This window comes from Acinetobacter sp. YH12086, from assembly GCF_013419345.1.
Lineage (GTDB): Bacteria > Pseudomonadota > Gammaproteobacteria > Pseudomonadales > Moraxellaceae > Acinetobacter > Acinetobacter amyesii.
Genome location: NZ_VPAF01000008.1, coordinates 57,672 through 115,342 on the forward strand (window position 1 = coordinate 57,672; position 57,671 = coordinate 115,342).

Sequence of the window (57,671 nt, forward strand, 5' to 3'; positions counted from 1 at the left end):
GTGAAAGATTGTCCTGTTCAAGGGCGTTTGGCACTCGAACAGTGGAGTCAACACGGTTTAAATGGTTTATTGCATGGACATTTACATGTTCCAGCCAGCTATGACCTCAATCAGATTTATGCTTTAGGTGCTGCGCATCCAGTTTGGGATATTCATGCTGGAACTGCAACGTCATATCGCCTACACGATAACCTTGCCAACAGTTTTAATGTCATTGATGAGCAGATGAATGTGCAGCATTATTTTTATCATTCAAAGTTGAAAATATTCGAAGAAAATCTTAGTACTCATATTTTGGATGAGCTTTAATCCTTTAAATTTAAATTTTGAAGAAAAAAAATACAAAAAAATGAAAAAAATTAAATTTTGCCCTTGAAGGGTTTTTTTCCATCCCCACAAAAGTGTCATCTAAATTATTTTTTGTCGATGGCTTACGGAAATCAAAATGTCATCGTCTTTTATCTAGTAAATAGACTTAGTCTGGAGTTAACTATGAGCAATATTCGTCCTTTGCATGACAACGTTGTGATTCGCCGTGTTGAAAAGGAAACTAAAACTGCTGGTGGTCTTATTTTAAGTACTTCAGCAGCTGAACAACCTGCTCAAGGCGAAGTAATCGCTGTAGGTAATGGCAAAGTAACTGACAATGGCGTACGTGCATTAGACGTTAAAGTTGGTGACAACGTATTGTTTGGCACTTATGCCGGTACAAAAGTAAAAGTAGCAGGCGAAGAGCTTCTTATTATGAAAGAGTCTGACATCTTAGCGGTACTTGAAGCTTAAGTTTCGTACACGCATTTAGACCCTTTTATTCATCATAAATTGTTAAAAATTTTAAAAAGATTCGGAGTTAGACATGTCAGCTAAAGACGTAAAATTTGGTGATTCAGCGCGTTCAAAAATGATCGCGGGTGTAAATGTACTTGCAGATGCTGTAAAAGTGACTTTAGGTCCTAAAGGCCGTAACGTTGTCATCGACCGTTCTTTCGGTGCACCGCACATCACTAAAGATGGTGTTTCTGTTGCTAAAGAAATCACGTTAAAAGACAAGTTTGAAAACATGGGCGCTCAGCTAGTTCGTGAAGTGTCTTCAAAAACCAACGACATCGCGGGTGACGGTACAACAACTGCAACTGTTCTTGCACAAGCAATCCTTAATGAAGGGATTAAATCAGTAACTGCGGGTATGAACCCAATGGATCTTAAACGCGGTATCGACATCGCGGTTAAAGCTGTAGTTGCTGAAATTAAAGCGACTGCAAAACCTGCATCTGACTCTAAAGCGATTGAACAAGTAGGTTCTATTTCTGCGAACTCTGACACCACTGTTGGTAAACTTATTGCTCAAGCAATGGAAAAAGTTGGTAAAGAGGGTGTAATTACAGTTGAAGAGGGTTCAGGCTTTGAAGATTCTCTAGATGTTGTAGAGGGTATGCAGTTTGACCGTGGTTACATCAGCCCGTACTTTGCAAACAAGCAAGATACACTAACAGCTGAACTTGAAAACCCATACATTCTTCTTGTTGATAAAAAAATCAGCAACATCCGCGAATTAATTGCTGTACTTGAAGCTGTTGCTAAAACAGGTAAACCGCTTCTTATCATTGCTGAAGATGTTGAAGGTGAAGCACTTGCAACTCTTGTTGTAAACAACATGCGTGGCATTATCAAAGTTTGTGCTGTTAAAGCACCTGGTTTTGGTGATCGTCGTAAAGCGATGCTTCAAGACATCGCGATTTTAACTGGCGCGACTGTAGTTTCTGAAGAGGTTGGTATGTCTTTAGACCAAACTACACTTGAGCACTTAGGTACAGCGCATAAAGTTACTGTTTCTAAAGAAAACACAGTAATTGTTGATGGTGCAGGTGTTGCAGAGCAAATTGCTGAACGTGTAACTCAAATTCGTGCTCAAATTGAAGAATCAACTTCAGAATACGACAAAGAAAAACTTCAAGAACGCGTTGCTAAATTGGCAGGCGGTGTTGCTGTAATCAAAATCGGCGCTGCAACTGAAGTTGAAATGAAAGAGAAGAAAGATCGCGTTGACGATGCACTTCATGCAACTCGTGCTGCAGTTGAAGAAGGTGTTGTAGCAGGTGGTGGTGTTGCACTTGTACGTGCTGCAAAAGCACTTGAAGGTGTGTCTGGTGCTAACGATGACCAAAATGTAGGTATTAACATTTTACGTCGTGCAATTGAAGCGCCACTTCGTCAAATCGTTGCAAACTCTGGTGATGAGCCATCAGTTGTAATCAATGCTGTGAAAAACGGTGAAGGTAACTTCGGTTATAACGCTGCGACTTCAGAGTATGGCGATATGTTAGAAATGGGTATTCTTGACCCAGCTAAAGTAACACGTTCTGCGCTTGAGCATGCTGCATCTGTTGCGGGCTTAATGCTTACAACTGAATGTATGATTACTGAAATCCCAGAAGATAAACCTGCTATGCCTGATATGGGCGGTATGGGTGGCATGGGCGGTATGATGTAAGCTAATTACTGCTAAATAAAAAACCCTGCATTTTGCAGGGTTTTTTTGTGATGTATGTTGTAATTTTGTATTAATCTGAATAACATTAGGCAAATTAATGTAAAACATATGATCATTTTTATTTTTTATATTGAGAATAAGAAATTGTTATTGATTTGTATGATTTATATATTGGAATATTTAAAATTTTAATTTATGATTTTATCAATATGTTCTTTATAAGAATAGCAATGATAAATCAAGACGGTAAGCGAATAAAATGTATGAATAAACATTCAAAAGTATTCGATCCCAATTGTGAAAAAATTCTCGTGAGTAAAAAAGAGTTACAGATGCTTTATAAGACAATACGTGACTATGAAGAGAGAATTAATTATTACGAAGTTGAAAATAAAAAATATTTAAAATTATTGAATAAAGATACTTCTATCTCTGAATGAATTGGTCAATTAGATCTTTAATGATTTGTTTTTGACTTGCATTCAATGTCCGAAATTTTAAAAAATAATCAAGTTCTGATTGATCGTTTGACTCAAGATTGGATGATCCTAATGTGTTGTCGCCAAAGCGTAACCACTGGCTAGTGACATTGAGCCAAATAGAAAGAATAGCCAGTTTATCTTGATTTGGAATCGCTTTACCTAATAACCAATTATTTGCCGATTGCACTGAAACAGGAGTACCATCATATCTATGATTAAACTCTTTTGATAAATAAGTTGGGCTAATAGGGTGATTTGAATCTATTAGTGCCTGTTTCAAGCGTTCACTAAAAGCTAACTTTTCTTGTAGATTACTCATATTTCATTGATTCTGCTTACAATAATTAAGGACTCTTAAATGTAACAGAATGTCGATAAGAGTTCGGTAAATTCAAATGTCAATTGTAGAAAATAGCCAAATAAATAACAATCATTTTTCGTCTAATTATTGATAAATAAGAGTAATTTTTTGTAAGGAAGAATAAACGATATGTGTTTACTAGTAATCAAATATTGATTGATTAAAGGGTAATAGTTAAAGGAAATATAATTCTTTAATATTAATTGTATTATATAAAAAATATCAAAAAAACAATAATTTATAGTATTTTTTGTATAAAAAAAAGAATTAAAATATTTTTTATTTAAAAATAAATCAAATTTTGATTGATATTAATGTTTCATTTTGTATATTATTGCCACAGCACCGCAGGGGCGGTTGGCTATGAATTGCGGATTCTCCAGACGATAAGTACGCATTCGTAAAAGTTTCGCTGGTAAACATCATCCTAGGGTCTACCAGTCTTTTTATAAAAATTGAAGGAATTTGTATGAAATTTCAAAAGACACTTTTAGCAGCTAGTCTTGCAGTAGCAGCGGTATCAGCTAATGCTGCGGTAGTTCCAGCTAATCCTGTGCAAGTGACAGAAAACTTGGTAAGTGATAAAGCAATTTATCAAGATCCTACAACAAAATTTGAAGGCTTGGTTCAAGCTCCAGTTTATGGTGCGATTGCTACCTATGACCAATCTCTTGGTTATGTAGATGCATATGCTAATGATTATTTACCAGAAGTAAGTGTCATTGTTAATGATGTAAACAATATTGTAGGTGTTGATTTAGGCTCTCAAGAATTAACAAACACAACTAATCCTGGCACCTCAGTACAATATGATGTGTTCAAATATACAAGTGGGACAACTGAAATCTTCCGCTTCCAAAACCCTGTAACGGGTGCTTATACTGGTTACTATACAGTTGAAGCAGATGGTACTCTAAAAGAATACAAAGGTACTGTTGATGTAGATACCCTTGAAAAAGGTGGTAAAATTGCCGGTACTACAGCATCTACAGATGTAGTTGGCTTTGAAAATAAAGTTTTGAATGGTGAGCATGTTCTTTATGGTTATCAAGGTGCTACTTTAGAAAATGCTGGTGGTGTTAATGGTACAATTATTGCACCAGATGGTACAATTCAGACTGTAACAGGCCTCTTCCCAGCTAATAGTGGTGTGGTTAATGACGTGCGTTATGTACAAACAGGTATTTTAGCAAATACTGGTGGTGTAAATGCATCTGGTGAATTAGATCCTTCTAAAAACATCTATGGTGTTAGTGCGCGTGATAACAATAAAGTTACGATGTTAACTGGTAATGGTATTGCATTGGCAGATCTTGCTAATAAAGGTGTGTTAATGACTGATGGCAGTATTGTTAGTCAGGTTGCTGTTAATCCAACACAATCAGCTGTTCAAAAAACACGTCAATATGACTTAGCAAATGGTAAAACTGTTGTTGAAGTTTATAATGATGATAAAGATGTAGAACCATCTTTCTATGAGCTAACAGCTTCAGGTGATTTAATCGCTTATACTGGTGCTGCTCCAACAGCAGGTTCTCATATCAAAACTGGTACAGCACAAGATACTTCTGGTGAATTTATCATCTCTAAAGTACATAATACTGTAACAAGTCAGCAAGTTCGTTATAGCGAATCAAATTATAAAGAGCAACAAACAAATATCCAAGCAGGTATTACTACTGCTGGTGCAAATACCACGGATATCGATGCAGTTTATAGCGATCGTGCGGAAATTGAAGGTACTCGTACTGAACAGTATGTTGCTTCAGGTGTAATTGGTAAAAATGCCGACGGTTCTAACAAATATGGTACTGAAGTTGTAAAAACTGATGCTACTGGTACACAAAAAACTGAAATTACAGCAGGTGGTATTAATACAACTGGCGTAATCAATGCTGCAGATTATCAAATCGGTGGTGTAAGTATTGTTGAAGGTATCAAATCATCAGTTGATACAGCTGTAGCAGGAGCAACAGAAGCTATCGATGCTAAAGTTGCTGAAGTAGACACTAAAATTGTTGAAGTTGACGCTCGTTTAACTCAATTCAATACTACTGCTGCTAATTTAAATTCACGTGTTGATCAATTAAATTCACGTGTAAACGAAGTTGAAGAAACTGCTTACCGTGGTGTTGCAATTGCATTAGCTGCACAACAACAAATTCCTAACATCGGTGCTGGCCAATTTGCAGTATTTGGTGGTGTTGGTCACTACGAAGGTGAATCTGCTGGTGCTCTAGGTGTTGCAAGCGTATTTGCTGATGGCCGTACTTCACTTAGCGCTGCAATCGGTGTTGCAGGTGGTAGCGAAGTTGGTGGTCGTGTAGGTCTTTCTTATGTATTTGGCGGAAAATAATTAACCCGTTAATACATTTGGATTAAACAAAAAATCCCCGCTTTTGCGGGGATTTTTTATGATTAATATATGACTACAAATGTTAAATAAAACGCTAATCAAGCTTTTTAGTGAGCTGTAAATTTAATTCAGGCATTTCCAATTTTTCACCTTTATCACCACGAAGCTCAATAAAGTTTTCACCTACAAAATAAATTCGATTGTCACCTTGGGCATCAAGTTGAATCATCCCAGGTTGATCTGGCAAAAACTTAAAACGGCCTTTTACTTTATTTTCAGTGTTTGCAGGCTTACCTAAAAACTCTTGGCTAAGCTCATAGCTTTTATCGAGTTTGAGTTCAAGCTCAGTTTCAATCCCTTTGCAATCATGGCAAGGCAGAATTCCTTTATATTCACCCGCCCAATCAAGTGCATTTTCGGTGTTATCACCTGTAGCAATCGGACTTTCTGAGGCTGCGTCTGTATTGGCAATGACATTATTATCTGGTGGTGTCGCAGTTTCAGATTCATTGCTGGTTTTTGAACATGCCGTTAAGGTTGCACTGACCATACAGAGAGCGAGCATTAGTTTTTTCATGAGATTTATACACCGTATGTACCCAATATAATGCTAAGCGTGACTTTTATTGCTCAAGAAAAATAGCCTATTCCTGTTAACAATTGTGTGTTTGGTTAATACATCAAAACAGACATTTGATTTTTAAAATTCGTAAATAGTGAAATATTGGCGATTTACCTAAAAGTGAACGCTAAAGGACATTTATATATTAATTGGTGAATAACTGAACAATATAGGCTTTTATAATTATTTTGCGTTGTTAAACTCTGCGGCATAGAAAAAACTGTCGGTGCAAATTGTGTTTGAAAAAACAGCGGAAAAAAGTCTGAACTTAATGGGGTGGCAAATTGATAACCATTGGGATTTAAATATCGACCAATGTGTCATGATTGCAGCGCCACATACCAGTAATTGGGATGCACTTTATGCACGCCTTGCCCTGAAAGCTTTAGGGGTAAATGTTCGTATCACGATTAAAGACAGTTATATGAAATTTCCGTTTGGGCCTTTTGTACGTGCCATGGGCGGAATTGGTATTAATCGTCGTCCAAAACAAGATGGTGAAGCTCGTCAAAGTATGGTTGAGCTTATGGCAGACTTATTTAAGCATCATCCTAAATTGGTCATGTTGGTGACGCCAGAAGGGACACGCGCCAAACAAGAGAAGTGGAAAACTGGTTTTTATCATGTTGCCATGCAAGCAGGTGTGCCGATTGCTTTAGCCTATATGGACTATGCGCAGAAAAAAACGGGTGTGGGTAAAATTGTTTATCCTACAGGTGATTATGAAAAAGATATGGCTGAAATCATGGATTTTTATGCGCAAATACATGCCAAATTTCCTGAAAAATTCAGTGTCGATACACGCTATCACTAATCCAACAATCCAAAAAAAAGGACAGCATCGGCTGTCCTTTTTTATGTTTAGATTCTTCTATTTAGATTCTTCTGTTTAGATTTTTATATTGATTTTAATCATTAAAGTCGGGATGGATACCGCCCAGATTTTGACATGCCGCCTTATAAATAATGTATTGCTGGTCAACCACATCGATGAGCGGAATACGAAATAATTTTTCGCCTTGCTTATAGCTATCGATATAAGACACGACTTTTTGTTTGCTTGATGCTAGTTTTTCTTCATGGAAAGTTGTAATCGAGCTATGAGTCATATGTGAACTTTCAATATTATTGCATTGAAAATGGGAGAGTAGTTTTTCAGCTTTTTTAATTTCGCTGGACGTGCCAAACATACAGCCGCTAAGCAGAGTCACACCTGCAAGCAGGATGAACATTTTCATGGTTTTATTTTAAGCAAAATTATGAGGTGCAATATTCTATTAATTTTCGTCAGAAAAATTAATTACTTTTTTACCATTTGGCTAATTTTTATTTAAATGTGAACTGTGTCATTGTTACAAGATGTGAATATCTAACTGAGAAGGGGATTTTCTAGAAAGATTTGGATAAATATCTTTAGGTTTTGAGTTATCAGATTAAGATACTCATTGTCACCAAGAAGCAGCCTGAAGAAAATAATAGCCCTAATACGATATGCTTAAATTGGCTTTCTGAAATACGATAAAAAAGTTTGGCACCAAAAATCACTGGGAAAGCCATAATTACCAACAGCACGGCTAAATAGGGCAGATGTTCACGATGGATGATCCCTTGTAGCAGATAGCTAATGAGTGTGACGAGCTGAATAGCTAAATTGAAATGTCGCAAAATATAGCGTTGTTCTGCTTTGGGTGTATTTTTCAGTATGAGCCATGCAGAGGGTAATGCACCACAAAAGCCTCCAAGACCACCCAAGATTCCAGCAATATATCCGATACTAGAATCCGCCCATTTCCCTGTCTTTTGGATGAATGAAAATTTTGGATTAAAAAATAAAATTGGGCACCAAAACATTAAAAAAGCGCCCAAAACCAATTTAAATGTATCTGGATTAATGCTGTCTAATAAATAGGTACCGAGCGGTACACCTAAAATTCCTGCAATTAAATAGGGATAAATGATTTTTTTATTGATCGGAATGCTTTTACGTTCTGATGATAATGAAATGAAGTGGCTATAAACTGAAGCGCAGACCACCAAGGGTGCGGCTATTTGTGGGGGGAGTATCCAAACCCAAAATGACATTGCGATAAGGGCGAATGCAAACCCTGTTAATCCTTGTACGAATCCCGCAAAGATGGCACCAAGAATAAAAATCAGCCAAGTCATTAAATTACAGCTTTGTAATACGTGGCACTATTGTAGTGAATTTTTCTATATAAATGTGGCTGACTGAGCAAATGTAGCAAAATTGGATGTCAAACCATGAATAAAACATGAATGTTTAAATACAGCATATGTACACAGACTTCCGATTGAATTCATTTCGATAATTGAAAATGCTCTTCATCAAAGACGAGTGCTACACATGCTTAAACAAGTTGCTTTGCTATCTGTGGTTGCAGTTACATGTACAGGGTGTGTCGTGGCGCCATTTGATGATGGCCGATACCAATCGAATCGATACGGTTATGCAAATCAATATGGTTATTCAGGTCAATATGGTGGTTCATACGGACAGAGCTATGACTCAAGTCAGCGTTATGACCGTTCATATGGTCGAATGAATAGCCCGCAACATCGACCAAACTCACCACGACCGAATTCGAATAACCGTCCAGACAATATATATAAACCAAATGCGCATAAACCGAATGTACACAATTCTTCATCTCAGCATCCGTCAAATGTGCAGCGTCCAAGCACAAAGCCTCAGACGCCAGCTAAACCCAATACAAGCAAGCCCCAGCAGCAAAAACCACAGCAACAACGTCCTAAAGTGACGCCCGTGGATAAAGCTAAAACCCCGGGTGGATTTAACAGCCAGCGTCCACTTCGACCACAGGTTTAACGATTTTCAAGTAATAAAAAAGGACGCATTGACGTCCTTTTTTGTGTGCATTTACATTAAGCCTTTTTATATAAGCCTGCACGCACCGTCCCAGCTTTAGTTTGTTTGATTTGCTGCCAAGTGCTTGGGAGTTTTAATTGAGCAAGATCACGGTCAGCTTCGATATAAATTAAACCATTGTCTGCAATGCAGGGATCGACCAATTCAGCAAGTTCTTGCCATAAATCAAGACTATACGGTGGATCTAAGAAAATCAGATCAAATTGATCTTTCAAGTTAGGGATGGCTTGTTGAGCCGTCATGTTTTTGAGTTGCACACGTTGTTTACTGACCCTTAGGAGTTCTAAATTGTCCATGAGGAATTTCGCTTGGGTGCGATCAGGTTCAATTAAAACAGCTTCTGCTGCACCACGCGAGAGTGCTTCAAATGACAAAGCACCTGAACCTGTACAGAGGTCGAGGACTTTGGCATTTTGAACATCCCACATGAGCCAGTTAAATAATGTCTCGCGGACACGGTCAGGTGTAGGGCGTAAACCGTCAATACTGGCAAAAGGTAATTGACGACGCTTCCATTCACCACCAATGATTCTTAATTGATTTTTCATGAATTATTCCTCATCGGTTGTATGTGCGGCACTGGCAGCACGAGGTTGGGCATTTGCAGTATTTGGTTGTTGAGTGGCACTGTTGTTCTGCTGAGCTGTTGGGCTTGCATTTGGGTCGGCTGATAAAATATTCGAGCCACTTGGCAACTCACTCGGTTTTAGACCCGCAGTCATGAGACCACCGCTAATTTGATGGCTAGCAGGACGAATTGGATTCTTTTTACGTGTTAATAACCAGTAGTCAAACATCGGTTTCGCAATTTGAGCAGCCGAACCACCGTGACGACCATTTTCCCAAACGACGGCAATGGCAATTTCAGGTTTTTCCGCAGGGGCAAAACCAACAAATAAACCATGGTCAAGCTGACGCTCTGTCAATAAAGATTCGTTATAGCGTTTACCTTGGGCAATACTTTTAACCTGTGCGGTGCCTGTTTTACCTGCGATTTGATACATTGGGGTACGAATACCACGACCGGTCCCAGTTTGAACCACATCAATCATGGCATCACGCATTTTAATCCAATCATCTGGCTTACCATTAAATTGAATGCGACCATTCGGGGCGTTATGAACTTTATGAACCTTTGCGCCTTTACTTTCACGCAAAACGTGAGGTGTAACATGAGAGCCTTGATTGGCGGTAATAGCAGTCGCCATCGCCAGTTGTAATGGTGTTGCTGTAAATGCACCTTGACCAATACTGACAGAAATGGTTTCACCTTTAAGCCAGTTGGACTTCCGTGTGCGGAGCTTCCATTCAGGATTTGGATATAGCCCCGTACTTTCACTTGGTAAATCTACACCGGTTTTTTCACCGAAACCAAACTGACGCATCCAAGTATTCATTTTTTCAATGCCCATGCGATAGGACAAGACATAGAAGTAGGTATCGCAGGAAATGACTTGAGCTTTGTGTAAATTAACTGAGCCATGACCAGTTTTTTTGTGGTCACGGAAACGATGGCTGTCACCCGGAAGCGTGAAATAGCCCGGATCTGAAATGGCAGTACTCCAATCCACTAGACCATAATGAATACCACCTAGACCAAACATTGGCTTAATCGTTGAACCCGGTGGATAAGCCCCTTGCACGGCACGGTTATATAATGGCTGATCGAGGCTATCACGCAGTTCAGAATAATCTTTGCTGCTAATCCCGGTAACAAATAAGTTAGGATTAAAACTTGGACTAGAAACGAGAGCAAGAATTTCTCCAGTACGTGGGTCAATCGCAACAATTGCACCACGTCGACCTGCAAGCTGCTCTGACGCGACCATTTGCAGTCCATAATCTAGGGATAAATATAAGTCATTACCACGAATCGGATCTTTACGACCTAGATGTCGTAACACATTACCAAAGGCATCGGCTTCAACCGACTCATTTCCCGGCATACCGTGTAAAAGTTCTTCATATGATTTTTCAACGCCAATTTTACCGATCAGGTTAGAGCCAGCGTATAAATCTTTATCAATCGTTTTTAGTTCTTTGTCATTAATACGACCCACGTAGCCAATCACATGGGCAAACAGTTCGCCATGTGGATAGTAGCGAGTCATTTGGGTCTCTATATTGACACCCGGGAATTGATATTTCACCTCACTAAAACGGGCGATATCATTTTCATTTAAATTCAGTTTAATCGAAACGCGTTCAGTCTTTTTAGAGGTTTTAATCCGACTTTTGAAACGTTCGATGTCTTCATCAGTCAGTTCTAACAGAGGCGTTAGGCGCTCTACCGTATCATCAATGTCTTCAACATCCGCACGACTCATGGTTGCTGAGAAAACCGGATAATTATCGGCTAATAACACACCATTACGGTCATAGATATAACCACGTGAGGGTGCAAGCGGTTGCAGTCGAATTCGGTTTTGATCTGCCGCAGTCGAAAAGGTCTCATAACTCTTGATTTGCAAATATGCATAACGTGCCACAAGCAACAGCATAAAGAAGGAGACAATCCCTACCGAAATCACCACGCGATTACGATAAATCCGCTTTTCTTGCTGGACATTTTTTAAAGGATAATGCTGCTTCATACGCGATCGACTTAAAGACTGAGAGCTAAAATAACGGAAGAGGCATATTCTAGCGCAACTGACATTTTTTTGATAAATAAAAAAGACTCTGCTGTGATTGCAGTCTATATTTTGACTTTGCAGACATGAAAAATATGGGGCTTTGTGTATAACAGTTCATATTATTCTGCTAAAGTCGAAACGTATAAAAAAGGAATATTCCAAAAAATAATACTAAGGAAGTTTGTGAAAACAATGAATAAATTATATCCATTGCTTGCATTTATGATGCTCGGAAGCATCGCACATGCCAATGACAATTCATTTTTACCTGAGGCAAAGTTAACAGGTAAGGGTTATCAACCATGGAATGTTGGAGCAGGTTTTACTCAAAAAATTATTCACGTGAATGGTGAGTGGGTAAACCCATATGGCATTGCCTATGCAAAAGCTGGTGTTTTCTTGAACGATGATAAAACACCTGGTGGGCAAGTCGGCTTTCGTTACCCCGTTCATTTCACTGGCAAAGATAAAAATGGTTATTATATCGGAGCTTATGCGGGCCACATCGACTCCAAGAAAGTAGATGGTGAAGATGAAGCGCGTTTAGGTGGTGGTATCGATCTTGCTTATGTGATGTTGAGTGCCGAGCGTATTAGTACGTTTAGTGTAGGCTTGGGTGCGGGTGAAAAATTAGAAGACAAATCAGGTAATGTGATTGTGGAAACCGAACCGAGACTACAAATCTCATATACTTTAAGTTTTGGTTTGTAGTGAAAATAATCAACTTTATTTTATAACCGCACTCACTGAATAAAATTAAATATGGAAGTTATGCATGCTTGAGTACGTTAACGAATTGTGGCAAACCTTTTTGCAACGTCCCGATTTTTGGGCTGTGCTGAGTATTATCCCCGTTACCGCATTCGTTACCTGGGCACACGTTTGGATGGCACTGAAAATGGTGTTTTACCCGATTAATTTCTGGGGATTCCATTTAGGTCCATTACCCGTGGGATGGCAGGGGATTGTGCCAAGAAAAGCTGGACGTATTTCTGGCATTATTACGGATAACACATTGTCTAAATTGGGTTCCTTGCGCGAGTTTTTGGATGCAATGGATCCTGAGGACATGGCGCGCATCATTGGTGAACAAGTTGGCTTTGAGCTTGAACATTTGATTGATGAAGTCATGCTAGACCGAAATGCGGTGCTTTGGGAAAACCTACCGTATTCGATTAAACGTCGTATTTATGCCCAAGCACACAAACAGCTACCAAATACCTTAAAAGAACTCGTGACCGAACTGACCATGAACGTAGAGTCACTTGTTGACATGCGTGAAATGGTGGTGAGTCAAATGGAAGCGGATCGTCTCTTGATGGTGCGGATGTTCCTTAAAGTTGGCCAAAAAGAAATCAACTTTATTTGGCATATCAGTGCCTTGATTGGGATGTTCTTTGGTATCTTCCAAATGATCGTTTGGTTTGTGGTGCCTTGGCATTGGACGGTTCCATTTTGGGCAGCAATCTGGGGATTTTTGACCAACTGGATTGCCATCTGGATGGTATTTAATCCCATTGAGCCGCACCCTGTTAAGTATTTGCAATTATTTGAATTAACTAAAGATCGTAAATTCCCTTGGATTAAACCTGTGATTCCACGTATTGGAACGTACAATGTTCAAGGCGCGTTTATGAAACGCCAAGAAGAAGTTTCAGATGTATTCGCAAGTGTAGTCACAGAAGACCTAATTACGTTAAAATCTATCATGACCGAAATGATGTATGGCGGGAAGAAAGATAAGACCCGTCGCATTGTGAAACGTCATATTAATGAAATTATGGAATCTCCACTGGTTCGTACCTCATTACAGTTGTCTTTAGGTCCAAAAGAGTACGCAAAACTCAAGACAGACTTGATCGATCGCTCAATTGAAATTACGATGGTGCCTGTATGCGACCCTGCGTTTAATGCGAGCCGTGCACAGAAAATCTTTCAAATGTTTAGAGACCGTATTCGTGAGCTAACACCGAAAGAATTTCAAAATCTATTACGTCCTGCATTTCAGGAAGACGAATGGATTTTAATTGTCTTGGGTGGTGTAACCGGTTTTATCGCGGGTACAATACATTTGTTTGTGGCTTTCTTATAATTAGATGCTGGAAGATGATCTGAATCTTGGGTTTAGATCACTACATAGCGTCATATACAATGTTTAAAATGAGGATGTTTTTTTATGCGCATTATATTACTCGGACCACCTGGAGCAGGTAAAGGGACACAAGCTCAGTTGATCTGTAAGCGCTACGATATCCCACAAATTTCAACCGGTGATATGCTCCGTGCTGCGATTCGTGAAGGTACTGAATTAGGTCTACAAGCTAAAAGCGTCATGGACAATGGCGGCCTTGTATCTGATGAGCTTATTATTGGTCTTGTAAAAGAACGCATTGCTCAACCTGACTGTGTCAACGGCTGCATTTTCGACGGTTTCCCGCGTACGATTCCACAAGCTGAAGCGCTTGAAAACGAAGGGATCAGCATCGATCACGTAATTGAAATCGATGTACCTGACGAAGAAATCGTTCAACGTTTATCTGGTCGTCGTCAACACCCTGCATCTGGTCGTGTATATCACACCTTTTACAACCCACCAAAAGTGGAAGGTAAAGATGACGAAACTGGTGAAGACCTTGTTCAACGTCCGGATGACCAAGAAGCAACAATTCGTAAGCGTTTAGGTTCTTACCACGCTGAAACTGAGCAATTGGTTGGTTTCTACCAAGGTCGTGCAGCTTCTGGCGAAAACGCACCGACTTATGACAAATTAAATGGTCTTCGTCCAATCGATCAAGTTCAAACTGATTTGTTCGCGATTTTAGATCAGTCTAAATAATTCAACTTTTTTGAATTTTTGACAATCAAAGAGTCCTACTGCATAGTGGGGCTCTTTTTTTATGTGGCTTTTAGGGCGAATCTGTTATGAAATTTGCTTTGGTTATAATGGTCATCATCGCTGTGGCGGTGTTATTGGGCTTATTATTTGTCAGCTTTAAAATGTTGCGTAAGGTTCAAGTGGAAGAAGTAGAGCAAGCTAAACTGAACCCGAAGCAATATCGCTTACATCCAAAGCTGCAGCAAGAGCTTGATAAAAAAAAAGAACAAGATAAAAATTAAGCATCAACTCGATCAATTGATTCTTACAAATTCGATCTACCCCGAAATTGAAGAGATTAATCTTCAATTTGGGTGGTTTTAATCGGTCTTAATGCGCCAAAGTCAAAACGGTCGGGCCAATTACATACATCAGACACGATGCATTCATTACATTTGGGTTTGCGGGCAATACAGGTATAACGCCCATGCAAAATCAACCAATGATGTGAATCAACAATAAACTCTTTGGGGATGACTTTCACGAGTCGGTGTTCGACTTCCAAAACATTTTTGCCGACAGCCAATCCTGTACGATTACCTAAACGAAAAATATGCGTATCAACGGCCATGGTTGGTTGACCAAAAGCAGTATTCAGCACCACATTTGCAGTTTTACGACCGACACCGGGTAAGGCTTCCAAATCTGCACGATTATTCGGAACGATACTGTTATGCTTCTCAATGAGAATCTTGCAGGCTTTAATGACATTTTCCGCTTTTGAGTTATACAGGCCAATGGTCTTGATATATTCCTTCAGTCCGTCAACACCTAACGCATAAATAGCTTTAGGAGTATTTGCTACTGGAAAAAGTTTATCTGTGGCTTTGTTGACACTGACATCTGTGGCCTGAGCAGATAGGGTAACAGCCACTAAAAGTTCAAATGGACTACTATAATTGAGTTCAGTTTTCGGGTTGGGGCGTTGCTCACGTAAGCGTTCAAAAAAAGTTTGAATTTGCTTCTTAGTCATGTTTTTAACAGCCATGATTAAGCCCCTTGCAGTTGTGTTAGTTGTAACGTTAGCGTATGGAGTAATTCACGTTTTTTTGCATCGTCTCGAACACTCAGTTGTTTTTCTAACTTTTTGATTTGTGTTCGAATTTTTGCAAGTTCAATGGTGGTTTTTGCATCGAGTTGAACGACTGGCGTAGCAGGTTTTTCCACGACTTCAATGACCGGTACTGAGTCTGTCTGGGTCGAAAATTGGGCAAAAAGTTCCGTATCAATTTCTGCGCGTACAATAGGGCCTTTACGATGAATTCGGCGCTTTTCCTCACGCTGAATATGTGCATAGTAGCGGCGACGTAAATCATTCTGTTCTGCGATTCGAACGGCTTCAGATGGCACTTGATCAAGCTCTTCAACAAGGTCGATACAATCCACTGGACAAGGTGGAATGCAGAGTTCGCAGCCCGTACATAAATCCGTCAAGACGGTATGCATCAATTTGCCTGAGCCAATAATGGCATCAACAGGGCAGGCACTAATACATTTGGTACAACCAATACATTCATCCTCACGAATCACAGCTTTAACCCGTTGCGGGCGCCCATCACTTTGGATTGGCCAAACGCTGGCTTCTGCTGTTAAGTGTGGACGATTTAATAACGCTGCTAGTGAATCTGCTACAGGTTGACCACCGGGTATACATTTATTGGCTTCTTCTCCTTCACTGATGGCTTTGGCATAGGGTAAGCAGCCGTCTCGGTGTCCACAAAGTCCACATTGAGTTTGTGGCAATAGGGCATCAATTTGTTGGATGAGGGAAATTTCAGAAGTCATGGGTAGTCGCGAGTACAAATGAAGGCAGAGAAAAATCAAAGAGGACGTTGAATTCTAGCATGTTTCAGTATGAATTGCTGTGCGCAAAAATGGGTCTATAGATGCATCATAAATGAGCAAAATAATTCATTAAAATATTCCTAAAAGTAATAATATTTATAACTAAAATATCTGAGTAATCAATTTAAATCGCTGTTCTTTAAAGAATTTAAAGATTTTTTAAAAAAACTATTGCTGATTAGTTACAAAAGATATTTAATATTTTGCGCCAAAATATATCTTTGATCAAAATTGTGATCAATTTTGATCCATACATCTGCTGAGGATTAAGTGTTGAAATATAACAGCCTTAACGACTTCCTAGACTACGTTAAAACACGTGATGAACATCAACCTGAATTTCTTCAAGCTGTTGAAGAAGTGATGACGAGCCTTTGGCCATTCATCGAAAAGAACCCACAATATGCTGACTACGGTTTGCTAGAACGTCTTGTTGAGCCTGAGCGTGCAATTCAGTTCCGTGTTTCATGGGTAGATGACAAAGGTCAAACTCAAGTTAACCGTGCTTTCCGTGTTCAATACAACTCAGCAATTGGTCCATTCAAAGGTGGTATGCGTTTCCATCCATCAGTGAACCTTTCAATTCTTAAATTCTTAGGTTTTGAACAAACTTTCAAAAATGCCTTAACTACACTTCCTATGGGTGGTGGTAAAGGTGGTTCAGATTTTGACCCTAAAGGTAAATCTGAAGGCGAAATTATGCGTTTCTGTCAAGCATTAATGATCGAGTTATACCGTCATCTTGGTTCTAACACTGACATCCCAGCGGGTGACATCGGTGTAGGTGGCCGTGAAGTGGGCTACATGGCTGGTATGATGAAAAAATTAAGCAATGACACAGCATGTGTGTTCACTGGTAAAGGTTTAACTTTCGGTGGTTCACTTGCACGTCCTGAAGCAACTGGTTACGGTACTGTGTATTTCGCTGAGGAAATGCTGAAAACTCGTGGCGACAGCTTTAAAGATAAAGTTGTAACGATTTCGGGTTCTGGTAACGTTGCACAATACGCTGCTGAAAAAGCAATGTACTTGGGTGCGAAAGTGGTTTCACTTTCAGACTCAGCAGGTACTGTATACGTAAAAGACGGTTTCACAACTGAACTTCTTGCTGAAGTAATGGAATTGAAAAACGTTAAGCGTGGCCGTATTTCTGAATTTGCATCTAAGCACGGTTTTGAATATTTAGAAGGTCAACGCCCTTGGTCAATCAAATGTGATATCGCGCTGCCATGTGCAACTCAAAATGAATTAGATGAAGCTGATGCTGAAGCTCTTCTTGCTAATGGCGTAATCTGTGTTGCTGAAGGCGCAAACATGCCATCTACTTTGGCTGCAGTTGAGAAATTCGTTGAAGCGAAAATTCTTTATGCACCAGGTAAAGCATCGAATGCGGGTGGTGTTGCAACTTCTGGTCTTGAAATGTCTCAAAACGCAATTCGTTTGGGTTGGACTTTCGAAGAAGTTGACGAGCGTCTACACGCGATCATGAAAGAAATTCACCGCAACTGCGTGAAATACGGTACTGAAGAAGATGGTACTGTGAACTACGTAAACGGTGCGAACATTGCAGGTTTCGTAAAAGTTGCTGACGCAATGCTTGCTCAAGGCGTTTACTAAGTTCTCCGTAAGTTGAACTGAAAACCGAGGCTTCTGCCTCGGTTTTTTATGGCTTAATGTTTTGGAATATATTGAATTGTTAATTAGTGCTCATCAGGGTAAGTTGGATTTCGCTATCCATAACACTGAAGTGAAAATTTAAGGGTTGGTCGAGCAAACGTTTAATATGAAGCCCTAGCTGATGTAACTGTGTGCAGAACGTCAGAGTACTCCCTATATCTCCGGTAAAACGCAAAGTATGCTTTTCAACAACATAATTGCGGCCAATGCGATTACAGCCTCTAAAAAAATGTCATACGGACATTGTTGAATGTGAGAGTTATTTGGGCGGGTAGAGCCTTATTCTCTACGAGAACCCACGTCTTTTGAGCTAATTGTTCTGCTTCAAAATCGCGTCAATGGGTAATTCGCTGTATACTTAAAAATATCTGTCTGTTGATTGCGATTCGTCAGGATGAATTCAGTAATTTGCAAGAAGTAGCTTTAGATTAACATCGCTAAAGCGTTGGCTGAACAGTACATCGTGATTTGAATACTATGCATATCCAATCAGCGTTTGCGGTTGTGTAGATATAAAAAAACCGAGGCTCAAGCCTCGGTTTTTTATCGGCTGTAACTTACAACGTACCTTTTACGGCTTCACGTTCGACTGACATATCAAAAATATAGGCATATTTTGATTGGTCAGCAGCAGGGTTTTTACGTTCAAAACGTTTTACGCGAATAATTTGGCGTTCTGCAGGAGTGTGCTTAAAGCCTTCAATTTGATCGTAAAATAAGGTCCAGTCTTTATCAACTTGTGTTTTTAGGCCTTTTTCATCGTACTTCACTTCACGTACTTGCAAACAAGTTTGTGGAGCAACGCCTGTACATTGTTTAGTTTCAGGACTGATTTCAAGGAAAATCGTTTCGCCTTGTGAGTTATATTGGGTTTCAGGTGTTAATTTTCCAGTGAACACCAGTTTCTCACCTGTTGCAGAGATAATGGTTAACGTTGGATTTTGTGGATCTGTAGTATTTAAAACAAAAGGTGCTTTACGGTCACTAAAGAGTGAAGATGCAAGTCCTTCTTGTTTCATCGCATGATCAGGACACGCCATCATGGTAGATGCAATGTTGCCTGTTACAAGTGTATTGTGTTCCACTTTCCATTGGGTTGACATGCTATTACAGCTGGTTGAAATACCCAAAGTGCCATTTTCTAGAAAATTTAAAACCAAAGGTTTTGGCGCATTTTCAGTGGTGGTGCTCCATTGATATGAAGCTAAAGTTTTATCAGCATTTTGTTGTTGTAATACGCTCACGGCTAAATCTCCAGCTTTTTGGATATCGCTTGATTGACATGCTGCAAGGGCTAAAGGGAAGAGGGCGATCGCTAAATATTTTAATTTCATTACGCTAACTGTTCTAAGTGAATTTCAGCCTGTAGCATAACCCATTCATTTTAAAAAAATATGAATACATTCAGCTCAAATAAGTAGCAAAATGTATCCATAAATAATAATTTGTTAACTTATTAATATAAATTATGAATAAGTCAAACTATTTCGTTTTATTCACGTTTAATCAAAACGATAAATATCCATACCCAGTGAACCCATACTAAAGCTACTGTGAACAATAGAGAAGCGAGGGCCTGCACCCATCGCAAAGAAGATGGGTGCAAAATGTTCAATGGTCGGATGGTTACGTTGTACAAACGGGATATTTTGCCAATCGAGAACTGCATCAAAATCTTGATGGGTGAGCTTATTGACCACAAAATTACGGAATGTAGACGCCCATTCAGGCACGGCTGCTGCACGTCCATCCCAAGCCAATTCACGTAAGTTATGAGTAATACTGCCCGATCCAATCAACAGGATTTGCTTGTCACGTAAAGGTGCAAGCGTTTGTCCAATTTTATAGATCTCTTGCGCAGACATGGTCATCGGCAGTGATATTTCAATTACAGGAATGTCGGCATCAGGATACATATGCAATAACGGCATCCAAACGCCATGATCGCGTGGACGAGTGCTGTTGGCATGTGCCGATAATCCTGCATTGGCAAGCAAATGAAGGATTTCTTCTGCAAGCTCTGGGTTACCCGGTGCTGGATAACGAATATCATAAAGTTCCGCAGGGAAACCACGGAAGTCATGCCAAGTTTCAGGACGGGCACTGGTACTTACTTCTAGTGCGTTACTTTCCCAATGTGCTGACATGATAACAATGGCTTCAGGTTTTGGAAGATTCAGGCTTAAACGTTCCAACGCAGGACCGACTTGCTCAGGATTGATGGCAAGCATAGGTGAGCCATGGGAAATAAATAAACCTGGAAGTGTTTGTAAATTCATCGCGGTCGCCGCTGGTTGTTTAAAGGAATATGATGATCATGCACTAAATTATTCAGCGTAACAATTCGGATAATTTCAACGGTTTGTTTCATTGTTGCAACGCTGTAATTGCTGTATACGCTGGATGTCAGTTCGGATTAACCCGCACGATGGTAAGGGTGATTATGATTAATACTCATTGCACGGTATAGCTGTTCGATGAGCATGACACGAACCATTGGATGCGGCAAAGTTAGTTTAGACAAAGACCAATGCCATGCTGCAGCTTTACGTACTGCTTCAGAATGTCCATCTGGCCCACCAATGGCTAAAACCACATCATTGCCTTCAAGCATCCAACCTTTCATGGTTTCAGCTAGTTTTTCGGTACTGAACTCTCGACCACCGACTTCTAAGGCGATCAGCACTTCATTCGATTTCATGGCATTTAAAATGCTGTCACCTTCAATTTGACGGTATTTTAAAATGTCGGCTTCTGAGTCGTTCTTGCCACGTTTAGCCATAGGCAGTTCAATAATTTGCGTTTGAACAAATGGCTGAATACGTTTGAAATAATCTTCAAAACCCGTCAGAACCCATGCTGGCATTTTTTGACCGATTGTCAGAATACGAATTTTCATACAGCGCCTGAAAGTATACAAAAGAGCATTATAACGGTTCGCTTGCGCTTTGTATGTTTAGACACAATTTGCAATTGAAATCGTGTTCTGCTTGCTGTTTAAATACGCAGCATAAACAGATTAGATCAAAGATGAAAATTGGAATAATAACAATGAAAAAAACATGGCAGGACGGTAAATTATTTTTGCTCAAGCAAGCAGCAATGCTTTCAATTTTTGCATGGTGTTCATTTGCGGCGTATGCCAACAATATTAGAACCGCTGAACCAGATAATTTAAAAGTCTATTTAGAACAAATTATTGGTAATGAAGCTGAATATCGTAACTATAAGAACATTCAAGAGTTAAACCGGGTGTCTGCTTGGATTCGTGAGCAGATGCGTTTATTTGGTGTGAATTGTCGTTTTCAAACCTATACCGTAAACAGCCAGCCATACCGTAATGTGGTCTGTCCCTTAAATGCAGGGCATAGCAACCGAGTGATCGTTGGTGCGCACTACGATGTATTTGAGGAGCAGCATGGCGCCGATGATAATGCTTCTGGCGTTGCAGGTGTACTCGAAGCTGCTCGGATTCTTTCGGCTGAAAAAGCGCGTTTAAAACAAAATATTGAGTTTGTATTTTATACCCTCGAAGAACCGCCATATTTTAGAACAGAGTCGATGGGCAGTTTTATCCATGCAAAATCGGTAGCAAAGGAAAAGGATAAAATTTCAGGTGTGTATATTCTGGAAATGATTGGTTATTTTGATCCCAAAGTCACTCAAGATTATCCAGTTGGACTGAAATGGATTTATCCATCTCATACGAATTTTATTGCATCGGTGGGGAATATTCAGTCTCGTGACTTAACCTCATCGTATTGTGCGGCGATGGAGTCTTTGAAGCAACTACAATGTGAGCGCTTGATTTCACCTTCATTTATTCAGGGTGTGGATTTTTCAGACCATATGAATTATTGGCAATTTGATATGCCAGCGATGATGATCACTGATACGGCATTTTATCGTAATAAGCACTATCACACCGAGCAAGATACCTTGGATAAATTAAACTTAGACAAAATGGCTCAAGTGATCGATGGTTTGGTGAAAACCATATTAAATTTGAAATAGCATGTCTTTAAAAACATGACATAAAAAACGCAGCCCCGAAAGCCTGTGGACTGCGATAAAAGGTCATCTACCTGGAGATGTAGATGACCATCTTGTTCCAATGATCATCACGCTTTTAGACGTGATTGGAACCAATAAAGAAACATACAGCGCGTATATCTCTCTACTATATATGTGGGATAGAGGGCGATATTTCAAGTAATAGCATTCAAATTTTGTAAGACTTTCTTATTGGCTATTATTGATCTTGATGTCGAATTTGAAATAGTAATCCAATCAAAAGTTGTAGCTGTTGTCTTGAGTCTTGTCATAGCGAAGGATTTGAATGAAATTTTTCGAATATTTAGTTGAAAGCATGAATGAAAAAAAGCCCTGTCGAAACAGGGCTTTTTTTCATTTATTGCGAGTTGCTAGCGCTTAGTGACGAGCAGCTTTGCCACCTTCAGTTGCTTTTACAATCGGTGTCTTTGCAAGAGGTTTAGGCATATCAACCAAGGCTAGAGGTAAAATCTCATCAATCGATTTCACAGGTTTAATTTCTAGACCTTCTTTGACATTGTCTGGAATCTCAGTCAAGTCACGAACGTTATCTTGTGGGATAAAGACAAGCTTGATGCCACCACGGTGAGCAGCGAGAAGTTTCTCTTTTAAACCACCAATGCGCATTGCGCGGCCACCAAGACTGGTTTCACCGGTCATCGCAATATCTGGACGAATCGCAATGCCTGTAAACGCTGAAACAAGTGCGGTAGTTAGGGCCAAACCAGCAGATGGACCATCTTTTGGTGTTGCACCTTCTGGTAAATGCACGTGTACATCAGTTTCTTCAAAGCGAATCGCTTCAATACCCAGTTCATCAGCACGAGTACGTACAACAGTCATCGCTGCGGTGATCGACTCTTTCATGACATCGCCAAGAGAACCGGTGGTAATGAACTTGCCTTTACCTTTTACTGCTGCAACTTCAATCGTCAGTAGTTCACCACCAACAGATGTCCATGCCAAGCCATTTACACGACCCACTTCAGCTTCTTCTTCGGCCATACCGAAGTCGAATTTGTGTGGACCTAAGTAGTCAGGAAGATTTTTCGAATTCACTTCAATTTGAAGATTTTTCGCTTTCTTGCTCACTGCTTCTTTTACCACTTTACGTGCAATTTTCGATACTTCACGTTCTAAGCTACGGACACCGGCTTCACGTGTATAACGTTGTACGATATCGCGGATGGCTTCTTCGTGAACGGTTAATTCTTTTGCACGTAGACCATTGTTCTTGATGGCTTTTGGAACAAGGTAACGTTCAGCAATATTTACTTTTTCATCTTCGGTGTAACCCGGTAGACGAATCACTTCCATACGGTCAAGCAAAGCTTCTGGAATATTCATGCTGTTTGCAGTACAGATGAACATCACTTCAGAAAGGTCTAGATCAAGATCTAAGTAGTGATCATTGAACTTGCTGTTTTGTGATGGATCTAGGACTTCAAGCAATGCTGAAGCAGGGTCGCCACGGTAGTCTTGCGCCATTTTGTCAATTTCATCGAGTAAGAACAGTGGGTTCTTTACGCCAACTTTTGTCAAAGACTGCACAATTTTACCTGGCATCGCACCAATATAAGTACGACGGTGACCACGGATTTCAGCTTCATCACGCACGCCGCCAAGCGCCATACGGACAAATTCACGGCCAGTTGCTTTGGCAACAGATTCACCGAGTGAAGTTTTACCTACACCTGGAGGACCAACTAAGCACAGGATTGGGCCACGAAGCTTTTTCACACGTGATTGAACAGCAAGGTATTCCACGATGCGGTCTTTCACGTCGTCTAAACCATAGTGATCGGCATCAAGAATATCTTGAGCTTTCGCAAGGTTAATGCTGACTTTGCTGGCTTTGTTCCAAGGCGTATCTAAAATAACTTCTAGATAGTTACGCACGACAGCAGCTTCGCTCGAAGCAGGTTGCATTGCTTTTAGCTTACGGAACTCATTTTCAGCTTTCTTGCGTACATGTTCAGGTAAATCGGCTTCAGCTAGACGTTTTTCAATTTCTGCAACGTCATCCTCACCACCGCCATTCATGTCAGAAAGTTCGCGTTGAATGACCTTCATTTTTTCATTTAAGAAGTATTCACGCTGATTCTTTTCCATTTGGCGTTTTACAGAATCATGTAAGGTTTGCTCAATTTGCTGTTCTTCTGACTGTTGTAATAAATACGTCATGAGCTCAGCTAAATGTGCTTCAAATTCATCATGCTCTAAGAATTTTTGTTTTACATCAATATTCAAAGGCACGCGTGTTGCTACGAAGAATAATAATTGTAGCAAATCATCAATTTTATTGGCTGCTGCAATCAATTCACGTGCGTTACGCAATTTTGCTTCTGCATATTGAGCAAATAAGGTGCGTAATTCTTCCACACGGTTATTCTGAATTTCTGAGTCTACAGAAACCGTCATTGGGCTTAATGAATGCTCGGCAGTCAGGTAATCATCGGTATCGATAATTTTTTCTAACTTGGCACGATATAAGCCTTCAATCAGTACTTTTATACAGTTTTCATCATTCTCATGATTCACAACTTGCACAATCTTCGCGACAGTACCGTATTGATATAAATTGTCGTGATCAATTTCTTCTGTTAGCGAATCTTTTTGTGCAACTACGAATACAAGATTGTCACTGTCACGTGCGACATTGACTGCATTGATCGACTTTTCACGACCCACAAACAGTGCAATTTGCATGTGAGGATATACAACCACATCTCGTAGCGCTAAGAGCGGTAATACGCTCGGAATTGTAGTTTCCAAGCTTTCTTCATTCATAATAATCTCAGACATGGGCACTCCTAATGAGTGACAACGGTGTTGCCATGTTTTTTATAGTGATGTGTATTTTTTAAATTACAAGGGGCATGCCAATTAAAATGTATAAAAAATGACTAAATATGTGATTTTTAAGTGTAACTCAGTGTCAAGAATACCAAATTAACGTTTGAAACTTAAAGTTTGAGATGGGCTAATAAAGCCATCTAGCGGTTGATCCCATGCCTCTCGGACCAAGGAGTCTTGAATGAGTTGAAAATCATGACCAAGTCCTAAACGGTAGGGTGTAGAGTGGGCAGTCGCTAATGTTTTATCGTAGAAGCCACCCCCCATACCAATACGTGTGCCGTACTTATCGCAAGCCAGTAAGGGCATGATTAAAAGGTCAAGGTGAGAAACATGCTTCCCGCGGCTTGCCATCGGTTCTTTCATACCGAGCGGGTGATGAGAAAAACGTTTACTAATATATTGATGACGTGAGATTTCAACCCAAACCAGTTGCTGATTCATGTTGCAAATCATGGGTAAATACACGTGTTTTTGATGTGCAAAACAGTAGTGGATGATCTTTTGAGTGTGAATTTCACCGAATGCATGTAAATACACGCCTATATGCTGACTGCTCTGAAAATGACTGAGTCTGACTAAACGCTGTAGGACTTGTTGTTCAGCTTGTCGTTGGGTCCATAGGTTTAGGCTACGACGCTGCTTGCGGAGTTGTTTACGAAGGCTGGTGGTGCTCAAAGTCATGATTCATTTCAAATTAGCACAAAATTCTCAAAGGCATCTTAACGCGTTCAAGCTTAAAAGTCCGAAAAAATAGGTTTTATCTTTTTTATATAAAGCGTTCCTTAAACACTAGTTAGCTTAAGGAACGCATACTTATTTAAGGTTTTTTTATACCAAGAATTTGCACATCAACACGGCGGTCTGCTTGTAAGCAAGCTTTTAAGGCATTTCGATCTTGCACATCAAAACAACCATTGGTTACAGGCTGAGTTTCACCTGCTGAAGCGAAACTTAATTTGTCAGCAGCAATCCCTTGGTTCATTAAGTAATTTTTGACAGTCTGTGCACGTTGTAATGCAAGTTGCTGATTATATTGTTCACTGCCTAAACGGTCGGTATGGCCGGTGAGCTTAATCATATCAATACGTGCATATTGATTATTTAGTTTAGTTGCTAGTTCATTCAAGCTTGATTTACCAGCAGGAAGTAAATCGGTTAATTTCCCACCATTAAATTTAAATAAAGAATCAGCAGCTAAATTTATATTATCTAAACTCGGTTCAATCGGGTTTGTCACATTTTTTAGAGTATTATCTCTAATTGGGCAGTTATTAATTATAGTGCCATCATTATTTAATATAATAGGCTTGCCGTTATTATCAACCGTAAGTAGTAAGTTATTCAAAATTGACTTTTCGTTTACACAATAGCTAACTGAATAATTTTCACAATGAGTTGTACAATTTTTCACCTTAAATTGGTATTCGCCTTCTTTTAAATAAAAATCAGCAGAATTATTAATTTAAAAATCACCCGCTTTAAATTCATCTATATAGAGTTTAGTTGCACATTTTTGGTTCTTAGCTTGATCATCTGCGCATAATTTTTCATCACGTTGAACATGTATTTTGTATGCATCAATAGTATTGTTTTGAAACAACAAATTATCTGGTTTTGCATACTTATTTACGCCAGGAAAAGTTGAACATGCGACAACTGAGCGTCCACAAGTTGAAGTGACTGTGACACCGAATGGTGACATCGTACAGACTTACCCTGATGACACCGATCCATCCACAATTACGCCTGACCAAATTATGGTTAAAGATCCAAATGGCAAAGACATCGTGGTTGAGTTTGGTACACCTGAGACTCAACCAGACGGTTCAATTACGGTAACGGGTAAAGTGCCAGAGGACGTTGAAGGCAAAGTTACGGTTAATGTACCAGAAGGTTCATATGAAGACACTTCGGGTAACCTGGGTCTACCAGGTACAGGCAACGAAAACATCAATATGGTTCCGCTTGTAGCAGAAGTGACGATTACACCAGATGGTAAGATCACTGTGACTTATTCTGATGATGTTGATCCATCGACAATTACAGAAGATAAAATCATTGTTGAAGGTCCAAATGGTCCAATCGAAGTACCATTTACGCCGCCAGTGGAACAACCAGATGGCTCATATGTGTGACTGGTGAAGTACCTCCGGGTGTTGATGGTGACATTACAGTAACTGTCCCAACAGAAAGCTATGAAGATAAATCAGGTAATCCGGGTGAGGAAGTAGATAAAACTGTCCCAGTGGACAATATCGCTCCTGAAGTTGAAACAACCCAAGTGGTTACGACAGATGATCAAAGTGTGACATTAACATGGGCGCATTTTGGTATTTCAGATGCAAATACAGCAAATGATCAGCTTGTTATTACGGTAACAAATCTGCCAAAAGACGGTGTATTGACAATCGTAGATGCTGCTGGGAATAAAACACCAATCATCGCGGGTCAAACACTATCTTATGCTGATATTAAGGTATGAAAATTTACGCTATTACAGAGGACGGAACTCGAGTATTGCTTGGAACTGCGGATACAAATGGCAATTTAAGTTTTGTCGCTGATGGCATGAGTATCGAAGGTTCAAGCTTAGTGGCGATTGCACCACCAAGTTTGGTTGTTACAGGTAATTCTTTGAAGTTGAATGTGAAGCTTGAATCTATTGCAACTGAAAAATCGAATGGTTCAACTGCAAGTTCAGAACTAGAGTTCGGTGTAATTTTGTATCCTGCTTCTGTAACAAACGCTGCACCTGAAATTGAACCAGAAGTAGTCACTGTTGGTGTAGCTGTTGCCGGTCAAAAAATTGCTGCTTATGCTGCATCGGATGCAGATAATGATAGTCTGACTGTGACATTTGCGAATGGCTCGACAGTTAGTGCCGACGGTTTCTATCAATTATCAGTGGCTGATCAATCTGTAACTTTAACTCAGAAAGGTGCGGATCAGCTAAATTCAGGTGCTGTATTGCCTTCGATAAGTCTTCAAGTTACTGATGGTAAAGTTACAACTCCTGTAACTGGCAATGCTGAACTCATTGAGTTAAAAGCAACATTAACAAGTGAAATTTCGGTATCAGGGTCAACATCAGGTGGAACTGGTGGTGGTGCGTCAAGTTCAGTGATTAACGTTCCAAACCTAGGTACGATTTATAAAGATGCACAAGGTAATTATGTTTCTGATGATCTTGTTGCGGGTGCGAAAATTGTAGATATTGCTGCACAGATGCAAGCTATTATCAATGATCCACAGTATGGTAATGATTTCAATAAAATTAACAATGCGCTAAGAATCTTTACTAATTTGAAAAGTGAAATTAACGTTTCTGAAATTATTATTATCAATTGGGAGAAAATTAACAAAGTTCTGACTCAGAATGAGCTTGGGCTTAATTTCTCAAATAGTTTCCCTAAAGACTTTGGAGGTCAAAAAGGTACTCCGAGTGACTGGATTGTATTTGATGAAGCGTATTCAGGTGAAAAATATCCTGTCAATTCAATGATTTTAAACAACTCTGATACAACCAACTATATTGATGGTTTTAACTTGAGTATTACGGGTGTCCAAAATGTAAGTGGTTTCCAAATTAATATGTTGGAAGGTGTGCTATTTGCGGATGGAACTCAAATTGCTAAGACAGGTGAGAAAAATCAAAATGGACAGGATCAACTTGGTGTAATAGCTCCGGAAGCAGGCGCTCTAGAGAAAGTTTTACAATTTACTTTACATGCAGAAGTTTTAAATGATGCAGAGGCAAATGTGAATGTAAATGGTGTGAAATTTAAATCTGCTGCTCTTGATGCTTTAGTTGATGCCAAAGTTTCGGTAAATGGTATATCAGTAAGCAAAGATTCAGATGGGTATTATACTTATCAAGGCACTTCAAGTAGTCAAGTTGAAGATTTTGTCGTGAAAGTTACAGTCCCTGAAACCTCAATTCAAGATGTAAATGTACTTACAACTCAGCTCGAAACAGAGTTAGGAAACAGTAACAATGTGCTTCCTATTCAGGAAACAGTGACTGCGACAGCATCGTTTGCGATGTTCTCATTAGAAAGTGAAAGTTTACTTATTGGTGATGATATTGTTTTTGACCTTCTTGCAGACGATAATTTGGGTGGAAATGCATTAACAACCGTAAATGATTTTTCTACAACTGACCAAATCGATATATCTTCATTACTTTCTGACGATGCAACTGAAGCGAATCTCGCAGAGTTTGTAACAGTAGCATATGACGAAGAAACTGATTCAGCTGTGATTTCAATTGACCGTGATGGCACATCAGGTACGGAATATGAATCACAAGATCTTGTAGTCTTGCTCAATCAAACGAGCAAAGTCGAACTAGATGACCTAATCAACAATAATCAAATTATTTACTAATAATTTGATGAACTAAAAAAGCACCTTCGGGTGCTTTTTTTGCTTTCCAAAAAGTAAATGCAGATTGAAGACTTGGTTTTAATCAACAACTCATCGGAATTAAAATAAAAATGCTATATCTACAATTGTATATTTAATAAGCTTTATTTGTGCTTAAAAAGCGACACTTATCTGATGACGTAGCTCAAAAGGTATGCATAAAAACAAATTAATGGACAATAAAAATGAAAAAGAATCTCTGGATCAGGACACTTCTTTGTATGACGGTTGCGGTGTCGCCACTTACTTTCGCAGCGACAACCACTGCACCCGTTCCACCCAATAGCCAGCAAGTCTTTTTTGTCGGCAATAACTGGGATGGTACGGTTACAGTCATCAATCCTGCAAAAAACTATCAGAAAGTTGGTGTCATCAATATGGTGCCCGACAAAAAAGAACGGCTCACTGAAATTTACCTTAACCCAGTAAAATTGATCGCCTATAGCTATATTCGTAATACAGCAGGAGAGGGAAATGATCAATTGGTCGATGACATGTATTCCACACCAGATGGCAAATCGGTAGTTGCATCACGCCCAAGTTATGCAGATGTAGTCTCGATTAACATAGCAACAGGAAAAATCAATTGGCGCACACCCGTTGAAGGTTTCCGAGCAGACCATATGGCAGTTTCACCCGATAGGCAACAAGTTGCTGTTTCAGCATCTTCAGGGAATGTTGTACATATAATTGATATCAACACGGGCAAAGAACTAGGACGTTTTGCGACGGGCGATAAACCACATGAAAATATCTATTTTGCCAACGGTACTAAAATCTTAAATTCAGCCATTGGTAATGTCGAAACAGCCATGGATGCATCTTGGCAAGACTTTACCAAAGGCAAACGCTACATCACGATCGCAGATGCTCAAAGCTATAAAGTCCTCAAAAAAATCGATTTTAGACCTGCTTTAGATGCTGTAGGACGTAAAGACCTGTCTAACTCAGTTCGACCGATTGTATTTAGTAAAGATGAATCCAAAATCTATGCTCAGGTCTCATTTTTTAATGGTTTGGTCGAATATGATCTCAATCAAGACAAAGTCACGCGCATTGCACAGCTTCCGGGAAGTACAACTATTCCCTCAGATCGCACGAAATGGGTAAATGACTCACGTCATCATGGGCTTTCAATCAGTGGAGATGGTGAAAAACTATGTGTTGCAGGAACGATGGATGATTATGCCACCATCGTCGATCGTAAAACTTTGACCGCGGTGAAACTGATTGCTGCGGGCAAACCTTATTGGGCAACGCAAAGCCCAGATGGTAAACGCTGTGTCATTTCTGAAAGTGCCACAGATGCAGTAACCGTGATTGATTTTGCAACAGGTGAAAAAGTCATCACAGTTCCAGTTGGCAATCACCCACAGCGTGTTCGTTTAGGTTATGCACCAGCAGGATGGGGCAGTCAGTAAAACAGTTTAAATCAAAAGAAAATGGAAAAATCAGAGTCAAATCGGCTCTGAATTTTTTAATTGAAGAGCATTTAGAGATTGAATCATGTATAAGAAATGGATTGGTATCGGGTTAGTGGTTGGCTTGATTTTATTGTTGATGATTCAGTTATTAAAACCAAAGCAGCAGGAGGTTCATGAACAGCTACCGTTAGATCAACAAAAAGTGTCTGAAATACGTTCAGAGCGAACTATAGAAAATGTATTGCAGCATTCAAGTTTTAATTCCAAACAATCAATACTCGACAGTGAAACGCACTCTGAGCTATTACAGCAACGTGAACAGGTATATCAACAATTTCAGCAAATAAACACGCTGATGAGTCAGGGACAGCAGCCGAATCAAAATCAAGTACTCGCTCTACTCGAGCAACAATATAACTTGGTTAAAAAAGGCGTCGTGAAATTGGATGAAGCCATTTCATCAATTCAATATTTACGACAAATTCTTCCTGAAATGGACAGAGCTTTGGATAGACAGCTAGCTAAACTGGAACAACTCAAAAAATGAATTAACTTGAATAAATAAACTTTTAAACTAACCAAACTTAAATGAAATAATTAAGGGGGGAGAACAAAAGTAGAGTGGCGCGGAAATAGAATAGTAAATTAAAAAATGTTTTTTAAATCAAATGCTTGTAATTTAAATCAGGATTTGGAAAATAAACACTCCGAAGATGCCGCTGCAAATGTCGTGACCCTGAACCCGATGAGTTCAAGGTGGACGCGACGTACACTCGCTGGGTTTCCCACTCGAGGAGGGCATACGCTCAGAATATACAGAACACATCCATAAGTTTAAGTATCGGCAGGGGATTAGACCTAGCTGGCGAACACCTCAGAGATGTGCTCAGTATAACGAATTCAGCGTTATTGGCAAATCACCAAACACTGACAAAGTGTTTAAAATGAAGCAATCGGGCAAAGTATAATCACTAAACCACCGATTAATCAGTCAATTCTTCAACTTGTTCCAAAATATTTTGCAACAAAAGTTCGCAGTTTGCATATTCTTGCAAACTCTTATTCATTGACAGGACTTCTTGCATTAATTCAAGTGCAACCATAATGATCAGCTTACTCGGTTCCATACGTGGTGCTTTACGACGAAATTCATCGTATTTGACATTCAGTAATTGTGCTGCGCGTTCTAAATCGGCTTGTTGGTCAGAAGTAGTTGCTAAACGGAAACTATGACCTAGAACTTTTAAATCAACTGCAATTTGTTCACTCATGATCAAACTTCCTCATTACTTTCAGTCGGATGTGCCAATTGTTGAATTTCTTGCGCATGTTGATCTTGAGCTGTACCTAAAATAGCTAAACGTTGAATAATCGCTTCAACTTTTGCTTTGGCATGTTCATTTTTTTGCAATAAACGTTCACGTTCTTGCTGCAAACCTTGAATTTCTTGTTGAGCATGACGCTGTTCATTTTGCATCTTTTCTTTAACGATACGTAGCTCATTACGTTCTGCCAAAATTTCTTGAAAACGATTTTTTAGATCAGTACAGCTTTTTTCAAGACGGCTATATCGGTCAGCCAAAGCAGTTGCATCAGTATTCAGCTGTTGAAGTTGAGCACGTGAATCAGTTAATTGCTCATTCAGCGTATCAATTTCTTCTTGTTTGGAGGTGATAATACCGTTCTTATGTACAATTTGAGCATGATGGTGCTCATCAGACGAGTTTTTCTCATCTTGTAGGGCATTATTTTCGCTTTCAAATTGCGCCAGTCGCTTTTTTAAAACGCTAATATGCGCTTGGAGACGCTGTAATTCTTCTAACATAACGTAGTCGCACAGTCTTGCAAACAAAGGTAATATATACGAAGTATAGAGATTGGATAAGCGAATGCAAGACGATATTTCAGGTTGGTCAGATTGGTCCCAGAATTTTTCTAAAATTGAAGAAATTTCAAGCCCAAGTGAGTTACACGGTCTACTCACTGGTATAGTTTGTGTGTCCCAACCCCCGAGTCGTGAAGAGTGGCAACAAATTTTAGCAACGCTTGATGTAGCTGAATTAGACGAAGATGCGGTGGCATTGTTGACTGAAGAAGCAGAAGATGTAGCTCATTCACTTTCAGATGATGAACTCGACTATCTTCCTTTATTACCAGATGATGATCACTTGCTAGGTGAGCGTGTGCAAGCCTTGGCAGATTGGTGTGCAGGTGTGGTTCTTGGTTTTGGTTTGGCGGCAGGTCATCTGCGCACCAATGAACAAGAATTGATTGAGCATTTACAGGATGTCGCTTCAGTAGAATTTGAAGATTCAGATGATGATGAAGAAGGTGAAGAAAGCTATCAGGAATTATACGAATTTGTTCGTTTAATCCCAGTGAGCCTGTCTATGGGACGTACCAAAGTTGATGTTTCAGAAACACCGTTGCTACAACTGAGCGCTAAAAAATCATCGGCTCAAGTGGGTAATGTGGTTGAAATGTTTACCCCACATCGTCCAAGCTAAGGCATTAATTTTGCTTATATCTATGTGAGGTATTACGTGTTTTTATACATTCCTCACATAGATTGAGAGATTCATATTCCATTGAATCAAAATTTAAACAATATCAGCCAGCAGGTATAAGAAGTATTTAAATGAAGAAATTAACTCAAGCGGATTTTCAAGAACGTCGAGACATCCTTGCGGGTGAAATGGGACTACGTAGTATTGCAATTATTGCCACGAGCAAAGAAGCCATGCGTAATCGCGACGCAGATTATAAATTTCGAGCTGATAGTAGTTTCTTTTATTTAACAGGTTTTGCTGAACCTGAAGCGGTTGCAGTGATTGAAACCTTTGATAGCGAAGAAGAAGGTTATAGCTATAGTTTGTTCTGCCGTGAACGTGACCGTGAAATGGAAATTTGGAATGGTTACCGTGCGGGTGTAGATGGGGCAGTAGATGATTATGAAGCCGATGAAGCTTATGCAATTGATTTGCTTGATGAAGAAATTTTAGAAAAATTACAAAATAAAGATAAATTGTTCTACCGTATTGGGCAGCAACCAGATTTTGATGCTCGTGTGGCGCAGTGGATTTCGGCTGCAAGTGGTGAATCACGTAAGGGTGCAAGTGCGCCTGCTCAAGTCATTCAACTAGATCGCATCATTGATGAAATGCGTTTGCATAAGTCTAATGATGAACTTGAATTGATGCAGATTGCTTCGGATATTTCAGCAGAAGCGCATACTCGTGCCATGCAAACGGTTAAACCAGGCATGATGGAATATGCACTAGAAGCAGAACTGAATTATGTCTTTGGTAAAAATGGCTGTGTGCCTTCCTATAACAGCATTGTCGGCGGCGGTGAAAATGGCTGTATTTTGCACTATGTGAAAAATGACAAAGAACTCAAAGATGGTGATTTGGTACTGATTGATGCAGCATGTGAATATCAGCTGTATGCCTCAGACATTACCCGTACTTTCCCAGTCAACGGTAAATTCAGCCCTGAACAAAAAGCACTTTATAATATCGTACTCGATGCGCAAATTGCGGCGATTGATGCGGTGCGTATCGGCAACTCTTATAAAGAACCACATAACGTTGCAGTGCGTATTTTAGTTCAAGGTTTATTGGATCTTGGCATTATGCAAGGAGATATTGACGAAATCATCGCAAAAGAAAGTTACCGCCAATTCTATATGCATGGTACGGGTCATTGGCTTGGTATGGATGTGCATGACGTCGGTTCATACAAACAAGAGGGTGAATGGCGTGCCTATGAGGAAGGTATGGTTGTGACTGTTGAGCCTGGTCTTTATATTGCGCCTGATGATGAAAGCGTTGATGCGAAATGGCGTGGTATCGGTATTCGTATTGAAGATGATGTGGCTGTAACTAAAGCAGGTCCACGTGTTTTAACAGCTGCAGTGGTGAAATCTGTAGAAGACATTGAAGCGCTGATGGCGAAAGCGAAAGCCGCTTAAGTTAATATAGTAATTAAAAAAGCCGGTCAGATGATCGGCTTTTTTTATCTACAAGCAGTCTTATAAATACTAGTTATATAGACAAGTGTAATTAACAATGGAGTTGATTTTATGATGTTAATTTTTTACAAAAATTAGATATAAGTCTTTTTAAATTAATCGTATAAATTTTTTATTTTAATCATAATTATGGGTGTTAGAAAAGCTGGAGTGGTTATTCCCTTTAATGGCAATCAACAGGATATTGAAAGACTGGTAAATGATTGGCTGGTTTATTTTGAAGAAAACTCAAAATCTGCATTAGATATAGAGTGGCTGACGGATCATATTGTTTGTATCAATAGTGCCGGATTAGCACATTTTGCTTTTACTGAACCTGAAAAATGGAGCAGTTTGCTGAGCAGTCAGTTGCCGATGAAATGGATGATCTTCTTTGATTTTGCAGACACAAATTCAAGCTATAGCTATGCGCTTTATAAAGAGGGTGCAGAAATCAGATGTGTCATTCAAGCGGAAGAAGATGAACTTTACATGGATGGAGAAAGACAAGATTTTGAAAAGGAATGGTTAAACTTTTCAACAAGGTATTTATACGAATATGTTGAAAATGGCAAAGTTCAAAAAAAATGGACGACTCATTTAAACAGTTTAAAAGAAGAAATCAATGAAGATTTGGAAAGCTATTATCAGTATTATTATTTTAGCGAAAAGGATCATTTAATTTATCATACTCAATTGGTTCGGCTGTTATTGATTGAACTCTTTAAAAACTATGTCGGTTTTGAAATCTTTGATAGTGATTATAATCCAGTAAAGAAAATAAAGTTTAAGTATAACAATCAGCGTACTTATGATGATTATTTGAGTTTAGCCTCAAGAGGGGATATTGCAGCTCAAATTAAATTGGGTCAAATGTATGAAACGGGATGCGGCGTCGAGAAAAATGATTTAACAGCACAAGGATGGTATCAAAAAGCGGCTGATCAGGGGGATGATGCAGCGATGCTGAAGTTAGCGGTGCTGTTGTTCAGAAAACCATGTAAAACAGAGGTTCATATCGCTTTAGCTCTGCTGAATCAGTCAGTGGAAAAGGGAAATATAAACGCAAGAACGGCTCTTGCTGAAATATATGAAAAGGGCGAAATTCTTGATCAAGATTATAATCTAGCTATGAACTTGTACAAGCAATCGGCAAAACAAGGCTGTGCAATTGCTCCCTATAAAATTGGCTTAATGTATGAGCTAGGCAATGGCGCAGCTCAAGATTTAAAGATGGCGAAACGCTGGTATCACCAAGCGGCGAATGCTTTTAATCAAGATGCAGAAATTCGATTGCAGAAATTAATCCAGCATTTTAATGCTTAAGCCATTCATTTAAATTATTCCGTATTAAGGAGATCATTTCTGTCTTTTGTGTTCTATATCTTTATCTATAGCTATGAAAAAAAATTGAATGCATGAGCGCAATATTTTGACCAAATCATGGAAAATATTAAATAAATATAAAAAACCGATCATTAGATCGGCTTTTTAACTTCATTCAAACATTAAGATTTTTGTAAAAAATCAGTCGCTAATTTTAAAAACTCTTCCGGTTTTTCATATACGGCCAAATGTCCGGTTGCCAGTTCAGCATATTCAGCATGTGAAATCAGATCTATAGCATATTTGACTAATACACTCGGGGGCATATAATCATAATTACAGCCATTTACTAATGTTTGTTTGTTGATTTTTTTTTCGCTGGCTCAGTCATATCGGTATGAATCTACAACTCAGCTTGGTGGGTAAATCTTTCTAAATTATTGGTTTGCAGCGTATTTTCTAAGGTTTGCGCCATAGTATTTTCACACCATGCCAAGGTAAAGTTGGCGCTAAAACCTGTTTGAATAATAGTGCTCGACATCGCTTTAGAGTTGCTCTGTACCTAACTCAAATTAAAGCTTGGTACGTGCATCAACTTTAGGATAAGGCGCCAATAACACAACAAAAATTACATATTCTGGATATTCTGCTGCGGAATATATCCAGAAAATGTTGTGTAATGAAAAGCTCATTAAACCGAATGGTGTAACATAATTGGGTTTTGCAGCTGCAATCACTTATTCAACTAATTGAGCAATGGCTAAAGGCTGATCATCAGGTAGTTAGCTTGATATCGTCCTTTTGAATGCATCAAAATATGACATGTTCAAATGACGCTGATTTACGCAAATGATGGCTCATACTGATGGACTCAGCCATTTTTATTGTGATTTTCTCTTTTTTAAAGATCAATATTTACGGTAAGAGATGATTAATTTTGTATTTAATCAGTGCAAATATCTGCAACTAATTTGTATTTCATTATAAAAAATCATGCCCTTGATGTAAGATAAAATTCATTACAGATTATATGTATTTCGAGTGAATGTCCTAAATTCGAATACTTGATAAAAAAGGAAACAAGCATGCAGCAAGAAGTCATCATTGTTGGTGGTGGTATGGTCGGTTTAAGTCTGGCACTCATGTTGGCCAAAGCCAAAATTGGCGTAAAACTTTTAGAAGCCATTAAATACCCCAATTATGATGATGCAAACCTTGAGCCTTATCACTCGAGTTTTGATGCACGAAACAGCGCCTTGTCACGCCGTACGGTGCAAATTTATCAAGAACTAGGCCTCTGGGATGCTTTGCAGGAACACGCCACACCTATTTTAGAAGTGAATATTACAGAGCAAGGCAGTTTTGGTAAGGCAAGACTCAAAGCAGAACAAGAAAAAGTCGAAAGCTTTGGACAAGTTATTGAAAATGCATGGCTCGGCCGTGTGCTGCTCACAGAAGTCAAAAAAGAACCGCTGATAGAATTAATTGACGGCGTACAAGTGACTTCGCTGACGCAGGATGCAGACCATGCCTATATTGAAGCAAAGCGTGCTGAAGAACAGCTCAAACTACAATCTAAAATTGTGATTGCCGCCGATGGCCGTGATTCATTCTGCCGTAAAGCCTTAGGTATTGGCGCATCGGTGCATGATTATGACCAAGTGGCGATTGTCACTACAGTACAAACCTCTAAACCGCATGGTCATGTCGGTTTCGAGCGTTTTAGTCCGCTTGGTCCGCTAGCGCTGCTGCCACTTCCAGGTGAATACCGTCGCTCAGTGGTTTGGCCTGTTCCCAAAGGAACTGAAGGCGAGTGGATGGGTGATGAAAATGATCAGCACTTCTTAGATGCTTTACAAGAAACCTATGGTGACCGTGCCGGTAAATTCCAAAAAACTGGTAAACGTTTCAGCTTCCCATTGTCGCAAGTACTTGCAGAGAAACAAGCAGTTGGACGTGTAGTGCTCATGGGAAATGCAGCACATACCATTCATCCAGTGGCAGGTCAGGGCTTTAACTTGTGTATGCGCGATGCCTATGTACTACGCCGTTATTTAAAAGAGCAAGTTGAAAAAAATGCAGATCTGGGTGATGCAGCTATGTTGCTTGATTATGAAAAATCGCGCCTGACCGATCAGCAGCGGGTGATTAAATTCTGTGATTCAGTTGTTCGTGGTTTTAGTAACCAGAATCCATTTTTAAAATTGATTCGCAATACTGGATTAGTTGCCTTTGACACCATTCCGGGGATCAAGCCTTTGGTCGCGAATTATGCAATGGGGCTAAAAGCATGAGTTTAAATCATACAGATGTACTGGATGCCGTGATTGTCGGAGGTGGCTTGGTCGGTGGCTTAACGGCATTGCTGTTGGCGCAAAGCGGTGTGCAGGCTACGGTATTGGATGCGGCACCTATTTTGGATGTAGAAAAAACCAAAAGTGTTGCGAATCCTCGGGTTTTGGCGCTCAGTCAAGCCACCATTCATTTACTCAAGACTGTGGGCGTTTGGGAAAAACTTGCCCGTCAACAGCCTTATACAGGCATGCAGGTGTGGAATAAAAATGGCTATGGAGAAATCAATTTTGGTCATGTTGCAGAGCAAACACCATCAGTTGAGCAAGCTTTAGGTTCAATGGTTGAACCAAGCGTATTGAATTTAGCCATTCAAGAAAAAATGCTAGAACAACTCGAAGACTACCGAACCCAGGTTAAGGTCAGTCGAGTTGAGCGCGGCGTTGGTGTGTGGATCATTCACCTCGCAGATGGTACCCAGCTCAAAACAAAACTGGTGATAGGTGCAGATGGTGCAAACTCATTTGTTCGTGAGCAAGCTTTCATCGATCTAGATGTGCTGGACTATAAACAAGCCGGTGTGAGCTGTGCAATTAAAACCGCCCAACCGCATCAGCATGTAGCGCGTCAAATTTTCTTAGAAACTGGGCCTTTGGCATTTTTGCCGATGGCGAGTCTGAAAAAAGAGGAAAGCGGTTATTGGCAATCCATTGTGTGGACCTTACCAGATGATTACGCCGATGAATATGTGGCTTTATCCGATGCTGAATTTAATGCGTTGCTCACTCGAGAAAGTCATCACATGCTCGGTGAAGTCTTAGAAGCAACTCCGCGTGCTAAATTTCCATTGAAGGCACGAGCTGCGCAGCAATATGTGCATGATGGTCTGGCGTTGATTGGTGATGCGGCCCATGTGATTCATCCGCTTGCAGGACAAGGCGTGAATATTGGTTGTTTAGATGCAGCGGTGCTTTGCGATGTGCTTTTGACCGATAAAAAACGAGGTGTGTGGGCACATGAACAAAGTTTGAAGCGCTATGAGCACCGCCGTAAAGGGCAAAACGATGCCATGATGCATAGTATGTCCGCGATTGGTTGGTTAGAAACCACCACTTTTTCACCTGTGGTGTGGGCGCGAAACTTTGGTTTAAAACAAGTGGAAAATCAGACTGTTCTAAAAGATGCGTTTATGGCTCAAGCCAATGGTCTGAGTATTTTAAAAGATACAATCTACGCAGCTTAGGTCAAAGTCAGATATTTTTTAGACAGTCGTATAAACAAGGTTACGATTTTGATTAAAAAAGATACGATTTTTTGATTGTGGGTACTAGTCGAAATGCTCAGAGATTGCTAAATTTCTGTTAATTTAAAACCAGCCATTCGCTGGCAAACAGAAGTCATTCGCGGGGAGAACACAATGACTGATATGAACGATTATGATGATCCAGAAGATTCAGTAGTTGATGAAGATGAAGCACAAGCAGCTGAAAAAGGTGCAGGTGACGCAGCTGATTCTGCCTCTGATGGTGACACCTCTGAAGCTGAAACATTAACAGTGACTGCAAAACTAAAACAACGTCAGGCGCTTGAAGATGAAGTTGCGGCGTTCTTAGCGCGTGGTGGTCGTATTACCGAAGTCCCTCCAGACGAATCGGCAAAAGATTAAAAGTGAAAAAACACCACGTCATGTGGTGTTTTTTTTTGCTTCATTCGCTTGTGCGATGATGAACGTCATTCATTTTTTAACTCTGTAGCATGTTTGCTCAAGAAGTTAAGTCGTTAATAAGATGTGAAGTCGCTCCAAGCCGTCTTTGGCTTTATATATTTACGACTGATCGCGTAAATAGGATAAAACACAAAATGCAGTAAAAGCAAAAACATACAATTAATAATAAATGCAGCAATATACGGCGGTGCATGCATGGCCGCCACAGCAGCGACAAAAGATTGAAAAAGTAATACCGCACTCAAAACGACATAAGCCCAATAGCGATGCCTACCCCAAAATTGGCTCAGTTTCAGTAAATTACCGACTATAAAATAGAGGGAACAATATCCACAGACCATCGTAATCGCGCTATGATCGGCCGTCATTTGCTCGCCACTAATATAGTGCGGATAGGATTGAATGCCAGTATAAATAATATGTGCAAGGGCCGTGAGCCAAACCAGATTAAAGAGAATGAACACCAGCGGTTTTTTGACAGACAGATTTATGGACATGTTATAAGCAACTTTTTTCATTATATTTAAATTATTGTATGGGATCGCTTATGGAACCCGTAGGTCCCATAAGCGGTTCAAATTAAAAATAAAAAAAATTAAGCTTAATCGTTCGCTTGGGTTAATTCTAAAGCACGTTGATAGGCTACTTTCTTTTTAATCCCAGTTAAATCTGCCGCCAACTGAGAGGCAGCTTTAACGGACAAGTCTTGAAGTAAACGGGTCAACAATTTGTCTAACTTTTCTTGCTCTAGGTTTTTTTCTTCGGTCGCACCACCAATCACTAAAACGATTTCGCCTTTTTGCTGATTGTGATCAGATTCGACAAAATGAACCAATTCACCCAAAGACATTTTTTTAATGGTTTCAAATGTTTTGGTAATTTCACGTGCAAAGCCCACAGGACGATCGGCACCAAAGACATTCGACATATCTTTTAGGCAGTCCACAATACGGTGCGGCGCTTCATAAATAATCATGGTTTGAGTTTCGTCTTTCAATTTTTCCAGTGCTAAAAGACGTTGTGACTGTTTAGAAGGTAAAAAGCCTTCGAAACTAAAACGGTCACTGGGTAGGCCGACAGCACTGAGAGCTGCAATGGCAGCACAGGCACCCGGCACAGGAATGACACGAATATTTTTTTCTTGTGCAGCACGAACCAGTTTAAAGCCAGGGTCACTGATTAATGGCGTGCCTGCATCACTGATCAGCGCCATATTTTCACCTTTTTCTAGGCGTTCAATGAGCTGGTCTATTTTGTTGCTTTCGTTATGGTCGTGGCAGGCGGTTAAAGGTGTATTGATACTAAAATGTTTAAGTAATTGTGCGGAAGTTCGTGTATCCTCGGCGGCAATAATTTTAACCGACTTCAATACCTCAATTGCACGATAACTAATATCATCTAAGTGCCCGATTGGAGTTGCAACAACAAATAACTGAGCACTCATAGGTTTCTCCATGTTGGATAATAAGAACAAAATTTTGGGTCTTTGCCTTTTAAGCAGTCTGTTTACTGCTGCACAGGCAGACGTCTTGGTCATTCTACCTGAATCTGGCCCTATGGCGCGAGCCGCATCCAGTATTAAGCAAGGTTTCAATAGCGCATATCAATCGTCAGACTACAAAGTACCCATTAAGTTTGTGGATTCAAATCAAAAGCAAATTGCTGCGATATTGAAGCAACAGGTAAATAAAAAAACTCAATTGGTGATTGGCCCTTTAGCACGTCAAGATGTTGAAGCACTTGTAAAAGCAAAGCCTAAAGTCCGCGTGTTGGCTTTAAATGAAACGACAAGCCAAATTCCAAACGTCTGGCAGTACAGTTTATCGAAACGGGATGATGCTTTAGCACTCCAAAAAGTTTTTGAAAAAGACAAATTAGCGCAAGTGATAGTGTTACGTCAGCCTGCAACTGAGGCAGAACATGAATTATTGCTCATGTCCTTAATCAGCCAAAGTTCAGTGCCGATTCAAGTGGTTGAACAGCTCCCAACGAAGCTGGACAAAAATCAAGGGGTGCTGTTGCTGGGCAATAATGAATGGTTAAACAGTCAAAAAAAACTACCTAAAGCAAAACTATATACCGTTGCCAATGCGATTGAAGCCACAAAGCCCATTCCTGTAGGGCTGAAATTTTGTGATGCACCTGCCTTACATGATGCGCGTTGGCCTGACCTGATCCGAGCTTATGAGGAAAACCCAGTAGATATGCCATATCAACGTCTTTTAGCTTTTGGCGGAGACACATGGCATATCGCAAAACAATATTTGCAAGAACCGAAATTAAAAAGCATTGAGTTTCAGGGGCGAACAGGGCTAATCAAAATTAGTCAAAACAATATTCAGCGTGTTCCTCACTGCTATGAGCGAAGTAAAAAAGGCATCGTGGCGATCTCACTTTAGGGATGAAACGATGCAGCTAAACTTAGAGCAGATGAATTTGGGACAGATGAATCTGGGGCAGTGGGCAGAACGGCAAGCGCTGCGTTTGGTTGAGCAGCAAGGCTATGTACAGGTGCAACAGAATTATCATAGTCGTTATGGTGAAATTGATTTGATCGTTGCACGTGGTCAAGAATTGGTGTTTATCGAAGTTAAAGCCCGTTCGAATACCCGCTATGCCCAAGCCATCGAAAGTATCTCAATTCACAAACAACGTAAGATGATGAAGACTGCGTTGCATTTTTTAAATGAACAGTCACATTTTCAAAATTATTATTGTCGCTTTGATGCAATTTGTTTTGATTTTTATCAACACTTTGCAAAAACACTACAGCAAGACTTTTCTAAATACCCGTATCATCAGCAATGGATTGAAAATGCTTTTACTTTTGATCAAGAGTTGATTAATCTTTGATAAAACAAACTGTGTAAACGCATAGAAAAATACGTGTGGAAATTTGAGGAGTCGTGCTGAGTGGTTAAGCGTATTGCAATAACGATGCTTTGTGTCGCAAGTTTATCTGGCTGTGCGAGTTTTATTTCGAATGGAACAGGATCAGCACCTGTAGGAACTGAAAGCGGCGCACGCTCATTGGGACAAGTTTTTATTGACTCTTCCATTGTTCGAACAGCAAAAATTAATTTATATAAATTAGATACTCGTTTTAAACAGTCACGTGTCAATATTGAAAGTTTTCATGGCAATGTCTTATTGACTGGGCAAGTGCCGGATAATCATTTAAAAGAATTGGCAGAAGAAAATGTCCGTTCAATGAGTGATGTCAAAACTGTACATAACTATATTACAGTGGGTAATCAGATCAGCTATAGCACCATCATGCAAGATACTGCGGTCACTGCGAATACCCGTGGTTTGATTATGAAAGCGCCTGTGGTATCTGACAGCAAAGTACACATTCATACTGAAGATGCTGTTCTTTATGTGATGGGCCGTTTAAACAGTGCGGAAATCACAGACTTAAATCAAATCTTGCAACAAGTGGGTAATGTAACGCGAATTGTCACTTTAATCGATAATATTGATCAGAACCCAAATCCACAGGCACGTTCGATTAACTCTAGTTACACCACACCTGCTGTAGGCAATGTGCAACCTGAAGTACAAACGCCTGTTGCGATAGATCCGGATGCTGTCGATCCAAATGCTCAATAACTTGTTGGAATTGATGTTGTAATATATGAATCAATGGTCTCTGCGGCTTCAGCAAAAAATGGATTTGGCTAAATCTTTATACCGAAATTTTCGGTTATATGATTTTGGCAGTTATGCATTAAATCGACTGACACCCAAACAAGGATATCATGTTCAAAACAATATCCCTTATGGTCTAAAAGCGCGCCATCGCCTAGATTTGTATCGCACGTCAGCACCTCGTCAGCAACGTCCACTCATCGTTTTTGTACATGGTGGAGCGTGGATGCATGGTGACAAAAAGGACTATGGATTCATTGGTGAGGCTTTTGCAAAAGAAGGCTTCGATGTTGCTGTCATCAATTACCATCTCGCACCTGAATATATTTTTCCGGCTTCAATTGATGATCTTATCCTTGCATTAAACTATTTGACGCAGTCTCAGCATAAGTTGCAGATTGAAGTGGAAAATGTGGTGTTAATGGGACATTCGGCAGGGGCATTTAATGTCATGTCTGCACTGTATCATCCGATGCCTTATCAGCTACAAGTGAAAGAGAATATTCGTGCAATCGTGGGTTTGGCAGGGCCATATCATTTTGATTATAAAGGTGATCCGATTTGTGCAAATGCTTTTGATCAAAATGTACCGTATCAACAAGTGATGCCATATTATTTTGTTGAGCAAAATCAAGTGAAGCATTATCTATTCACTGCGGATAAAGACAATATCGTTGGCCATAGCAATAGTGAAGATTTTGATCGTCGATTAAAAGCCTCAGGCAACCATAGTCAATTGATTCAAATCCCTCGTGTTGGGCACATCACGATGATTGGTTCAGTTTCGAGTCTATTTAGTCGCTTCTTTAAAACCAAAGCTGAAATCATGCGTGTACTCGATGAAATTAGTCCACCTTAATGTCTTTGGTTAAATGATTGAAAATAAAAAACCGCCAAGTATGGCGGTTTTTTTATTGCATGATTTATTTACTAAAAATAGCTACTTATAACCATGCTTCGGTGTCATCTGCAACAGCAGACCCATGGATGACATGCATAATCATTGAATGGGCGATACTTCCTTTGAACGGAATTTCAGGTAATGCATCAAATTTAAAGAAAGCCGCATCACTTATTTCTTCTTCTTGTAATTGAAGTTCACCTGAAGCATATTCTGCTTTAAAGGCGATCATTAAATTACTTGGGAAGGGCCAAGGTTGGCTTGCCAGATATTGAATATTTTTGACCTTCAGCCCAACTTCTTCTTCAGTTTCACGACGAACTGCTTCTTCTAGAGTTTCACCGACTTCAACAAAACCTGCGATCAGTCCATACATAGCACGGACATTTTTTGCATTTTTTGCCAATAAAATTTCATTTTCACCACGGGTAATGACGGTAATGACACAAGGATTGACACGAGGGTATTGGTGATATCCGCAAGCGGGACAAACCATAGCATATTCTGTGGCGTGGACTTGAGTTGCAGTACCGCAGTGGCTACAAAATTTATGATTACGGCGCCATTCTAAAAGTTGAATAGCACGGCTGGCTTGTTCAAATTGCTGAACATTCCAAAGTTGTAAAAGCTGACGAATAGGGATGAGTTGTAAGCCTTCAGGAATTGGCTCATTTTCAAGTAGATCACGGGCAATCACTCGATCACCCGTGCCAATATTTAAATCACTTGCGAGTTGCTCAACTTCGGGAAGTTGAAAGTTTTCATCGACCAGCAATTGCTGTTGTTTGAAGATATACGCAAGTGATAATTTAGACATTAGGCTGCTGCTGATTTCAGTTTTTCGCTACTGTCCAATGCTACCTTAAACATGCCCTGTAAAACAGGTTGTTTGTTCTTTAAATTGTCAATCAACATATCTGCGCTTGCCAATGAATCTAATGCTTGATTCACTTCGTTTGCTTCAATCGCTGTTGAAGATTCAACTCGTTTCACAATGAATTGAGCTGTTGAATTCAGCGCATTTTGAGCTGCATCTGCATTGAGGAACAACATTGCACCACCAATTTCACGGAATTGAGTTGCAGTCGCTTCAAGTTGTGTCAAATCTTGGTTTTGTAAATACTGAACCAAAGATTGGCTAGCAGCATCAATTAAAACCTTGGTCTCATTTAACAGAGCAGCGTGTGCTTCATCTAAACGGTCGAGTGAAATATTCATATTATTCACACGAAGTTGTAAGCGGCTAGAAGTGTGATGACGCTCAAGCACACCAATCGAGTTCATGGCAGACAAGATATTGTTCATCAACTGCTGGGCAAAGCTTTCATCTTGTAAAATCTCAGCATTACCTAATGACGCAGCTTGACGCGACAGGTCGTTATACGCTTCATTTAAGTTCAAGACTTTGAAAATATTTGCCAATTCGTTCAATTTCGCTTGAAGTTCTTGGGTTTTTTCAGGCGTCATATTTTGATAGTTAAATTCAATATCATTACGAATTTGCGTCATTTCAGTCGTAACCAATTCACCAATGGTATGCATGGTGTCGAAGTCAGGACCATATAAATGACGACTGAAAACTTGCAATTGGGTGTCGGTAAGAAGGTCTTCACCGATATTTAATTTGCCACGAATATGATGAGAAATGTCATCTTCTTGGCTAATGTTTAGACTTAAGACATTGGCTAAATCAGAAATGGATGCTTTAAAGCGCTCAGTTCCTGCAAAATATTGAGCCATATTGCGTTCAATGCTTACCAAGGTACGTAAACGAGCATCGGTAATTAAGATTTGATCAATTTGATTAAACGCAACAAAAACCAAGTTCCAATATTGTTTACTTGGATGTTTGTCTGAAAGACCTGCTAAATACGCACCGACCAATTTAATCGCTTGCAAATCCAGCTCAGTTTCTTCTTGTTTAATCAATTTATTCAACGCCAACTTATACAGACGGTGAACGTATTTTGATTTTTCAAGTGCAGGAGCTTGAGGTAAGTCAAAGTCAGGAGTAATACAATCGAGTAGGGACTCAATGTGTTGGCCTTCCGACGTTAGAGGTTTACCCAAAGACAGTTCTAGACGATTAAGACTGTCCAGCAGGAACTGTGGAATTTTAACTTCACGTAGGCAGATAAATTCGATATAGCGTTTCAGCATGGTCGTGCCTTCGCTCAGTGCGATGACCTCTTGAGTGTTAATTTGCGCAGGATTCCCCATGATCTTGCGCATTAACTCTGCTGAATATTGAGCGATTTTTGACAAACTTGGCATATCAACTAAAGCTAGTACTTGAGCACATTGTTCAAATTGAATCAGTGCATCATCAATCCCGAAAGGTAAAGTTTGATCTTCAACTAAGGTGCTGACTGCTGATTCGACTAACTTGATTGAGTTATCAACCTCATTTTTTATTATCAGCAAAGCCGTTGGATCAAAATGGATAGAGGTTTGGTAAGACATGTATCTGCACCTTTCCTAGATGTTTTATCTTGTTTATTAACCGCCCCTTAAGGCGGTCCATGTTTATGGTTTTACTATAGCGTATGTAAGAATTGTTTATATACAAAAAGTAACACGAAATTTAGATTTTATTTCGCAAAAAGGCAAGGTGTACCATGTTTTTCTTCAAATTGTTTGACCCATGTCTCATGGGCTTCAAGTTCATCGGCTGAAGGTAAAATCACTGGTAATTCTATTTCAACAGCGGCGCGGGTTTGCGAACCATCTTCATTTTGCGAGTGGGTCAGGGCATCGATATCAAAGGATACCTGACCACCCGTCATTGCTAGGTATACGTCAGACAGAATTTCCGCATCGAGTAAGGCACCATGGAAGGTACGGTCACGTTGTGGAATTTCGTAACGACGCACTAATGCATCGAGTGAGTTTTTCTGGCCTGGATGCTTGGCTTTGGCCATAGCCAAGGTATCGGTAACTTCGCAAACTTCAGATAAGGCCACAAAACCGGCACGTTTGAACTCCATATCAAGGAAGTTCATATCGAAGGTTGCGTTATGCGCAATGATTTCTGCGCCTTTAAGATAGTCAAATAAGACATCAGCAATTTCAGCATACAGTGGTTTGTCTTTTAGAAAGTCATCACTGATTCCGTGAATATTTTCAGATTCACCGACAGGTTTTTGCGGGTTGATATAAATATGAATTGAGCTACCGGTCAGTTTGCGGTTAATCATTTCCACTGCACCGACTTCAATAATACGGTCGCCATCTTGGAAATAGAAACCTGTGGTTTCCGTATCCAAAATTAATTGTCGTGGGCCAGATACATCGACAGTTGCTGGTGTAATGACAATCATTGGATGGATTTCAGCAGCTTGCTTAGACTGGATAGGGGCAGCTTCATTCAACGTTGAAGCAGTGTCAGTTGCTTGTTGTTCTATCGTAATGTCATCAATCTGCTCTGCGTCAATAGCTGACTCGGCTGAGATTTCTTCTGCTACATCCTCGCTATCAGCAAATTCAAGTCCAAACGGATCATTTAATAGCCAGTCAGGTTCAGCTTTTTTTTTAGGTGCTTCAGCTGTAGTTGATGCCGCTAGTTTGATCTGTTCGAGGGTTTTTTCTGCGCCTAGATTGGCCAATTGATCTGCCATTTCATTTCCTGGATGGCCTGCATGCCCTTTAATCCAGTTCCATTCAATTTCCCGACCCTGACAAGTTGCATCCAGTAATTTCCACAGATCAGGATTTTTAACATCTTTCCAGTTTTTCTTTTTCCAACCATGTATCCACTCGGTAATGCCTTGTTTGACATAGTTGGAGTCTGTCCAAATAATCAGTTTTGCATCGGACGGACAGTGTTGAATGCCTTCAATTGCAGCAGTCAATTCCATACGGTTATTGGTGGTTTCAGCTTCGCCGCCGCAGAGTTTTTCTTCTCCAGTTTCACGGATGATATAGGCCCCCCAACCCCCTAAGCCAGGGTTGCCTTTACATGCACCATCAACATAAAGCGTGATTGTTTGAGACATAAATCAAATCCGGAGAAAAACAAGCATTCAGAACCGTATATTGTATAACGCAAATGACAGAGAGAAATCCATTTCTGGCGATTTTTTTAATTTCTTGTAACATTTATACTGAAATAGCGTTAAATTAACGCCTTGTGTCTGTGTTCTGCTTCACTACAATGGCATATCTAAAAAATAAATTTTATATGAGTTGTCTGGATTTTTTTATGTATAAATCAACTGCGACTGTCTGGCAGCCTACGTTACCACAAATTTTTAAATTTACAGTCTTGGGTTCTGCACTCGCAGCTCTTGGTCTGACGGGCTGTTCTTCATCGCAAACGACTAAGCAGAACTCAGCAAGTAAACAAGTCGGCTCAAACTTTCTCGATGCCAATAGTTTAGATTCACTCGAAGATTTACTTTCTGCAACAGACATGCGTGCCGTAGAAGGCGATCGCCTTTTAGTACTTAAGCATGGTGATGTCTGGAAGCGTATGACCGTGGGTTTCAAAATGGATTTGAACCACTGGGATACGCGAATTGAAGCGCAGCGTGGTTGGTTTATTTCACGTCAACCATATATTGATCGTTTAAGTGCGCGTGCGTCCCGTTATTTATATCACACGGTTAAAGAAGCAGAACGTCGTGGTTTGCCGACTGAGTTGGCGTTATTACCAGTGATTGAAAGTTCTTATGACCCAGCAGCAACCTCAAGTGCAGCCGCAGCAGGCTTATGGCAATTTATTCCAAGTACTGGACGTATTTACGGCTTAAAACAAACCTCAATGTATGATGGTCGTCGTGACGTAGTGGAATCAACGCGTGCAGCTTATGAGTTTTTAGGTGCGCTACATAACCAGTTCGGTTCGTGGGAATTGGCTTTGGCTGCATATAATGCAGGGCCGGGCCGCATTCAACAGGCGATTAACCGTAACCGTGCGGCAGGTTTGCCAACGGATTATTGGTCACTAAAACTGCCCCAAGAAACCATGAACTATGTCCCACGTTTCTTGGCTGTTGCTCAAATTATTAAAAATCCAAGTGCTTATGGCGTAAGTTTACCGCCAATTGCCAACCGTCCACACTTTCGTGAAGTGGCTGTAGGGCCTGCAAATTTAAATGAAATTGCATCTATTACCGGTTTAAGCCGTGCAGAACTCTATGCACTAAATCCCGGGCATCGTGGCGATGTGATTGACAGCAGTAGCCCAATGCGGATTTTAATTCCTGCGGATGTGAGTCCATCAGTCGATGCACGTTTGAAGAAATTACAATCAGGTGGTTCATCAGGTTATTGGGCAAGTAATTCAACTTATAACTTACCAAAAAATAATGTTGAAATAACACCATCACGTGTTACTCCGCCGGAATTAAATAGTAAAACTATTCAGCCCGCTAAAGTGACGCCACCTACGCTTAAAACACAGCCGACAGTGACAGCTTCTGCCAAACCACCTGTAGTCGCTGCAACGGTAACGCCGAGTGTTCCATCAGGAACGAAAGGCAAAACGCCAATAGGATCATCTGCTTTGGCTGCTTTTGCATCGAATAGTGATATTCCAAGTGCGCCGCGTATACCAGTCGCTGTAACACCTTCGACTCCTGTGAAAGCCGTGTCTGTCGAGCCACCACTCAGCGCAAATGAGCGTGAGCAAATCATGGCGGCTATTAAAGCTGAAGGTGAGACCAAAACAGTCGATGAGGTATTAAAACCAGTAGCGACTAAAGCAGAACAAGAAGAAGTCGTTCAGGAAATTAAAGCTATTGCGCCGAAGGGCACTGAAATTGTCGATCCTTACGATGGCAAAATTAAGTTAACTGCGATTCAGACTAGCCAGTCGATTGCGGATCAACAAGGAAAAGAACTGACGAAAGGGTTCTCTTACCCGAAAAGCGTGGCTGAAAATACAGGTGCAGATTCCGAAGAAGCAAAACGCAACCAAGGTAAAAATGTCATTCGTACAGATTCTGAAATTGTAGTTGTACCACCTAAAGGTAAACGCAGTACTTATACAGTTTTAGCGGGCGACACATTAGCGTTGATCGCGATGAAAAATGGCGTGAATTGGCGTGATATTGCAGCTTGGAACCAAATTTCGCCAGATTCGACCTTGTATGTCGGTACGACCATCTATTTATATGATGCGAAACCGATTGTGCAAAATAATGAAGAATCGAAAGCTAAGCCTATCGCAGATAGCTATGTGGTGAAAGCAAATGACAGTCTTACAGCTGTTGCGAGTCAATTTGGTTTAAGTACGAAGCAACTCGCCGACTACAATGGTTTAACCACCACGAGTGGTTTATATGTTGGACAGAAATTATCCCTAAAAGAAACGCCTGCATCGAAAGCAAAATTGGAAGCTGATAAGAAAGCCGCTCAAGTTGTCGAAAAACCTGCAAAAGTTCAAACCAAATCCTACACGGTAAAACGTGGTGAATATCTAAAACTCATTGCAGATCGTTATGCGCTGTCAAATCAAGAGTTGGCAGATTTAACAACTGGCTTAACGGCTGGCAGTAGCTTGATGGTGGGGCAAAAAATTAATGTGCCTTTACAAGCTGTAGCAGAAGTTGAGAAGCTCGAAAGCAAAGTCTTGAATCGCATTGAAAATGTCAAAGTTGATCCTGCGTATAAAGTTGAAAGCTATAAAGTGCAGCGTGGTGATACGCTTTACAGCATTGCGACGCAGTCAAAGATCAGTTTGTCAGAATTGGCGAGTCTAAATGATATGTCGGTAAATAGTGGGCTGATGGCTGGGCAAAGCATTAAAGTTCCTGCAAGTTCAACTGTTCCAGATACTTATGTGGTGCAGTCTGGCGATACACTGACAGGTATTGCTAGCCGCTATGATTTGGGCATGGACTATGTCGCGAATTTAAATGGCATAGAGCGTAGTTCAGGTCTACGTGTTGGGCAGAAATTAAAATTAACAGGTGATGTTGCACCGGTTAAAGTAGAAACTAAAGTTGACCCGACCAAAACTGAAAGCAAAACCAATACACGAACGAATTCTGCTGAAGTGACCGATATTCATGTGGTGAAATCAGGTGAAACATTGGGTGTGATTGCGAAGAAATATCATCTTCAATTACGTTATTTAGCTGAATTAAATGGCCTCAATACCAATAGTGCGATTCGTGTAGGGCAGCGTTTAAAAGTAGATGGTGAACTACCTGCTGATGTAGCTAGTAAAGCAACTGAAACCAAAAAAACGCAAGCTAAATCCTCCACGAGTAATGTGAAACCAGCAAATACTGAAAGCTATACTGTGAAATCAGGCGAGTCTTTAAATTCGATTGCTAGTCGGACAGGTTTAACTGTGGCAGCATTGGCTGAATTAAATAACTTGAATCCGCGGGCAGGACTGCGTGTCGGTCAAAATTTACAAGTCCCTAAAACTATTAGTGAATACCGTATTAAACGCGGCGATACATTGATTGGTTTAGCAAGCCGTTATGGACTAGATACATCAAAACTTGCTGAAATGAATGATATGCAACCGTCTGCTCAGTTACGTATTGGTGAAGTCATTAAAGTACCAAACTGAGTCTAAACATTAAGGAGTTAAGTTGAATGTATTCTGCTTCAACTTCGCGTTACGTGTTTGGTATGACTTTGAGCATACTTTCAACAGGGGCGTGGGCTGCATTGCAGACCACGCCTTTTCTTGCCATACAGAGCAGCCCTCAATATCATCAATTACAGGCAATGCCCTATGCCAATCCTCTTGCCAATAAAGGGGGATATATCACGACTTCGAGTATTGGGAGTTTTGATAATTTAAACAGCATGAATGGAAAAGGGCGTTCTGTTGAAGGTATCAATTATCTTTTTGATAGCTTGATGAGTTCATCTTTAGATGAACCGGGTGTGATGTATCCGTTGCTTGCCGAAAAGGTGACATTTGACCCGAAAAAAACTAATTTTGTTATTTTTCATTTAAACCCAAAAGCACGGTTTAGTGATGGTTCTGAACTCACTGCTGAAGACGTTAAATTTAGTTTTGATACTTTTCAGACCAAGTCAAATCCAGGTTTGCAAATGTATTTAGCGGATTTAGACAAAACAGAAGTTTTATCTAAATATCAGGTGAGGATGAGTTTTAAATCTGGACATAATACTGATATGCCCATGATGTTGGCGCAAATGCCGATTTATTCCAAACGAGATTGGGAAAAAAAAGATTTTACTCAAATTACATTGCAGCCCATATTAGGCTCAGGCCCTTACACGATTGAGAAGATCGATGCTGGTAGGAGTATTCGCTACAAGCGCAATCCTAACTATTGGGGGCAGAACTTAGCTGTTAATCGTGGTCGGTATAATTTTAACCATCTGAAATATGTATATTACCGCAGTCCTGACATTGCCTTTGAAGGCTTTAAAGCGGGTCAATTTACGTTATATGAGGAAAAGACTGCACGTAATTGGGTGGGAGCGTACAATTTTCCTGCTTTTAAAGACGGTAAAATTGTCAAATATCGCTTTAAACATGAACGACCGATTCCCACAAAAAGTCTCGTATTTAATACCCGCCGTGCGCCATTTAGCGATATTCGCTTTCGACAAGCTTTAACCTATGCTTATGATTTTGAATGGCAAAATAGAGCGTTGTTTTATGGGCAGTATCAGCGTTTACAGAGTTATTTTAGTAATAGTGTGCTAGAAGCGAAGGGGAAACCCTCTATCCAAGAGTTGGATATTTTAAAACCGATGTTATCGCAACTTGATCCTATTCAAAGACAGGGGGTCTTATCCAATTGGCAATATCCCGTTTCTGATGGCAGTGGATTTAATCGAAAAAATCTGCTGCATGCACGCCAACTGTTATTGAATGCGGGTTATCTTTATCAAGACGGCCGATTGGTGGATGCAAAATCTCGGCCTGTGAAATTCGAAATCTTGATTCAGCAACAAGATTTGCAGCGAACCTTAATGCCATTTATACGAAATTTGAAACGTTTAGGTATTCAGGTGCTATTGCGACAAGTCGATGGACCGCAATACACCGAGCGGATGCGAAATATTGACTTTGATATGATCGTGGATGAAATGCCTCAATCGCTCACTCCAGCGGGTGAGCAAGCTCAACTTTGGGGCAGTCAAGCAGCTGACCAAGTGGGTAATTATAATTATGCAGGGATTAAAAATCCTGTAATAGATCAGCTCATTCAACAGGTGATCAATGCTCCAAATCGGGAAGAATTGAATATTCGTACGCGTGTTTTAGACCGCCTGCTCAGAGCGGGTTATTATCAAATCCCAATGTTTGGGCAAAGTGAAAACTGGTTTGCCTATTGGCATATGTATAAGCAGCCTTATGTCAAACCTAAACTTTCTGTTGGGATTGACTATTGGTGGAGTGATGTAGCTCAAACCAAGCACATAACACAATATCTACGGCAGCAATGAATACACCTGAATGACAAGGAATGTTAAAGCAACATGGGCACATATATTTTAAAAAGATTGCTGCTGATTATTCCAACATTGTTTTTCATTTTACTGATTAACTTTGTCGTGATTCAGATTGCACCGGGAGGACCTGTTGAACAAGCCATACAGCAAGCTGAGTCCTTTCAAGGTATGGGAAACACAGGTGGTGGTGAAACTGCGACGACAGGCAGTAAATACCAAGGTGCTAAAGGCCTCAGTGAAGAAATGGTGGCAAAAATCGAAGCGCAATATGGTTTCGATAAACCATTATTCGAACGTTTTTGGCTCATGTTAAAGGGCTATGTAACGCTAGATTTTGGTACCAGTTTTTTTAAAGATAAGCCTGTGACTCAGCTGCTTTGGGAAAAGCTGCCTGTATCCTTATCCCTTGGTTTATGGAGTACCTTGCTGATCTATATGGTGTCTATTCCATTAGGCATTAAAAAAGCCCGTCAACATGGTCTGTTATTTGATAAAAGTACGTCTATTTTATTGGCTATCGGCTACGCCATTCCTGCTTTTGCCTTTGCCATTTTACTCATTGTATTTTTTGCAGGTGGTTCATATTTTCAGTGGTTTCCTCTACAAGGTTTAGTTTCAGAGAATTTTGCTGAGTTAAGTGTATTTGGCAAAATTGCAGATTATTTTTGGCATATGGCGTTGCCTTTGTTTGCTATGGTAATTGGTGGTTTCGCTGGCTTAACTTATCTGACCAAATACTCTTTTATGGAAGAACTAAATAAGCAATATGTTCTTGCTGCTCGTTCTAAAGGTTTGACCGAATCACGTGTGCTGTATGGGCATGTATTTCGTAATGCAATGCTCATTGTCATTGCTGGTCTGCCAGAAGCCTTGATCGGCATCTTCTTTGTGGGAAATCTATTTATTGAAATTATTTTCAATTTAGATGGTCTGGGATTGTTGGGGTTTGAAGCCATCGTACAGCGCGATTATCCAGTCATTTTTGGCACCTTGTTTATTTTTACCTTGATGGGGCTGATCTTAAGATTAATCAGTGATGTCATGTATCAAATGATTGATCCACGAATTAATTTTGATTCGCAGGGGGCAAAATAATGTCTCCGATCATGCAAGCACGTTTTCAACGTTTTAAAGAAAATAAATTAGGCTTTACATGCTTTATCAGCTTTGCCTTGATTTTTATGTTGTCACTAGCTGTTGAGTTTATTGCCAATGATAAACCGCTCTTGGTTAAATACGATGATTCTTTATATGTGCCGGTACTAAAAAGTTATCCAGAAACCACTTTCGGTGGGGTATTTGAAACTGAGGCAGATTATAAAGATCCTGTAGTGCAGCAACTGATTGAAGAGAAAGGCTGGGCTGTGTGGCCACTGATTAAATTTTCCTATCAAACACCGAATTTAGAGCTGGCTGTACCTGTACCATCTGCCCCAACTGCACAAAATTGGCTTGGTACAGATGACCAAGGGTGTGATGTGCTCGCGCGTATTTTATATGGATTACGTGTGTCGCTCCTGTTTGGTTTTGCATTAACTTTTGCTTCAGCCATATTGGGCATCATCGTTGGGGCGATACAGGGCTATTATGGTGGGTGGATAGACCTCATTGGTCAACGGATTTTAGAAGTCTGGGGTGGACTACCGATGCTATTCATGGTGATGATTTTGGTCAGCATGTTTACGCCGAGTGTGTATTGGCTCTTTGTCATTATGCTGTTGTTTGGCTGGCCCACTTTAGTTGGCTTGGTTCGTGCGGAGTTTTTGCGGGCGCGTAATTTTGACTATGTACGTGCAGCACGGAGTCTTGGTGATACAGATAGCACCATTATGTTTCGGCATATCTTACCAAATGCGATGAGTTCCAGTCTTTCACAGCTACCTTTCATGCTTACGGCAAATATTACGGCACTCACAGCCTTAGATTTCTTAGGTTATGGCTTACCGCCTGATGCAGCGTCATTAGGTGAGTTATTGCTTCAAGGGAAAAATAATCTGAATGCACCATGGTTGGCCTTGTCGGGATTCTTTACCTTAGCGATCGTGCTGTCTTTATTGATTTACATTGGGGAGGCGACACGTGATGCATTCGATCCTAGACGTCAATAATCATCAAGTTAATGTACCTCCCATCGTATTAGCGGTTGAACATTTACATATTTCACATGCAGCACAGGTCTTGGTTGAAGACCTGAATTTTAAATTGCATGCAGGTGAAACGTTAGCCATTGTTGGAGAAAGCGGTTCAGGTAAATCGATTAGCAGCCTAGCTATACTCGGTTTGTTGCCAAGTGATCTGCAGGTCACAGGCAGCGTCAGCCTGAATGGACAAAATATTCTTGGACTGAGTCCTGAGCAGCACCGAAACATTCGTGGACAGAAAATTGCCATGATTTTTCAAGAGCCGATGACGGCCTTAAATCCCTTACATCGGGTGGAAAAGATTGTTGGTGAGTCACTGTTGTTACAGGGATGGTCGAAGGCAAAAGCTCGGCAGCGGGTTATAGAATTATTAAATGATGTGGGTATTCCTGATGCTGAAGATAAATTAAGACGCTATCCACATGAGTTATCAGGCGGGCAGCGTCAACGTGTCATGATTGCCATGGCATTGGCCTTAGATCCTGATATTTTAATCGCTGATGAGCCAACCACGGCTTTAGATGTCACATTGCAAGCGCAAATCTTAAATTTATTAAAGTCGCTACAACAGCAGCGTAATATGGCGATGATATTAATTAGCCATGACCTGAATTTGGTCAAGCGCTATGCAGAATATGTGATTGTGATGAATCGTGGGCAAGTGGTGGAGCAAGGTGGTGTTCAGGAAATTTTTGAGCAACCGAAGCAGGCGTATACCCAAAATTTATTAGACCATGATTTTGGTAAAGCAATACAGGTTTCGCAAACTCAAACACTTTTAGAATTACGCCAGTTAGGAGTGAAGTTCCCAGTCAAACAAGGCTTATTGAATCGCATTAAAAATTATGTCGTTGCGGTAGAAGCTTTGGATTTAACAATGGCTGAAGGTGAGTCGATCGGTATTGTTGGAGAGAGTGGTTCAGGGAAAAGCTCTTTAGCACTGGCTATTGCTCGGCTCATAGAAAGTGATGGCGAAATTATGTTAAATCAACACGCCATCAATCAACTTTCAGAAAAACAGCTCAGACCTTTACGTCGTGAATTTCAAATCGTCTTTCAAGATCCATTCAGTAGTTTAAATCCACGGCTCAATGTAGAGCAAACCATTGGCGAAGGTCTGGCCTTACAGCATTTATCTGCAAATGAAATTGTACAGCGTATAGATGAAGCTTTGCAGAAAGTCGAATTAGCAAGCTCATTCAAGCAGCG

At 40.1% G+C, this 57,671-nt stretch carries 55 protein-coding genes and 1 other RNA gene (2 of these 56 cut by a window edge); 32 read left to right on the forward strand and 24 right to left on the reverse strand.

Annotated features, from left to right (window positions below; translation table 11 throughout):
• The 3 genes from FTU29_RS10390 to groL all read left to right on the forward strand — a co-directional run.
• A protein-coding gene (locus tag FTU29_RS10390; protein WP_180121720.1) for a metallophosphoesterase crosses the window boundary here: on the forward strand, window positions 1-309 show its final stretch. The gene continues 477 nt to the left of window position 1, outside the view; the window shows 309 of its 786 coding nt (coding positions 478-786); its start codon lies beyond the left edge, outside the window; it ends in the stop codon at window positions 307-309.
• A gap of 183 nt (window positions 310-492) precedes the next feature.
• On the forward strand, window positions 493-783 hold the full coding sequence (groES, locus tag FTU29_RS10395) for a co-chaperone GroES (protein ID WP_078192966.1): 291 nt from the start codon (window positions 493-495) through the stop codon (window positions 781-783).
• A 73-nt stretch (window positions 784-856) separates the two neighbouring features.
• Entirely contained in the window at window positions 857-2,491 is a 1,635-nt protein-coding gene (gene groL, locus FTU29_RS10400; RefSeq protein WP_078192965.1) for a chaperonin GroEL, read from the forward strand.
• Between the two features lie 426 nt (window positions 2,492-2,917).
• Here the strand turns inward: groL and FTU29_RS10405 are convergent, their stop codons facing one another.
• On the reverse strand, window positions 2,918-3,292 hold the full coding sequence (locus FTU29_RS10405; RefSeq protein ID WP_111885656.1) for a hypothetical protein: 375 nt from the start codon (window positions 3,290-3,292) through the stop codon (window positions 2,918-2,920).
• A gap of 511 nt (window positions 3,293-3,803) precedes the next feature.
• On the opposite strand from FTU29_RS10405, the gene FTU29_RS17455 reads away from it, so the two are divergent.
• Entirely contained in the window at window positions 3,804-5,690 is a 1,887-nt protein-coding gene (locus tag FTU29_RS17455; RefSeq protein ID WP_257226919.1) for a YadA C-terminal domain-containing protein, read from the forward strand.
• 94 nt (window positions 5,691-5,784) lie between these two features.
• Here the strand turns inward: FTU29_RS17455 and FTU29_RS10415 are convergent, their stop codons facing one another.
• Window positions 5,785-6,267 carry a copper resistance protein NlpE gene (locus FTU29_RS10415; protein ID WP_180121722.1) on the reverse strand — a complete coding sequence of 161 codons (483 nt, stop codon included), beginning with the start codon at window positions 6,265-6,267 and terminating at the stop codon, window positions 5,785-5,787.
• Between the two features lie 280 nt (window positions 6,268-6,547).
• On the opposite strand from FTU29_RS10415, the gene FTU29_RS10420 reads away from it, so the two are divergent.
• A complete protein-coding gene (locus FTU29_RS10420; protein WP_171262613.1) occupies window positions 6,548-7,126 on the forward strand; it encodes a 1-acyl-sn-glycerol-3-phosphate acyltransferase in 579 nt (192 codons plus the stop codon).
• 94 nt (window positions 7,127-7,220) lie between these two features.
• Here the strand turns inward: FTU29_RS10420 and FTU29_RS10425 are convergent, their stop codons facing one another.
• Window positions 7,221-7,550, reverse strand: coding sequence for a hypothetical protein (locus FTU29_RS10425; protein ID WP_180121724.1), 330 nt, complete (start codon window positions 7,548-7,550; stop codon window positions 7,221-7,223).
• Between the two features lie 190 nt (window positions 7,551-7,740).
• A complete protein-coding gene (locus tag FTU29_RS10430) occupies window positions 7,741-8,478 on the reverse strand; it encodes a sulfite exporter TauE/SafE family protein (protein ID WP_180121726.1) in 738 nt (245 codons plus the stop codon).
• 199 nt (window positions 8,479-8,677) lie between these two features.
• Between FTU29_RS10430 and FTU29_RS10435 the strand changes: the two genes are divergently transcribed.
• A complete protein-coding gene (locus FTU29_RS10435; RefSeq protein ID WP_180121728.1) occupies window positions 8,678-9,160 on the forward strand; it encodes a hypothetical protein in 483 nt (160 codons plus the stop codon).
• Window positions 9,161-9,216: 56 nt separating this feature from the next.
• On the opposite strand, the gene rsmD is transcribed toward FTU29_RS10435, so the two are convergent.
• Both rsmD and mrdA read right to left on the reverse strand, forming a co-directional pair.
• The gene (gene rsmD, locus FTU29_RS10440; RefSeq protein WP_078189870.1) at window positions 9,217-9,768 is read right to left on the reverse strand and encodes a 16S rRNA (guanine(966)-N(2))-methyltransferase RsmD; all 552 of its coding nucleotides are present in this window, start codon (window positions 9,766-9,768) and stop codon (window positions 9,217-9,219) included.
• A gap of 3 nt (window positions 9,769-9,771) precedes the next feature.
• Window positions 9,772-11,814 carry a penicillin-binding protein 2 gene (gene mrdA, locus FTU29_RS10445; protein WP_180121730.1) on the reverse strand — a complete coding sequence of 681 codons (2,043 nt, stop codon included), beginning with the start codon at window positions 11,812-11,814 and terminating at the stop codon, window positions 9,772-9,774.
• A 234-nt stretch (window positions 11,815-12,048) separates the two neighbouring features.
• Here mrdA and FTU29_RS10450 point away from each other — a divergent pair, with 234 nt between their 5' ends.
• The 4 genes from FTU29_RS10450 to FTU29_RS10465 all read left to right on the forward strand — a co-directional run bounded on the left by FTU29_RS10450 (window position 12,049) and on the right by FTU29_RS10465 (window position 14,973).
• Entirely contained in the window at window positions 12,049-12,567 is a 519-nt protein-coding gene (locus FTU29_RS10450; RefSeq protein WP_078192958.1) for a hypothetical protein, read from the forward strand.
• Window positions 12,568-12,631: 64 nt separating this feature from the next.
• Window positions 12,632-13,948, forward strand: a complete 1,317-nt coding sequence (locus FTU29_RS10455; RefSeq protein ID WP_218948322.1) for a hypothetical protein — start codon at window positions 12,632-12,634, stop codon at window positions 13,946-13,948.
• 84 nt (window positions 13,949-14,032) lie between these two features.
• Window positions 14,033-14,692: an adenylate kinase gene (gene adk / locus FTU29_RS10460; RefSeq protein ID WP_180121732.1), complete on the forward strand. Its 660-nt coding sequence runs from the start codon at window positions 14,033-14,035 to the stop codon at window positions 14,690-14,692.
• Between the two features lie 86 nt (window positions 14,693-14,778).
• Window positions 14,779-14,973 (forward strand): hypothetical protein, encoded by a 195-nt coding sequence (locus tag FTU29_RS10465; protein ID WP_180121733.1) that lies wholly within the window; start codon window positions 14,779-14,781, stop codon window positions 14,971-14,973.
• 56 nt (window positions 14,974-15,029) lie between these two features.
• On the opposite strand, the gene nth is transcribed toward FTU29_RS10465, so the two are convergent.
• A complete protein-coding gene (gene nth, locus FTU29_RS10470; protein ID WP_180121734.1) occupies window positions 15,030-15,719 on the reverse strand; it encodes an endonuclease III in 690 nt (229 codons plus the stop codon).
• Window positions 15,720-15,721: 2 nt separating this feature from the next.
• The gene (locus FTU29_RS10475) at window positions 15,722-16,516 is read right to left on the reverse strand and encodes an RnfABCDGE type electron transport complex subunit B (protein WP_180107594.1); all 795 of its coding nucleotides are present in this window, start codon (window positions 16,514-16,516) and stop codon (window positions 15,722-15,724) included.
• A 330-nt stretch (window positions 16,517-16,846) separates the two neighbouring features.
• On the opposite strand from FTU29_RS10475, the gene gdhA reads away from it, so the two are divergent.
• Window positions 16,847-18,193, forward strand: coding sequence for an NADP-specific glutamate dehydrogenase (gdhA, locus tag FTU29_RS10480; RefSeq protein ID WP_227591817.1), 1,347 nt, complete (start codon window positions 16,847-16,849; stop codon window positions 18,191-18,193).
• Window positions 18,194-18,810: 617 nt separating this feature from the next.
• Here gdhA and FTU29_RS10490 read toward each other — a convergent pair.
• The 3 genes from FTU29_RS10490 to rlmH all read right to left on the reverse strand — a co-directional run bounded on the left by FTU29_RS10490 (window position 18,811) and on the right by rlmH (window position 21,152).
• Window positions 18,811-19,587 (reverse strand): META and DUF4377 domain-containing protein, encoded by a 777-nt coding sequence (locus FTU29_RS10490; protein WP_180024147.1) that lies wholly within the window; start codon window positions 19,585-19,587, stop codon window positions 18,811-18,813.
• Between the two features lie 168 nt (window positions 19,588-19,755).
• Window positions 19,756-20,532, reverse strand: a complete 777-nt coding sequence (locus FTU29_RS10495) for a dioxygenase (protein ID WP_180011833.1) — start codon at window positions 20,530-20,532, stop codon at window positions 19,756-19,758.
• 137 nt (window positions 20,533-20,669) lie between these two features.
• A complete protein-coding gene (rlmH, locus tag FTU29_RS10500) occupies window positions 20,670-21,152 on the reverse strand; it encodes a 23S rRNA (pseudouridine(1915)-N(3))-methyltransferase RlmH (RefSeq protein WP_078189858.1) in 483 nt (160 codons plus the stop codon).
• A 152-nt stretch (window positions 21,153-21,304) separates the two neighbouring features.
• On the opposite strand from rlmH, the gene FTU29_RS10505 reads away from it, so the two are divergent.
• Window positions 21,305-22,267 (forward strand): M20/M25/M40 family metallo-hydrolase, encoded by a 963-nt coding sequence (locus FTU29_RS10505; RefSeq protein ID WP_373423611.1) that lies wholly within the window; start codon window positions 21,305-21,307, stop codon window positions 22,265-22,267.
• A gap of 417 nt (window positions 22,268-22,684) precedes the next feature.
• On the opposite strand, the gene lon is transcribed toward FTU29_RS10505, so the two are convergent.
• The 4 genes from lon to FTU29_RS10525 all read right to left on the reverse strand — a co-directional run bounded on the left by lon (window position 22,685) and on the right by FTU29_RS10525 (window position 26,867).
• The gene (gene lon / locus FTU29_RS10510; protein WP_180121735.1) at window positions 22,685-25,111 is read right to left on the reverse strand and encodes an endopeptidase La; all 2,427 of its coding nucleotides are present in this window, start codon (window positions 25,109-25,111) and stop codon (window positions 22,685-22,687) included.
• A 147-nt stretch (window positions 25,112-25,258) separates the two neighbouring features.
• Complete coding sequence (locus tag FTU29_RS10515) at window positions 25,259-25,846, reverse strand: 5-formyltetrahydrofolate cyclo-ligase (protein ID WP_180121736.1); 588 nt, start codon at window positions 25,844-25,846, stop codon at window positions 25,259-25,261.
• Window positions 25,847-25,982: 136 nt separating this feature from the next.
• Complete coding sequence (locus FTU29_RS10520) at window positions 25,983-26,510, reverse strand: OmpA family protein (protein WP_218954881.1); 528 nt, start codon at window positions 26,508-26,510, stop codon at window positions 25,983-25,985.
• A gap of 117 nt (window positions 26,511-26,627) precedes the next feature.
• Window positions 26,628-26,867: a hypothetical protein gene (locus FTU29_RS10525; RefSeq protein WP_180121737.1), complete on the reverse strand. Its 240-nt coding sequence runs from the start codon at window positions 26,865-26,867 to the stop codon at window positions 26,628-26,630.
• On the opposite strand from FTU29_RS10525, the gene FTU29_RS10530 reads away from it, so the two are divergent.
• From FTU29_RS10530 to FTU29_RS10550, 5 genes are all read left to right on the forward strand, one after another.
• On the forward strand, window positions 26,848-27,300 hold the full coding sequence (locus FTU29_RS10530) for a hypothetical protein (protein ID WP_180121738.1): 453 nt from the start codon (window positions 26,848-26,850) through the stop codon (window positions 27,298-27,300). The genes FTU29_RS10525 and FTU29_RS10530 overlap by 20 nt on opposite strands.
• Complete coding sequence (locus FTU29_RS10535; RefSeq protein WP_180121740.1) at window positions 27,297-27,647, forward strand: cadherin-like domain-containing protein; 351 nt, start codon at window positions 27,297-27,299, stop codon at window positions 27,645-27,647. Before FTU29_RS10530 ends, FTU29_RS10535 begins: the two co-directional genes overlap by 4 nt.
• Window positions 27,644-29,551, forward strand: coding sequence for a type I secretion C-terminal target domain-containing protein (locus tag FTU29_RS10540; protein WP_180121742.1), 1,908 nt, complete (start codon window positions 27,644-27,646; stop codon window positions 29,549-29,551). Before FTU29_RS10535 ends, FTU29_RS10540 begins: the two co-directional genes overlap by 4 nt.
• 260 nt (window positions 29,552-29,811) lie before the next feature.
• Window positions 29,812-31,011, forward strand: a complete 1,200-nt coding sequence (locus FTU29_RS10545; protein ID WP_257226923.1) for a YncE family protein — start codon at window positions 29,812-29,814, stop codon at window positions 31,009-31,011.
• A gap of 85 nt (window positions 31,012-31,096) precedes the next feature.
• Window positions 31,097-31,561, forward strand: coding sequence for a hypothetical protein (locus FTU29_RS10550; RefSeq protein ID WP_180121746.1), 465 nt, complete (start codon window positions 31,097-31,099; stop codon window positions 31,559-31,561).
• Between the two features lie 154 nt (window positions 31,562-31,715).
• Here FTU29_RS10550 and ssrS read toward each other — a convergent pair.
• From ssrS to FTU29_RS10565, 3 genes are all read right to left on the reverse strand, one after another.
• Window positions 31,716-31,898, reverse strand: a non-coding RNA gene (gene ssrS, locus FTU29_RS10555) — 6S RNA.
• Between the two features lie 99 nt (window positions 31,899-31,997).
• Complete coding sequence (locus FTU29_RS10560; RefSeq protein WP_180121748.1) at window positions 31,998-32,285, reverse strand: cell division protein ZapA; 288 nt, start codon at window positions 32,283-32,285, stop codon at window positions 31,998-32,000.
• Between the two features lie 2 nt (window positions 32,286-32,287).
• Entirely contained in the window at window positions 32,288-32,839 is a 552-nt protein-coding gene (locus FTU29_RS10565; RefSeq protein WP_078192940.1) for a hypothetical protein, read from the reverse strand.
• Window positions 32,840-32,903: 64 nt separating this feature from the next.
• Here FTU29_RS10565 and FTU29_RS10570 point away from each other — a divergent pair, with 64 nt between their 5' ends.
• The 3 genes from FTU29_RS10570 (at window position 32,904) to FTU29_RS10580 (ending at window position 36,352) form a co-directional block, all read left to right on the forward strand.
• Complete coding sequence (locus tag FTU29_RS10570; protein WP_180121750.1) at window positions 32,904-33,521, forward strand: UPF0149 family protein; 618 nt, start codon at window positions 32,904-32,906, stop codon at window positions 33,519-33,521.
• Between the two features lie 131 nt (window positions 33,522-33,652).
• On the forward strand, window positions 33,653-34,987 hold the full coding sequence (gene pepP / locus FTU29_RS10575) for a Xaa-Pro aminopeptidase (RefSeq protein ID WP_180121752.1): 1,335 nt from the start codon (window positions 33,653-33,655) through the stop codon (window positions 34,985-34,987).
• A gap of 189 nt (window positions 34,988-35,176) precedes the next feature.
• Window positions 35,177-36,352: a tetratricopeptide repeat protein gene (locus tag FTU29_RS10580; protein ID WP_180121754.1), complete on the forward strand. Its 1,176-nt coding sequence runs from the start codon at window positions 35,177-35,179 to the stop codon at window positions 36,350-36,352.
• A gap of 403 nt (window positions 36,353-36,755) precedes the next feature.
• Here the strand turns inward: FTU29_RS10580 and FTU29_RS10585 are convergent, their stop codons facing one another.
• Window positions 36,756-36,893, reverse strand: coding sequence for a hypothetical protein (locus FTU29_RS10585; protein WP_180121756.1), 138 nt, complete (start codon window positions 36,891-36,893; stop codon window positions 36,756-36,758).
• A 544-nt stretch (window positions 36,894-37,437) separates the two neighbouring features.
• On the opposite strand from FTU29_RS10585, the gene ubiH reads away from it, so the two are divergent.
• The 3 genes from ubiH (at window position 37,438) to FTU29_RS10600 (ending at window position 40,310) form a co-directional block, all read left to right on the forward strand.
• The gene (gene ubiH / locus FTU29_RS10590) at window positions 37,438-38,646 is read left to right on the forward strand and encodes a 2-octaprenyl-6-methoxyphenyl hydroxylase (RefSeq protein ID WP_180121758.1); all 1,209 of its coding nucleotides are present in this window, start codon (window positions 37,438-37,440) and stop codon (window positions 38,644-38,646) included.
• Window positions 38,643-39,887 carry an FAD-dependent monooxygenase gene (locus FTU29_RS10595; protein ID WP_180121760.1) on the forward strand — a complete coding sequence of 415 codons (1,245 nt, stop codon included), beginning with the start codon at window positions 38,643-38,645 and terminating at the stop codon, window positions 39,885-39,887. Before ubiH ends, FTU29_RS10595 begins: the two co-directional genes overlap by 4 nt.
• A 174-nt stretch (window positions 39,888-40,061) precedes the next feature.
• Window positions 40,062-40,310, forward strand: a complete 249-nt coding sequence (locus FTU29_RS10600) for a hypothetical protein (RefSeq protein WP_078189169.1) — start codon at window positions 40,062-40,064, stop codon at window positions 40,308-40,310.
• 113 nt (window positions 40,311-40,423) lie between these two features.
• Here the strand turns inward: FTU29_RS10600 and FTU29_RS10605 are convergent, their stop codons facing one another.
• Window positions 40,424-40,888 carry a hypothetical protein gene (locus FTU29_RS10605; protein ID WP_257226920.1) on the reverse strand — a complete coding sequence of 155 codons (465 nt, stop codon included), beginning with the start codon at window positions 40,886-40,888 and terminating at the stop codon, window positions 40,424-40,426.
• 83 nt (window positions 40,889-40,971) lie between these two features.
• Window positions 40,972-41,814, reverse strand: a complete 843-nt coding sequence (rsmI, locus tag FTU29_RS10610; RefSeq protein WP_180021930.1) for a 16S rRNA (cytidine(1402)-2'-O)-methyltransferase — start codon at window positions 41,812-41,814, stop codon at window positions 40,972-40,974.
• Window positions 41,815-41,824: 10 nt separating this feature from the next.
• Between rsmI and FTU29_RS10615 the strand changes: the two genes are divergently transcribed.
• From FTU29_RS10615 to FTU29_RS10630, 4 genes are read left to right on the forward strand one after another with little or no spacing between them, the layout of a single operon-like run.
• Complete coding sequence (locus tag FTU29_RS10615) at window positions 41,825-42,769, forward strand: penicillin-binding protein activator (protein ID WP_180048732.1); 945 nt, start codon at window positions 41,825-41,827, stop codon at window positions 42,767-42,769.
• Between the two features lie 46 nt (window positions 42,770-42,815).
• Window positions 42,816-43,223 carry a YraN family protein gene (locus FTU29_RS10620; protein WP_180004220.1) on the forward strand — a complete coding sequence of 136 codons (408 nt, stop codon included), beginning with the start codon at window positions 42,816-42,818 and terminating at the stop codon, window positions 43,221-43,223.
• 60 nt (window positions 43,224-43,283) lie between these two features.
• The gene (locus FTU29_RS10625) at window positions 43,284-43,982 is read left to right on the forward strand and encodes a BON domain-containing protein (protein ID WP_078192932.1); all 699 of its coding nucleotides are present in this window, start codon (window positions 43,284-43,286) and stop codon (window positions 43,980-43,982) included.
• 25 nt (window positions 43,983-44,007) lie between these two features.
• Window positions 44,008-44,880, forward strand: coding sequence for an alpha/beta hydrolase (locus FTU29_RS10630; protein ID WP_180121762.1), 873 nt, complete (start codon window positions 44,008-44,010; stop codon window positions 44,878-44,880).
• Window positions 44,881-44,965: 85 nt separating this feature from the next.
• Here FTU29_RS10630 and nudC read toward each other — a convergent pair whose 3' ends face one another.
• The 3 genes from nudC to dnaQ form a co-directional block, all read right to left on the reverse strand.
• Window positions 44,966-45,739, reverse strand: a complete 774-nt coding sequence (gene nudC, locus FTU29_RS10635) for an NAD(+) diphosphatase (RefSeq protein ID WP_180121764.1) — start codon at window positions 45,737-45,739, stop codon at window positions 44,966-44,968.
• Window positions 45,739-47,385, reverse strand: a complete 1,647-nt coding sequence (locus FTU29_RS10640; RefSeq protein WP_180121766.1) for a chemotaxis protein — start codon at window positions 47,383-47,385, stop codon at window positions 45,739-45,741. The genes nudC and FTU29_RS10640 overlap by 1 nt, the downstream gene beginning before the upstream one ends.
• Window positions 47,386-47,513: 128 nt before the next feature.
• Window positions 47,514-48,917 carry a DNA polymerase III subunit epsilon gene (dnaQ, locus tag FTU29_RS10645; RefSeq protein WP_180121768.1) on the reverse strand — a complete coding sequence of 468 codons (1,404 nt, stop codon included), beginning with the start codon at window positions 48,915-48,917 and terminating at the stop codon, window positions 47,514-47,516.
• 206 nt (window positions 48,918-49,123) lie between these two features.
• Between dnaQ and FTU29_RS10650 the strand changes: the two genes are divergently transcribed.
• The 5 genes in view from FTU29_RS10650 to FTU29_RS10670 are tightly spaced (at most 33 nt apart) and all read left to right on the forward strand, a layout consistent with a single transcriptional unit that may run on beyond the window.
• The gene (locus FTU29_RS10650; RefSeq protein ID WP_180121770.1) at window positions 49,124-52,450 is read left to right on the forward strand and encodes a LysM peptidoglycan-binding domain-containing protein; all 3,327 of its coding nucleotides are present in this window, start codon (window positions 49,124-49,126) and stop codon (window positions 52,448-52,450) included.
• A 26-nt stretch (window positions 52,451-52,476) separates the two neighbouring features.
• Window positions 52,477-54,315, forward strand: coding sequence for an extracellular solute-binding protein (locus FTU29_RS10655; protein WP_180121772.1), 1,839 nt, complete (start codon window positions 52,477-52,479; stop codon window positions 54,313-54,315).
• A 33-nt stretch (window positions 54,316-54,348) separates the two neighbouring features.
• Entirely contained in the window at window positions 54,349-55,416 is a 1,068-nt protein-coding gene (locus FTU29_RS10660) for a microcin C ABC transporter permease YejB (protein ID WP_078192926.1), read from the forward strand.
• Complete coding sequence (locus FTU29_RS10665) at window positions 55,416-56,429, forward strand: ABC transporter permease (protein WP_180121774.1); 1,014 nt, start codon at window positions 55,416-55,418, stop codon at window positions 56,427-56,429. Before FTU29_RS10660 ends, FTU29_RS10665 begins: the two co-directional genes overlap by 1 nt.
• Window positions 56,404-57,671, forward strand: partial view of an ABC transporter ATP-binding protein gene (locus FTU29_RS10670; protein WP_180121829.1) — the 5' portion only. Its footprint extends 334 nt past the window's final position; the window shows 1,268 of its 1,602 coding nt (coding positions 1-1,268); it begins with the start codon at window positions 56,404-56,406; its stop codon lies off the right edge, out of view. The genes FTU29_RS10665 and FTU29_RS10670 overlap by 26 nt, the downstream gene beginning before the upstream one ends.

Bases quoted from the DNA above. Each gene is read 5' to 3' on its own strand.
- adk (WP_180121732.1), top strand. From the start codon at position 14,033: ATGCGCATTATATTACTCGGACCACCTGGAGCAGGTAAAGGGACACAA.
- FTU29_RS10665 (WP_180121774.1), top strand. From the start codon at position 55,416: ATGTCTCCGATCATGCAAGCACGTTTTCAACGTTTTAAAGAAAATAAA.
- FTU29_RS10570 (WP_180121750.1), top strand. From the start codon at position 32,904: ATGCAAGACGATATTTCAGGTTGGTCAGATTGGTCCCAGAATTTTTCT.
- pepP (WP_180121752.1), top strand. From the start codon at position 33,653: ATGAAGAAATTAACTCAAGCGGATTTTCAAGAACGTCGAGACATCCTT.
- FTU29_RS10540 (WP_180121742.1), top strand. From the start codon at position 27,644: ATGAAAATTTACGCTATTACAGAGGACGGAACTCGAGTATTGCTTGGA.
- FTU29_RS10630 (WP_180121762.1), top strand. From the start codon at position 44,008: ATGAATCAATGGTCTCTGCGGCTTCAGCAAAAAATGGATTTGGCTAAA.
- rlmH (WP_078189858.1), bottom strand. From the start codon at position 21,152: ATGAAAATTCGTATTCTGACAATCGGTCAAAAAATGCCAGCATGGGTT.
- FTU29_RS10425 (WP_180121724.1), bottom strand. From the start codon at position 7,550: ATGAAAATGTTCATCCTGCTTGCAGGTGTGACTCTGCTTAGCGGCTGT.
- FTU29_RS10550 (WP_180121746.1), top strand. From the start codon at position 31,097: ATGTATAAGAAATGGATTGGTATCGGGTTAGTGGTTGGCTTGATTTTA.
- nudC (WP_180121764.1), bottom strand. From the start codon at position 45,739: ATGTCTAAATTATCACTTGCGTATATCTTCAAACAACAGCAATTGCTG.
- nth (WP_180121734.1), bottom strand. From the start codon at position 15,719: ATGGCTGTTAAAAACATGACTAAGAAGCAAATTCAAACTTTTTTTGAA.
- FTU29_RS10435 (WP_180121728.1), top strand. From the start codon at position 8,678: ATGCTTAAACAAGTTGCTTTGCTATCTGTGGTTGCAGTTACATGTACA.
- FTU29_RS10450 (WP_078192958.1), top strand. From the start codon at position 12,049: ATGAATAAATTATATCCATTGCTTGCATTTATGATGCTCGGAAGCATC.
- FTU29_RS10640 (WP_180121766.1), bottom strand. From the start codon at position 47,385: ATGTCTTACCAAACCTCTATCCATTTTGATCCAACGGCTTTGCTGATA.
- FTU29_RS10545 (WP_257226923.1), top strand. From the start codon at position 29,812: ATGACGGTTGCGGTGTCGCCACTTACTTTCGCAGCGACAACCACTGCA.
- FTU29_RS10565 (WP_078192940.1), bottom strand. From the start codon at position 32,839: ATGTTAGAAGAATTACAGCGTCTCCAAGCGCATATTAGCGTTTTAAAA.
- FTU29_RS10560 (WP_180121748.1), bottom strand. From the start codon at position 32,285: ATGAGTGAACAAATTGCAGTTGATTTAAAAGTTCTAGGTCATAGTTTC.
- FTU29_RS10430 (WP_180121726.1), bottom strand. From the start codon at position 8,478: ATGACTTGGCTGATTTTTATTCTTGGTGCCATCTTTGCGGGATTCGTA.
- FTU29_RS10455 (WP_218948322.1), top strand. From the start codon at position 12,632: ATGCTTGAGTACGTTAACGAATTGTGGCAAACCTTTTTGCAACGTCCC.
- FTU29_RS10600 (WP_078189169.1), top strand. From the start codon at position 40,062: ATGACTGATATGAACGATTATGATGATCCAGAAGATTCAGTAGTTGAT.
- groL (WP_078192965.1), top strand. From the start codon at position 857: ATGTCAGCTAAAGACGTAAAATTTGGTGATTCAGCGCGTTCAAAAATG.
- FTU29_RS10515 (WP_180121736.1), bottom strand. From the start codon at position 25,846: ATGACTTTGAGCACCACCAGCCTTCGTAAACAACTCCGCAAGCAGCGT.
- dnaQ (WP_180121768.1), bottom strand. From the start codon at position 48,917: ATGTCTCAAACAATCACGCTTTATGTTGATGGTGCATGTAAAGGCAAC.
- FTU29_RS10525 (WP_180121737.1), bottom strand. From the start codon at position 26,867: ATGTCACCATTCGGTGTCACAGTCACTTCAACTTGTGGACGCTCAGTT.
- mrdA (WP_180121730.1), bottom strand. From the start codon at position 11,814: ATGAAGCAGCATTATCCTTTAAAAAATGTCCAGCAAGAAAAGCGGATT.
- FTU29_RS10475 (WP_180107594.1), bottom strand. From the start codon at position 16,516: ATGACTTCTGAAATTTCCCTCATCCAACAAATTGATGCCCTATTGCCA.
- FTU29_RS10490 (WP_180024147.1), bottom strand. From the start codon at position 19,587: ATGAAATTAAAATATTTAGCGATCGCCCTCTTCCCTTTAGCCCTTGCA.
- FTU29_RS17455 (WP_257226919.1), top strand. From the start codon at position 3,804: ATGAAATTTCAAAAGACACTTTTAGCAGCTAGTCTTGCAGTAGCAGCG.
- FTU29_RS10585 (WP_180121756.1), bottom strand. From the start codon at position 36,893: ATGTCGAGCACTATTATTCAAACAGGTTTTAGCGCCAACTTTACCTTG.
- rsmI (WP_180021930.1), bottom strand. From the start codon at position 41,814: ATGAGTGCTCAGTTATTTGTTGTTGCAACTCCAATCGGGCACTTAGAT.
- FTU29_RS10615 (WP_180048732.1), top strand. From the start codon at position 41,825: ATGTTGGATAATAAGAACAAAATTTTGGGTCTTTGCCTTTTAAGCAGT.
- FTU29_RS10495 (WP_180011833.1), bottom strand. From the start codon at position 20,532: ATGAATTTACAAACACTTCCAGGTTTATTTATTTCCCATGGCTCACCT.
- FTU29_RS10595 (WP_180121760.1), top strand. From the start codon at position 38,643: ATGAGTTTAAATCATACAGATGTACTGGATGCCGTGATTGTCGGAGGT.
- lon (WP_180121735.1), bottom strand. From the start codon at position 25,111: ATGTCTGAGATTATTATGAATGAAGAAAGCTTGGAAACTACAATTCCG.
- FTU29_RS10605 (WP_257226920.1), bottom strand. From the start codon at position 40,888: ATGAAAAAAGTTGCTTATAACATGTCCATAAATCTGTCTGTCAAAAAA.
- FTU29_RS10620 (WP_180004220.1), top strand. From the start codon at position 42,816: ATGAATCTGGGGCAGTGGGCAGAACGGCAAGCGCTGCGTTTGGTTGAG.
- FTU29_RS10660 (WP_078192926.1), top strand. From the start codon at position 54,349: ATGGGCACATATATTTTAAAAAGATTGCTGCTGATTATTCCAACATTG.
- ubiH (WP_180121758.1), top strand. From the start codon at position 37,438: ATGCAGCAAGAAGTCATCATTGTTGGTGGTGGTATGGTCGGTTTAAGT.
- FTU29_RS10650 (WP_180121770.1), top strand. From the start codon at position 49,124: ATGTATAAATCAACTGCGACTGTCTGGCAGCCTACGTTACCACAAATT.
- FTU29_RS10580 (WP_180121754.1), top strand. From the start codon at position 35,177: ATGGGTGTTAGAAAAGCTGGAGTGGTTATTCCCTTTAATGGCAATCAA.
- FTU29_RS10405 (WP_111885656.1), bottom strand. From the start codon at position 3,292: ATGAGTAATCTACAAGAAAAGTTAGCTTTTAGTGAACGCTTGAAACAG.
- FTU29_RS10415 (WP_180121722.1), bottom strand. From the start codon at position 6,267: ATGAAAAAACTAATGCTCGCTCTCTGTATGGTCAGTGCAACCTTAACG.
- groES (WP_078192966.1), top strand. From the start codon at position 493: ATGAGCAATATTCGTCCTTTGCATGACAACGTTGTGATTCGCCGTGTT.
- FTU29_RS10655 (WP_180121772.1), top strand. From the start codon at position 52,477: ATGTATTCTGCTTCAACTTCGCGTTACGTGTTTGGTATGACTTTGAGC.
- FTU29_RS10505 (WP_373423611.1), top strand. From the start codon at position 21,305: ATGAAAAAAACATGGCAGGACGGTAAATTATTTTTGCTCAAGCAAGCA.
- FTU29_RS10465 (WP_180121733.1), top strand. From the start codon at position 14,779: ATGAAATTTGCTTTGGTTATAATGGTCATCATCGCTGTGGCGGTGTTA.
- rsmD (WP_078189870.1), bottom strand. From the start codon at position 9,768: ATGAAAAATCAATTAAGAATCATTGGTGGTGAATGGAAGCGTCGTCAA.